Origin of the sequence: Tardiphaga sp. 285_C5_N1_2 (assembly GCF_052076065.1) — a bacterium.
In the GTDB taxonomy this organism is placed as follows: domain Bacteria; phylum Pseudomonadota; class Alphaproteobacteria; order Rhizobiales; family Xanthobacteraceae; genus Tardiphaga; species Tardiphaga robiniae.
In genome coordinates, this window is the sequence record NZ_CP197241.1 from 1,304,351 (window position 1) to 1,362,021 (window position 57,671).

The 57,671-nt window shown below is 62.9% G+C and carries 47 protein-coding genes and 2 riboswitches (2 of these 49 running past the window's edge); of the genes, 23 read left to right on the forward strand and 24 right to left on the reverse strand.

Going from position 1 to position 57,671, the window contains the following annotated elements; all coding sequences use genetic code 11:
* A protein-coding gene (locus AB7951_RS06160; RefSeq protein ID WP_120291562.1) for a glycosyltransferase family 39 protein crosses the window boundary here: on the forward strand, positions 1 to 716 show its final stretch. It extends 883 nt beyond the left edge of the window; 716 of the gene's 1,599 nt are visible here — the last part of the coding sequence; its start codon lies beyond the left edge, outside the window; its stop codon occupies positions 714 to 716.
* On the opposite strand, the gene AB7951_RS06165 is transcribed toward AB7951_RS06160, so the two are convergent.
* A complete protein-coding gene (locus AB7951_RS06165; RefSeq protein ID WP_199712102.1) occupies positions 698 to 1,441 on the reverse strand; it encodes an ArsR/SmtB family transcription factor in 744 nt (247 codons plus the stop codon). The two genes, AB7951_RS06160 and AB7951_RS06165, sit on opposite strands and share 19 nt — an antisense overlap.
* A 147-nt stretch (positions 1,442 to 1,588) precedes the next feature.
* On the opposite strand from AB7951_RS06165, the gene AB7951_RS06170 reads away from it, so the two are divergent.
* Positions 1,589 to 1,981, forward strand: coding sequence for a RidA family protein (locus AB7951_RS06170; protein ID WP_089265302.1), 393 nt, complete (start codon positions 1,589 to 1,591; stop codon positions 1,979 to 1,981).
* A gap of 109 nt (positions 1,982 to 2,090) precedes the next feature.
* Here the strand turns inward: AB7951_RS06170 and AB7951_RS06175 are convergent, their stop codons facing one another.
* The gene (locus AB7951_RS06175; RefSeq protein WP_120291558.1) at positions 2,091 to 3,119 is read right to left on the reverse strand and encodes a YcjF family protein; all 1,029 of its coding nucleotides are present in this window, start codon (positions 3,117 to 3,119) and stop codon (positions 2,091 to 2,093) included.
* On the reverse strand, positions 3,116 to 4,579 hold the full coding sequence (locus tag AB7951_RS06180) for a YcjX family protein (protein ID WP_120291556.1): 1,464 nt from the start codon (positions 4,577 to 4,579) through the stop codon (positions 3,116 to 3,118). Before AB7951_RS06180 ends, AB7951_RS06175 begins: the two co-directional genes overlap by 4 nt.
* A 223-nt stretch (positions 4,580 to 4,802) precedes the next feature.
* On the opposite strand from AB7951_RS06180, the gene trhA reads away from it, so the two are divergent.
* Both trhA and AB7951_RS06190 read left to right on the forward strand, forming a co-directional pair.
* Positions 4,803 to 5,501 carry a PAQR family membrane homeostasis protein TrhA gene (trhA, locus tag AB7951_RS06185; RefSeq protein WP_120291554.1) on the forward strand — a complete coding sequence of 233 codons (699 nt, stop codon included), beginning with the start codon at positions 4,803 to 4,805 and terminating at the stop codon, positions 5,499 to 5,501.
* Positions 5,502 to 5,584: 83 nt separating this feature from the next.
* Positions 5,585 to 6,382 carry an SDR family oxidoreductase gene (locus tag AB7951_RS06190; protein WP_120291552.1) on the forward strand — a complete coding sequence of 266 codons (798 nt, stop codon included), beginning with the start codon at positions 5,585 to 5,587 and terminating at the stop codon, positions 6,380 to 6,382.
* A 253-nt stretch (positions 6,383 to 6,635) separates the two neighbouring features.
* On the opposite strand, the gene AB7951_RS06195 is transcribed toward AB7951_RS06190, so the two are convergent.
* From AB7951_RS06195 to AB7951_RS06225, 7 genes are all read right to left on the reverse strand, one after another.
* A complete protein-coding gene (locus tag AB7951_RS06195) occupies positions 6,636 to 8,978 on the reverse strand; it encodes a molybdopterin guanine dinucleotide-containing S/N-oxide reductase (RefSeq protein WP_120291550.1) in 2,343 nt (780 codons plus the stop codon).
* 29 nt (positions 8,979 to 9,007) lie between these two features.
* The gene (gene mdlC, locus AB7951_RS06200; RefSeq protein ID WP_120291548.1) at positions 9,008 to 10,636 is read right to left on the reverse strand and encodes a benzoylformate decarboxylase; all 1,629 of its coding nucleotides are present in this window, start codon (positions 10,634 to 10,636) and stop codon (positions 9,008 to 9,010) included.
* Between the two features lie 341 nt (positions 10,637 to 10,977).
* Complete coding sequence (locus tag AB7951_RS06205) at positions 10,978 to 11,829, reverse strand: FAS1-like dehydratase domain-containing protein (protein ID WP_120291546.1); 852 nt, start codon at positions 11,827 to 11,829, stop codon at positions 10,978 to 10,980.
* Positions 11,830 to 11,854: 25 nt separating this feature from the next.
* Positions 11,855 to 12,949 carry a CaiB/BaiF CoA transferase family protein gene (locus AB7951_RS06210; RefSeq protein ID WP_120291544.1) on the reverse strand — a complete coding sequence of 365 codons (1,095 nt, stop codon included), beginning with the start codon at positions 12,947 to 12,949 and terminating at the stop codon, positions 11,855 to 11,857.
* A gap of 9 nt (positions 12,950 to 12,958) precedes the next feature.
* Positions 12,959 to 14,134, reverse strand: coding sequence for an acyl-CoA dehydrogenase family protein (locus tag AB7951_RS06215; protein ID WP_120291542.1), 1,176 nt, complete (start codon positions 14,132 to 14,134; stop codon positions 12,959 to 12,961).
* 67 nt (positions 14,135 to 14,201) lie between these two features.
* Complete coding sequence (locus tag AB7951_RS06220; RefSeq protein ID WP_120291540.1) at positions 14,202 to 15,473, reverse strand: cytochrome P450; 1,272 nt, start codon at positions 15,471 to 15,473, stop codon at positions 14,202 to 14,204.
* A 48-nt stretch (positions 15,474 to 15,521) separates the two neighbouring features.
* Complete coding sequence (locus AB7951_RS06225; RefSeq protein ID WP_439062676.1) at positions 15,522 to 16,718, reverse strand: cytochrome P450; 1,197 nt, start codon at positions 16,716 to 16,718, stop codon at positions 15,522 to 15,524.
* A gap of 259 nt (positions 16,719 to 16,977) precedes the next feature.
* Here AB7951_RS06225 and AB7951_RS06230 point away from each other — a divergent pair, with 259 nt between their 5' ends.
* Entirely contained in the window at positions 16,978 to 18,150 is a 1,173-nt protein-coding gene (locus AB7951_RS06230; protein WP_089265707.1) for an isovaleryl-CoA dehydrogenase, read from the forward strand.
* Between the two features lie 836 nt (positions 18,151 to 18,986).
* Here the strand turns inward: AB7951_RS06230 and AB7951_RS06235 are convergent.
* Positions 18,987 to 19,730: an SDR family oxidoreductase gene (locus tag AB7951_RS06235; protein WP_414716860.1), complete on the reverse strand. Its 744-nt coding sequence runs from the start codon at positions 19,728 to 19,730 to the stop codon at positions 18,987 to 18,989.
* 103 nt (positions 19,731 to 19,833) lie between these two features.
* Here AB7951_RS06235 and AB7951_RS06240 point away from each other — a divergent pair, with 103 nt between their 5' ends.
* The gene (locus tag AB7951_RS06240) at positions 19,834 to 21,114 is read left to right on the forward strand and encodes a Zn-dependent hydrolase (RefSeq protein WP_231079803.1); all 1,281 of its coding nucleotides are present in this window, start codon (positions 19,834 to 19,836) and stop codon (positions 21,112 to 21,114) included.
* Here AB7951_RS06240 and AB7951_RS06245 read toward each other — a convergent pair.
* Positions 21,111 to 23,099, reverse strand: coding sequence for a putative bifunctional diguanylate cyclase/phosphodiesterase (locus AB7951_RS06245; protein WP_120291536.1), 1,989 nt, complete (start codon positions 23,097 to 23,099; stop codon positions 21,111 to 21,113). The genes AB7951_RS06240 and AB7951_RS06245 overlap by 4 nt on opposite strands.
* A 271-nt stretch (positions 23,100 to 23,370) precedes the next feature.
* Between AB7951_RS06245 and AB7951_RS06250 the strand changes: the two genes are divergently transcribed.
* A complete protein-coding gene (locus AB7951_RS06250) occupies positions 23,371 to 23,883 on the forward strand; it encodes a tyrosine phosphatase family protein (protein WP_120291534.1) in 513 nt (170 codons plus the stop codon).
* Here AB7951_RS06250 and cobS read toward each other — a convergent pair.
* Together cobS and cobT are read right to left on the reverse strand one after the other, a co-directional pair.
* Complete coding sequence (cobS, locus tag AB7951_RS06255) at positions 23,876 to 24,640, reverse strand: adenosylcobinamide-GDP ribazoletransferase (RefSeq protein WP_120291532.1); 765 nt, start codon at positions 24,638 to 24,640, stop codon at positions 23,876 to 23,878. The genes AB7951_RS06250 and cobS overlap by 8 nt on opposite strands.
* Positions 24,641 to 25,696: a nicotinate-nucleotide--dimethylbenzimidazole phosphoribosyltransferase gene (gene cobT / locus AB7951_RS06260; protein ID WP_120291530.1), complete on the reverse strand. Its 1,056-nt coding sequence runs from the start codon at positions 25,694 to 25,696 to the stop codon at positions 24,641 to 24,643.
* Positions 25,697 to 25,795: 99 nt separating this feature from the next.
* A riboswitch (cobalamin riboswitch) is annotated at positions 25,796 to 25,986 on the forward strand.
* Between the two features lie 109 nt (positions 25,987 to 26,095).
* Between cobT and AB7951_RS06265 the strand changes: the two genes are divergently transcribed.
* Genes AB7951_RS06265 through AB7951_RS06290 form a run of 6 tightly spaced genes read left to right on the forward strand, consistent with a single transcriptional unit; the run spans position 26,096 to position 33,934 of the window.
* Positions 26,096 to 26,545 carry a DUF1636 family protein gene (locus AB7951_RS06265; protein WP_120291528.1) on the forward strand — a complete coding sequence of 150 codons (450 nt, stop codon included), beginning with the start codon at positions 26,096 to 26,098 and terminating at the stop codon, positions 26,543 to 26,545.
* The gene (gene cobU, locus AB7951_RS06270) at positions 26,542 to 27,072 is read left to right on the forward strand and encodes a bifunctional adenosylcobinamide kinase/adenosylcobinamide-phosphate guanylyltransferase (protein WP_120291526.1); all 531 of its coding nucleotides are present in this window, start codon (positions 26,542 to 26,544) and stop codon (positions 27,070 to 27,072) included. The genes AB7951_RS06265 and cobU overlap by 4 nt, the downstream gene beginning before the upstream one ends.
* The gene (gene cobW / locus AB7951_RS06275; RefSeq protein WP_120291524.1) at positions 27,073 to 28,086 is read left to right on the forward strand and encodes a cobalamin biosynthesis protein CobW; all 1,014 of its coding nucleotides are present in this window, start codon (positions 27,073 to 27,075) and stop codon (positions 28,084 to 28,086) included.
* 15 nt (positions 28,087 to 28,101) lie between these two features.
* Entirely contained in the window at positions 28,102 to 31,824 is a 3,723-nt protein-coding gene (gene cobN / locus AB7951_RS06280; protein WP_439061827.1) for a cobaltochelatase subunit CobN, read from the forward strand.
* Positions 31,821 to 32,447, forward strand: coding sequence for a cob(I)yrinic acid a,c-diamide adenosyltransferase (cobO, locus tag AB7951_RS06285; protein ID WP_068734347.1), 627 nt, complete (start codon positions 31,821 to 31,823; stop codon positions 32,445 to 32,447). Before cobN ends, cobO begins: the two co-directional genes overlap by 4 nt.
* Positions 32,447 to 33,934: a cobyric acid synthase gene (locus AB7951_RS06290; protein ID WP_120291520.1), complete on the forward strand. Its 1,488-nt coding sequence runs from the start codon at positions 32,447 to 32,449 to the stop codon at positions 33,932 to 33,934. Before cobO ends, AB7951_RS06290 begins: the two co-directional genes overlap by 1 nt.
* On the opposite strand, the gene cbiB is transcribed toward AB7951_RS06290, so the two are convergent.
* Positions 33,907 to 34,875, reverse strand: a complete 969-nt coding sequence (gene cbiB, locus AB7951_RS06295; protein ID WP_120291518.1) for an adenosylcobinamide-phosphate synthase CbiB — start codon at positions 34,873 to 34,875, stop codon at positions 33,907 to 33,909. The two genes, AB7951_RS06290 and cbiB, sit on opposite strands and share 28 nt — an antisense overlap.
* Positions 34,875 to 35,738 carry an ABC transporter substrate-binding protein gene (locus tag AB7951_RS06300; protein ID WP_120291516.1) on the reverse strand — a complete coding sequence of 288 codons (864 nt, stop codon included), beginning with the start codon at positions 35,736 to 35,738 and terminating at the stop codon, positions 34,875 to 34,877. Before AB7951_RS06300 ends, cbiB begins: the two co-directional genes overlap by 1 nt.
* Before the next feature lie 9 nt (positions 35,739 to 35,747).
* On the opposite strand from AB7951_RS06300, the gene cobD reads away from it, so the two are divergent.
* Positions 35,748 to 36,734 carry a threonine-phosphate decarboxylase CobD gene (cobD, locus tag AB7951_RS06305; protein ID WP_120291514.1) on the forward strand — a complete coding sequence of 329 codons (987 nt, stop codon included), beginning with the start codon at positions 35,748 to 35,750 and terminating at the stop codon, positions 36,732 to 36,734.
* 12 nt (positions 36,735 to 36,746) lie between these two features.
* Here cobD and AB7951_RS06310 read toward each other — a convergent pair whose 3' ends face one another.
* From AB7951_RS06310 to AB7951_RS06330, 5 genes are all read right to left on the reverse strand, one after another.
* On the reverse strand, positions 36,747 to 37,529 hold the full coding sequence (locus tag AB7951_RS06310) for an ABC transporter ATP-binding protein (RefSeq protein ID WP_120291512.1): 783 nt from the start codon (positions 37,527 to 37,529) through the stop codon (positions 36,747 to 36,749).
* Positions 37,526 to 38,551: an iron ABC transporter permease gene (locus tag AB7951_RS06315; protein ID WP_120291510.1), complete on the reverse strand. Its 1,026-nt coding sequence runs from the start codon at positions 38,549 to 38,551 to the stop codon at positions 37,526 to 37,528. The genes AB7951_RS06310 and AB7951_RS06315 overlap by 4 nt, the downstream gene beginning before the upstream one ends.
* On the reverse strand, positions 38,545 to 40,542 hold the full coding sequence (locus tag AB7951_RS06320; protein WP_120291508.1) for a TonB-dependent receptor domain-containing protein: 1,998 nt from the start codon (positions 40,540 to 40,542) through the stop codon (positions 38,545 to 38,547). Before AB7951_RS06320 ends, AB7951_RS06315 begins: the two co-directional genes overlap by 7 nt.
* A 32-nt stretch (positions 40,543 to 40,574) precedes the next feature.
* Positions 40,575 to 40,778: riboswitch (cobalamin riboswitch) on the reverse strand.
* A gap of 46 nt (positions 40,779 to 40,824) precedes the next feature.
* A complete protein-coding gene (locus AB7951_RS06325) occupies positions 40,825 to 41,613 on the reverse strand; it encodes an alpha/beta fold hydrolase (RefSeq protein WP_120291506.1) in 789 nt (262 codons plus the stop codon).
* Between the two features lie 3 nt (positions 41,614 to 41,616).
* Positions 41,617 to 42,912, reverse strand: a complete 1,296-nt coding sequence (locus tag AB7951_RS06330) for an O-acetylhomoserine aminocarboxypropyltransferase (protein WP_120291504.1) — start codon at positions 42,910 to 42,912, stop codon at positions 41,617 to 41,619.
* Between the two features lie 137 nt (positions 42,913 to 43,049).
* Here AB7951_RS06330 and AB7951_RS06335 point away from each other — a divergent pair, with 137 nt between their 5' ends.
* The 6 genes from AB7951_RS06335 (at position 43,050) to AB7951_RS06360 (ending at position 47,830) form a co-directional block, all read left to right on the forward strand.
* On the forward strand, positions 43,050 to 43,292 hold the full coding sequence (locus AB7951_RS06335) for a hypothetical protein (RefSeq protein ID WP_068734329.1): 243 nt from the start codon (positions 43,050 to 43,052) through the stop codon (positions 43,290 to 43,292).
* 177 nt (positions 43,293 to 43,469) lie between these two features.
* Positions 43,470 to 43,682, forward strand: a complete 213-nt coding sequence (locus AB7951_RS06340; RefSeq protein WP_147421707.1) for a hypothetical protein — start codon at positions 43,470 to 43,472, stop codon at positions 43,680 to 43,682.
* 928 nt (positions 43,683 to 44,610) lie between these two features.
* A complete protein-coding gene (locus tag AB7951_RS06345) occupies positions 44,611 to 45,024 on the forward strand; it encodes a DUF3830 family protein (protein WP_068735441.1) in 414 nt (137 codons plus the stop codon).
* Positions 45,024 to 45,959 carry an allantoinase PuuE gene (puuE, locus tag AB7951_RS06350; protein ID WP_120291499.1) on the forward strand — a complete coding sequence of 312 codons (936 nt, stop codon included), beginning with the start codon at positions 45,024 to 45,026 and terminating at the stop codon, positions 45,957 to 45,959. The genes AB7951_RS06345 and puuE overlap by 1 nt, the downstream gene beginning before the upstream one ends.
* 24 nt (positions 45,960 to 45,983) lie before the next feature.
* A complete protein-coding gene (gene uraD / locus AB7951_RS06355) occupies positions 45,984 to 46,871 on the forward strand; it encodes a 2-oxo-4-hydroxy-4-carboxy-5-ureidoimidazoline decarboxylase (RefSeq protein WP_089265269.1) in 888 nt (295 codons plus the stop codon).
* A 185-nt stretch (positions 46,872 to 47,056) separates the two neighbouring features.
* Complete coding sequence (locus AB7951_RS06360) at positions 47,057 to 47,830, forward strand: substrate-binding domain-containing protein (protein ID WP_120291497.1); 774 nt, start codon at positions 47,057 to 47,059, stop codon at positions 47,828 to 47,830.
* A 179-nt stretch (positions 47,831 to 48,009) separates the two neighbouring features.
* Here AB7951_RS06360 and AB7951_RS06365 read toward each other — a convergent pair whose 3' ends face one another.
* Positions 48,010 to 49,404: a nucleobase:cation symporter-2 family protein gene (locus tag AB7951_RS06365; RefSeq protein WP_120291495.1), complete on the reverse strand. Its 1,395-nt coding sequence runs from the start codon at positions 49,402 to 49,404 to the stop codon at positions 48,010 to 48,012.
* A 203-nt stretch (positions 49,405 to 49,607) separates the two neighbouring features.
* Between AB7951_RS06365 and pucL the strand changes: the two genes are divergently transcribed.
* Positions 49,608 to 50,447, forward strand: a complete 840-nt coding sequence (pucL, locus tag AB7951_RS06370) for a factor-independent urate hydroxylase (RefSeq protein WP_120291493.1) — start codon at positions 49,608 to 49,610, stop codon at positions 50,445 to 50,447.
* A gap of 292 nt (positions 50,448 to 50,739) precedes the next feature.
* Here the strand turns inward: pucL and AB7951_RS06375 are convergent, their stop codons facing one another.
* Both AB7951_RS06375 and AB7951_RS06380 read right to left on the reverse strand, forming a co-directional pair.
* A complete protein-coding gene (locus AB7951_RS06375; RefSeq protein ID WP_120291491.1) occupies positions 50,740 to 53,346 on the reverse strand; it encodes a molybdopterin-dependent oxidoreductase in 2,607 nt (868 codons plus the stop codon).
* The gene (locus AB7951_RS06380) at positions 53,343 to 54,164 is read right to left on the reverse strand and encodes an FAD binding domain-containing protein (RefSeq protein ID WP_120291489.1); all 822 of its coding nucleotides are present in this window, start codon (positions 54,162 to 54,164) and stop codon (positions 53,343 to 53,345) included. The genes AB7951_RS06375 and AB7951_RS06380 overlap by 4 nt, the downstream gene beginning before the upstream one ends.
* A 157-nt stretch (positions 54,165 to 54,321) precedes the next feature.
* Between AB7951_RS06380 and AB7951_RS06385 the strand changes: the two genes are divergently transcribed.
* Together AB7951_RS06385 and AB7951_RS06390 are read left to right on the forward strand one after the other, a co-directional pair.
* Positions 54,322 to 55,671 (forward strand): 8-oxoguanine deaminase, encoded by a 1,350-nt coding sequence (locus AB7951_RS06385; protein WP_120291487.1) that lies wholly within the window; start codon positions 54,322 to 54,324, stop codon positions 55,669 to 55,671.
* Between the two features lie 114 nt (positions 55,672 to 55,785).
* Positions 55,786 to 57,671, forward strand: the 5' portion of a protein-coding gene (locus AB7951_RS06390; RefSeq protein ID WP_439061825.1) for a tetratricopeptide repeat protein. It continues 430 nt past the right edge of the window; 1,886 of the gene's 2,316 nt are visible here — the first part of the coding sequence; the start codon lies at positions 55,786 to 55,788; the stop codon falls past the right edge of the window.

A 57,671-nucleotide genomic window follows, 5' to 3' on the forward strand; every position in this document is an offset into this window, starting at 1 on the left:
TGGTGCCGTTCTTTTTCTTTGCATGGAAGTCGCTGACCCTGCGTGTCGGCGATACCTGGCCGATGTTCCTGTGGCCTGCCGGGATCGCTGCGGCGGCGATCAATCTGACGAAACTGCCGGGCGACGGCTGGTCGCCGCGCATGGTGCGTGCCTCCTATGGCTGGAGCATCGCCGCCATCGCCACCGGCATTCCGCTGGTGGTGCTGGTCTTCCTCTATAGCGTGGCCGCGCCGTGGAACCTGATCGGCAAGAACGATCCGCTCGGCGGCGAGGGCGGCTATCAGGTGCTGGCCGACCGCGCACTGGCTGAGATGAAGAGCACCGGCGCCACCTGGATCGCGACGACCGACTACCGCACCTATGCGATGCTGCGCTGGCATCTGAAAGACAAGGTGCCGGTGGTGCAGGTCAACGAGCGCGCCAGATTTATCGGTTTTCGCGATCCCGGCATGGACAGAATTAAGGGGCTCACTGGACTCTACATCGCGCAGACCGCGGACAACCAGCGCCCGCTGCTGGCGACAACGAGTGCAGTGCTCACGCCTGTTGCCGAAGTCGATACCATGTGGCGCGGCACGGCCATGAAGCACTATGCGATCGACAAGCTCACGGGCTGGACGCCGGACCTGACGCCGAAGCCTGATACGCCGTTCTATCGCTGGCCGGCGCTGGCGGAGATGTCTGTGCCGTCACGCATTCAGCTGGCGGCGCGCTGACTGCTCTCTCCCGGCTGACGAGGGGAAAGGAGGCCGCGATTGGTGCATGCGACGTCCAGATCGATGCCAAATATATCTTTCAATTCAACCTTGCCGGCATCCGTTACTTTAAACGCGCGTGTCGCGCCCGTTCGAGCAACCCATCCGAGTTCCAGAAACCGCCGTTGCAGCTCGGCGCCGACCAGCCCACCCACATGATAGCGCCGCTCGCTCCAGTCCAGGCAGGCCCGGCAGAAGATGCGCTTGCTGCGGCGGTCGGTTTCAAGCCTGGCTCCGAAGTCACAGAGGAAGCGGTGGCCTGCGTCGGTAAGCACTCCGCCATCTGCACTCAAATGCATGTAATCTCGTTCGATCAGCGCGTCCGCGACCGCAACGCCCAACCGTCCGGCCATGTGATCGTAGCAACTGCGTGCAAGGCACAACGCTTCATCGCGGGCGGAACGCGGTCGATGCCTCGATGGCATTTCCAGGGCCGCGACGGCGATCATGCTTTCCAGCATCTGGGCCACGAGCGGTGATGTGATCCGATAGTAACGAAACCGCCCGCTCGGTGTCACCGATATCAATCGCGCGTTGAGCAGCTGAGCCAAATGTTCGCTCGCGGTGGGGCGGGATATCCGCGCCTGAAACGCCAGCTCGGTTGCCGTGAGCGCCTGACCTCCCATGAGTGCCGCAAGCATGGTCGCGCGCGCAGTGTCACCAACCAGCGCTGCGACTTCGACCATGTTTGCGGAGGCGACCATATCCCAGCGTAGCGGCTCGCCGGATATTCCGCCACTCCCGTCGGTTCGGCCGGTGCCGAACCAATTGGCCCGGCGCCAGCCGTCCCCCGGTGCGATGATGCGATCAATAGTGGCAGCCGGAGCGGAAACATGCAGGCACAGTTCATTCGCGTCGAACCGTTCTCATCCTATTTCGAGGCACGAAAGGTTCCTGTCGCGCCGGCCGTGCGCTATGGCGATCTCGTCTATGTCTCGCAATTGCCGCCCTATGATCCCGAGACCGGGGAGATCAGGCGCTTCCCGCTGGAGCGGCAGATCGAGATTGTCCTCGATCAGATGGCGCTGTGCCTTACGGCTGCGGGCTCATCGATCGACAGGGTGATCAAGTGCAATGTCTATTGCACGGGGGCCGATCAGTTCGAAACCATCAATCGGGTTTATGCGCGTTACTTCTCTGCGGATCCGCCGGCGCGCGGCTTTTTCATCGTTGCGGGATGGCATGGCCCGTTCGACGTTGAGGTCGACTGCGTGGCAGCGGTTTAGCAAGATCGTAGGATGGGTAGAGCGTCTTCGCGAAACCCATCACCCCAAACAAGACCGTGATGGGTTTCGCTTCGCTCTACCCATCCTACGATCACTGCGCCAAAATGAACTAATCCTCGCCGTCCCGCTTGCGCAGCAGATCCTTCGCGAGATCGCCAAGCTGCGGGCGTGGCAGCGCCGTGAATGGCAATGGCCGCGTCACATCGATGGCGGCGAGACCCAGGCGGGCAGTGAGCAGGCCATTGAGCATGCCTTCGCCGAGCCGCTGCGAGAGTTTCGCGGCGATGCCGTGGCCGAGCACCTGCTGGATCATGCTGTCACTGGCCGCCATGCCGCCGGTGATGGCGAGATGGCTGATGGCATGACGCATCAGCGTGATCATCCCGAGCGTCCCCGGGCGGCCGCCATAGAGTTTTGCGAGTTGGCGCACCAGCCGGATCGCCGCGGCGGCGACGAACAGCACATCGACCACCGCGCGCGGGCTGACGGCGGTCACCACCGAGACGCGCTGCGCGGCGACCGAGACGAGGCGGCGGGCTTCGATGTCGAGCGGGCTCATCAATTCACGCTCGGCCACGCGAATGAGATCGGCGCCGTCGATGATGTCATCGGCATGGCCCTGCAATGCGGTGCGTGCGCGGGCGAGGCGCGGATTTGTATGTGCGAGCTTCAGCAGGTCGGCGAGAACGGCGCGGCTTTCGGCATGGTCGTCGCTGGCGATCACGGCCAGCGCGCGGGCATGCAGCTTCTCGATGGTGGCGAGCCGCATCAGGCTCAGCGCTTCGCGGGTGATGATGGCGATCAGCGCGATGCTGACCAGCGCAGCGAAGCCGAGGCCGAGAAAGCCGAGGCCGTCATTGATGGCGAACAGGTCGCGGACCAGTTGCGTGACGCCGAGACCCGTACCGAGCAGCAAGAGGCCGCCGAGCCCGGTCCAGAACAGGGTGCCCCAGCGGAAGCCTGATCGCACGGGTCGTAGCGGCTCGTCGATGACGACGGGCATCGCCATCGGATCGGCCTCGGGCGTGATGCGGATAGTGCCGCGGGCGAGGTGGCCGGCGTCCTCGTCGGCGTCCATGACGGTGACGTGGGGATCGTCGAGCCGGAAGGTTGCCGGGCGGCGCGTACGGTCGGTCATTGCAGCCTGTCTCCGATCAGGAACTGGAGCGCGCGGTCGAGGCGGATGTGAGGCAGCGCCGGCTCCTCGCCGCCGTCGCGGGTGAGGAGCGGCGGGCGGAAGCGCAGGAAGCGATAGTCGGCCTTGTCGGCGGCATCTGTCGAGAGGCCCTTGAAGGAGCCACCGGCGAACAGCCCATCGAGATCGGTCGGCAGATCGCCGGGGAAGGTCGCGACTTCGGTCTCGCCGTCGAAGGTCTCGCCATTGGCGACCTCGCCGGCGGCCGGCGTGCCCAGGATTGACGGCAGTTTGTCGCGGCCGCGCTGCACCAGTGCTTCCTTGGTGGCGCGCACCGCGGCGATGGCGACGACGTCAACCGATGCACCGGCCAGTTCCGAGCGCGACACCGCCTTGGTCACGGTGCGCCGGAGCACATCCTCGAGCCGGTCATGGCTGAGGTGATGCAGATGATCGGCCTTGGTCGCCGCAAACAGGATGCGATCGACGCGCGGGCGGAACAGCGTGCTGAGGATCGTGCTGCGGCCGATGCGGAAGCAATCGAGAATGCCGGCCAGCGCCGCTTCGAGATCGTGCAGTGCTTCGGGTCCCGCGTTGAAGGCGGAGAGCGCATCGACGAGTACGATTTGCCGATCCAGCCTGGAGAAGTGATCGCGAAAGAATGGGCGGACGACCACATCCTTATAGGCTTCATAGCGCCGCTTCATCATCGCCCACAGCGAACCATCCGGTGCGCTGCCATCGCTGGCGACGTCGAGCGGGGCAAAGGTCAGTGCCGGCGAGCCCGCGAGATTGCCCGGCATCAGGAACCGGCCCGGCGGCAGCAGGCTCATGGCGAAGCGTTCGTCGCGGCAGGCGCGCAGATAGTCGGTGAAGAGCCTCGCTGCGATCAGCGTCGCCTGCTCGTTTTCCGGCGCATTGGGGTCGAGCGTCGTGAGATGTGCGTGAAAGGCCGTCGCCAGCGCCCTGCGCGGTCCTTGCCGCGACAGCGCAAGGCTCTCCGCGGACCATTCCTCATAGCTCTTGCTGAGCAGCGGCAGATCCAGCAGCCATTCGCCGGGATAGTCGACGATGTCGAGGGTCAGCGTGCGGTCGGCGCCGCTCGTGCGCTGATAGTCGATGACCAAACGCAGCTCGCTGATATCGGTGGTGGAGTTCGGCCAGCGGCGGTCGTCGATCAGCGTGCGCAGATGCTCTTCATAGGCGAACCGGGGAACGGCATCGTCGGGCTGCGGCGCGAGACGCGCCTTGGCGATGCGTCCGGTGGCGAGCGACTCGAAGACGGGAAAGCGTCCGCCGCGCGTCAGGCCATGCACCAGCGCGGTAATGAAGACCGTCTTGCCGGCGCGCGACAGGCCTGTGACCCCAAGCCGCACCGTGGGATTGAACAGACCATCGCCATAATCGAGCAATGCGCGCGCGGACAGCCGTGCTTCTTCGACGAGTTCGGACAGGCTGGGCATCGTGCGGGAAAGCTCATCATGGTGAACGTGAAAGGGTATTGGCCTGCCTTCAAAAATGGCGATTGTCTGGCTGAAATCAAGTTCGTCACGAAAGCGTCGTTACTTCGTCGTTTGGCTTTCGTTGACGATCTCCAACCTATGATCTATCGCTGATTTCAGGGGAAGTCACAGGCGGGCTTACGGGGCAAGCTCACCGCATCGCACCGGCCGGGTTGACGCCACCATGACCGTTTTCCGCATCAAAGAACTGACCAGTAATTCCGCTCACATGGTGGCCGGCGCGATCCGCTGGAATTACGACCGTGCCGAACTGATCGCCGACGGCATCGTTCACGGCCTCGGCGTGTTCTCCGGCCTGATCGCCGCCACGGTTCTCATCGTGCTCGCTGCCGTTTTCGCCACCGCCTATGAAGTGGTGACAGTCTCGGTCTATTCCGTGGGCCTGCTGGCGATGCTGGTGCTGTCGGCCATCTACAATATGTGGCCGGTGTCACCGCGAAAGTGGTTCCTGCGTCGCTTCGATCATTCCGCGATCTATTTGCTGATCGCGGCGACCTACACGCCGTTCTTTGCGCAGATAGCCAACACACGGCTCGCGATCTCGCTGCTGGCCGGCGTGTGGGGCGTCGCCATCACCGGCATCGTGATCAAGCTGGTTTATCCCGGCCGTTTCGATCGCCTTGCGGTCGTGCTCTATCTCGCCATGGGCTGGAGCGGATTGATGGCCTATGACGCCGTGTTCACGCCGCTGCCGCCGCTCACCATGTGGTTCGTCGCTGCCGGCGGCACGCTGTATACGCTGGGCGTCGTATTCCACGCCTGGCAGCGGCTGCGTTTCCAGAACGCCATCTGGCACGCATTTGTCCTGCTCGGCGCCGCATGCCACTATACGGCCGTGCTCGACATGGTGCTGAACACCTAGAGCATGATCCCGAAAAGTGGGTACCGGTTTTCGGATCAGATCATGCTCTAATAAGAAACAAAAACAAACAAAGGGAGTGCGGCATGCAGGTGACCGGCAAGGTCGTCGTCGTGACCGGTGGCGCCAATGGCATCGGCCAGGCGCTATGCGAAACATTTCATCAAGCGGGTGCAGCGAAAGTCGTCGTCGTCGATCTCGACGGTGAGCGCGCGACAGCCGTTGCAGAGTCCATCGGCGGCGCCGCGTTCCGATGCGATGTCGGCAAGGAAAAAGATATCCAGCATGTGATCGAACTGACCGAACGGCATTACGGGCCGATCGCTTTGTTCTGTTCCAATGCCGGCATCGGCGGCGGCTTCGATCCCATGAGCCCGAATGCGGGTGGCACGTCGGATGAACCATGGGCGCGGAGCTGGGCGATCCATGTGATGGCTCATGTCTATGCTGCCCGGCATCTGATCCCGCTCTACAAAGCGCGTGGCGGCGGCTACTTCCTCAACACGATCTCGGCCGCGGGGCTCCTCTCGCAAGTCGGCAGCCCGGCCTATTCGACCACCAAACATGCCGCGGTTGGCTTCGCCGAAAATCTGGCGATTTCACACCGGGCCGACAACATCAAGGTCTCGATCCTGTGCCCGCAGGGCGTCGATACCAATATGCTGAAGAACATCCCGAAGGGCCCGCAATCCAATGACGGCAATCTGTCGCCAGAGCAGGTGGCGCAGGATGCACTCGCGGGCATCGAGGCGGAGACGTTTTTGATCCTGCCGCACAAGCAGGTCATCGACTACATGCGCAAGAAGACCGAGAACTACGACCGCTGGATCGGCGGCATGGCCAAGATCCAGGCGAAGATGCGGGAGACGTTTGGGACGAAGTGAGGGGCGGAGGGCCTTCCTTAACCTCGCCCCGCATTTGCGGGGAGAGGTCGGCGCGCAGCGCCGGGTGAGGGGCTGGGCACGCGGCTAGCCATACAGAAGCCCTCTCGGATCTCTCTGAATGATGCCGTGTGGTTCAAGGAATTTCACGGCCCGAGAGACTGGCGCTGTGGCGAATGTCGCGCGCGGCCCCTCACCCGCCGCGAAGACGCGGCGACCTCTCCCCGTAAAGAACGGGGAGAGGTTAGAAAGAGGACTACTCCGCCGCTTCCAGCTTCGGCGGGCGCGGCCAGATCACCGGGACCGGCGGATCATAGGCCTGGATCGGCGGCAGGTTGCCGGTGAACTTCTCGACATTCACCACCGTGAGCTGGCCGGTGCAGCCCTGCGCGAGGCGCGAGGTGCCGGTGTCCCTTGTGAGCACATTCGGATTGCCGTGCACGCAGAGCGGCTTTTCCTCGTTCGGATCCTCGGGATCGTAATAGGCGCCGGTCGGAAGCTGCACAACGCCGGCCATGACGTCTTCGGTGACCACCACCGAGGCGAGACACGAGCCGCGCTGATTGAACAGCTTGATGATGTCGCCGTCCTTGATGCCGCGCGCATCGGCGTCGACCGGATGCATGCGCGCGACCTCGCGGCCGCGGCGCTTCTCGGCTGAACTATGCCCACCGAAATCGAGCTGGCTGTGCAGCCGCGACGCCGGCTGATTGGCGACAAGCTGCAGCGGATTGGTCGCATCGACCACGTCCTCCGGCGTGAGCCAGACGGGATGGCCGGGGCAGTCATCGTAACCGAAGCTCGCGATGGTGTCGGAAGTGATCTCGATCTTGCCGCTGGTGGTCGGCAGCGGCGTACCCTCGGGATCCTCGCGGAAGGCGCGCAGCGTGCCGCCGTCCAGCGGCAGTTGCGGCAGCATCACTTCGCCGGCCGCCCAGAAAGCATCGAAATCGGGTGCGTCGAGACCCTTGGCGACCAGGCCGTCATAGGTCGGCTGATAGAGATGCTTCAGCCATTCACGCGGCGTGCGGCCTTCGGTGAATTCTTCGACTTTGCCGAGCCGCTCGGACAGACCGGTGAAGATCGCGTAGTCGTCGCGCGCGTCGCCAAACGGCTCGGCCATTTGATGCATCGCCACCATCATCGGATCGGTTTGCGACGAGCCGATGTCCTCGCGCTCCAGGCTCATGGTGCAGGGGAGCACGAAGTCGGCATGGCGTGCCGACGCGGTCCAGGCGAGATCGTGCACCACCAGCGTGTCGACGCGTGCAAAGGCCTTGCGCAGGCGATTGAGGTCCTGATGGTGATGGAACGGATTGCCGCCGGCCCAATAGACCAGCTTGATATCCGGATAGGTCATATGCGCGCCGTTATATTCGAACGGCTTGCCGGGATTGAGCAGCATGTCGCTGACGCGCGCGACCGGAATGAATTCGCTGACGCCGTTCTTGCCCTGCGGCAGGCCGGCGATCGGCACGGCATTCTGGCGACGGCCATAGTTTGCGATGGCGCCGAGCGCATAGCCGAAGCCGCCGCCGGGCAGGCCCGATTGTCCGAACATCGCTGACAGCACCGAGGCCATCCAGACCGGCTGTTCGCCATGCTTGGCCCGCTGCAGCGAATGCGCGACCACGAACAGCGAACGCTTGCCGGGCAGGCGGCGCGCCAGCGTGAGGATGGCGTCAGCGGTAAGGCCAGTGATCGCAGCGGCCCACGCCGCATTCTTCGGCTGCCCGTCGCTGCGGCCCATCAGATAGTCTTCGAAAGTCTCCCAGCCATGGGTATGGCTGTCGAGGAAGGCGCGATCGTGGGTGCCGTCCATCACCGCGGTGTGCGCGATGCCGAGCATCAGCGCCACGTCGGTGCCGGGCCGTGCGGCGACCCAGTCCTGGTTCACTTCATCCGGCAGGTCGCTCTTGAGCGGCGAGATCAGCACGAGTTCGCCGCCACGCTTGCTCAGCGCCACCATGTCGCGATGTTCGGTGTGCTTGCTGATGCCGCCGCCAGCGACGCGCGAATTCTTGGTGTTCATGCCGCCGAAGGCGAGGATGATATCGGTGTGCTCGACGATCTCATCCCAGCCGATATTGCGGCGGGTCATGTCTTCGTAGTTGCCGAGGATGTGCGGAATGAGCACCGTCGATGCGCCGGCCGAGTAGCTGTTGACCGAACGCACATAGCCGCCGAGGGCGACATTCAGAAAGCGATGGATCTGACTCTGTGCGTGATGGAAGCGGCCCGCGCTGGACCAGCCATAGGAGCCGCCATAGATCGCCTTGGCGCTGTAGGTGTCCTTGACGCGCTTCAATTCGCCGGCGAGCAGGTCGAGCACCTCGTCCCATTCCATCTCGACGAATGCGTCGCGGCCGCGACGGTCATCCGGGCCGGGGCCATTTTCGAGCCAGCCACGACGCACCATCGGCTTGGCGATGCGCGCCTTGTGGCGGAGCGCCTCGGGGAAATTCTGGATGATCGGATTCGGATCGGGATCGATCGGATGCGGTGTGATGACCAGCTTGCCGTCGACCCATTGTCCGGAAAAGGCACCCCAGTGGGAGCTGTGCGTTTTCTTTGAGGAGTCGCCTGCCTGCTTCATCATGCCTGACCTTCCGTTATGATCCCGTCATATCAGTGCTTCTGTCCATAAAGCACGGGAACGGCCGAGTCGACGATGACTTCGACAAGGCTGACGCCCGGATGTTGCAGACTGGCCGCGAATGCACCCGCAAGTTCCGATGATTTCTCGACGCGGACGGCATGCGCGCCCATGCCTTCCGCCAATTTGACGAAATCCAGACCGGGCAGATCCAGTCCGGGAACATTACGCACCTGCATCACCTGGCTGAAGGAACGCATCGCGCCGTAACCGGAATTGTTGATAACCACTATGGTTAAAGGCAATTTGCGCTGCGCGGCGGTCCACAGTGCCTGGATCGAATACATCGCCGAGCCATCGCCGATCAGGCAGACGGTGCGCCGATCCGGATAGCCTAGCGCCATGCCGACAGAGGCGGGGAGGGAGTGGCCGAGGCCGCCCGACGACATGGTGTAGAAACTATTGGCGCCGCGCATCGGAAGATACTTCTGCATCGCCGGGCGATGCGAGGGCGCTTCTTCCACCAGCATCGCATCTGCAGGCATGGCCCGCGACAGCGTGTGCAGCAGAAAATCTATCGGGATCGGGTCAGCACCCGCGGGCGGTGGCGGCAGGATGCGGCCCTTGGCGATGTTTCGTTGTGTATCTGGTAGCAGATCGAGCAGCAGCTTGAGGGCCGGCTTCATGGTCGCGATGATGCTGGTGCCGATCGGTGCCACGGCCGCCGAGTCCGCATCATCCGTGATCTGGAAGATCATGGTGTCGCCATCGAAGATCGCGGCATGACCTTCGACGTGGAAGGTGAACACCGGCGCGCCGATCACGACGACCAGATCATGTTCGCGCAGCGCGTCGGAGAGCTGCGCCGGCGACGCATGCAGGAACCCCGCAAATTGCGGATGAAGTTCCGGGAAACTGCAACGCGCCGAGAACGGACTGACCCAGACGGCGGCCTTTGTTTTCTCAGCAACGCTGACCATGAGATCGACGGCGTTTGCGCGATCGATCCCGGGGCCAACGATGAGCGCCGGGTTCTTGCTTGTGCCGAGTGCGGCGACGAGTTCCTGCATCGCCTTGGGATCTGGCCCGAGCTCGCGGCTCACATGACGTGCTTCAAGAGGTTGGGCCTGATGCGTCCAGTCGTCGATCGGCACCGACACGAAAGTCGGTCCGCAAGGCGGCTGCATCGCCACATAATAGGCGCGCGCGATGGCGGCGGGCACATCCTCGGCACGTGCGGGCTCGACGCTGTATTTCACATAGGGCCGCGGAAATTCCGAGGCGCGTTCCGCATAGAGAAATGCCTGCAGCGGCAGGATGCTGCGCGCCTGCTGGCCGGCGGTGATGACCATCGGCGTCTGATTGCGATGCGCGGTGTAGATATTGCCCAGCGCATGGCCGACACCGGCGGCGGAATGCAGATTGACGAAAGCGGCATTGCGCGTCGCCTGCGCATAGCCATCGGCCATGCCGATGACGGAGGCTTCCTGCAGGCCGAGCACGTAATCGATATCGTCGGGCCAGTCGGACAGAAACGGCAGTTCCGTCGAGCCGGGATTGCCGAAGACTTTTTGGATGCCGAAGCCGCGCAGCAGATTGAGCGTGGCGTCCTTGACGGTCACGGGACTACGGGCGGCGGTTTTGTTGCTGTCGCGGGCCAAGGCGGTTTCCTCACGGGATCGGGCAGTTGTCTGCCGTGTGTTGTTGACTCATCAACAGCAGGAGAGGGCCGGGAGTCAATCGGGGAGGAGGGGCAAAACCGCCCCGACGGAGCGGAGGCGCGCCGTCGCTCCCTCTCCCCGCATCTTGCGCGGGGAGAGGGGTGGGGTGAGGGGCGTGGCACATCGCCCGCGAAATTTGCAGGATGCTCGGGTCGAAGAATTGAGCGATCCGAAAGCGGAGTGAGTTGGGCTCTTACAGCGCAATGCCCCTCACCCGCCGCGAAGACGCGGCGACCTCTCCCCGCAATGCGGGGAGAGGTTAGGTCAGAGCGTCGCTGCGATTACCAGCTCGCTGTCGCCTTCATGGTCGGCGCGCCCTGATGGTTCGCCGTCCAGACGTCGAGCCCGTCCGCCGTCTCGTTCGCATTCACCGAAAAATCCGCGCCGTCGAACAGCGGTGACACGCCGCGATAGCTGAACTTCGCGGGCGCCTTGCCGCCCTTCAGCTTCGCCGCGAATTCCACCAGCAAGGCCGCCTGCAGCGGCCCATGAAAAACAAGGCCCGGATAAAATTCGACCTTGGTGACATAATCGCGGTCGTAATGGATGCGGTGACCGTTGAAGGTCAGTGCAGAGTAGCGAAACAGCAGCACGGGATCGGCGTAATGCGTTTCCTGATGCTGGGCCTTTGGCACTTCCTTGGGCGCGGGCGCCGGCGGCGCCATGCTGGTCGGCATGTCCCTGTAGACGATGTCCTGACGCTCGCGGATGGCGAGGCCGCGCTTGGTGGTGATCAGGTGTTCGACATTGACAAAGCACAGCGCGCCGGTCGAGCCGGTCTTCAGATTGACGTCGAGGATTTTTGACGTGCGCGTCACCTCATCGCCGACAAGCAATGGCTCGATGAACTGCACTTCGCCGCCGGCCCACATGCGGCGCGGCAGCGGCACTGGCGGCAGGAAACCGCCGCGCGCGGGATGACCATCGGGGCCGAGCTTGTCCATTGCCGCCACCGGCTGCGCCAGGCACCACTGTGTGGTGAACGGCGCGGCGTCGCCGGGCTTCGGCGTGCCGATGTCGAGAAACAGCGTCGCGCGCAGACCCTTCACGAGCTGCGCAGTCACGACGTCGGAGGCCTCGTCGGTGCGACCGATCCACTGCTTGAGATGATCGATGTCGAGCTTGTCGGTCATGATGACCTCCGTCTGATCTTGAAGTTTACTTCTGCACTTCGCCGATGCCGGGCACCGCGCCATAGCTGCGCGGCGCATCGATCCAGATCGCGGCCGGTGCCGGATACGACACTTCGCCATTCGGCGTGTTGACGGTGATGCGACGCAGATGCGGATGATTGGTGAGATCCGCCATGGTGTTCACTTCCGCAAACGCGATGTCGGCATCCGTCAGCCGCTTCAGCAGTTCGTCGCGGCTGAGCGATCCAAAGATGGCGCTGACGGTCTGGTCGGTGAAGGCGCGGTTGCGCACGCGCTCGACGCCGTTGACGAGGCGCGGATCGGCGGCGAGGTCGGCATTCCCCAGCACCTTGGCGCAGAGGATCTTCCATTCGCGCTCGCTCTGAATCGAGATCAGGATGTCCTTGCCGTCCTTCGAGCGAAACACGCCATAGGGCGCAATGGAGGGATGCGCGAGGCCCATGCGCTTCGGCTCGTTGCCGGCTTCGGCATTGAGCAGCGGCACGGTGAGCCAGTCGGCCATCACATCGAACATCGAGATGCGGATATCCGCGCCTTCGCCGGTCACCGAACGCCCGATCAGCGCTTCCAGGATCGCGGCATGCGCGGCTGCACCGGTGGCGACGTCGACGATGGAGACGCCGACGCGCGACGGGCCTTCGGGGCCGCCGGTGATGGAGGCGAGTCCGCTCTCCGCCTGGATCAGCAGGTCATAGGCCTTGCGATGGGCGTAGGGACCGGTGTCGCCATAGCCGGTGATGGTGCAGCAGATCAGCCGCGGATAGTCCTTGCGCAGGCGTTCGCGGGTGAAGCCGAGCTTGTCCATCGAGCCCGGCTTGAGGTTCTGCAGCAGCACGTCGGCATTGGCGATCAGCTCTTCCATCGCCTTGCGGCCTTCCGGCGTCGCAAGATCGACCACCACGGAATCCTTGCCGCGATTGAGCCAGACGAAATAGCTGCTCTGGCCCTTCGCCGCGGCATCGTAGCCGCGGGCAAAATCCCCTTCGGGGCGCTCGATCTTGATGACATGCGCGCCGGCGTCTGCGAGACGCGAACTGCAGAATGGTGCAGCCACCGCCTGTTCAACGGCGATGACGGTCAGTCCCTTGAGCGGCAGCATGTGTCTATCTCAATATGAGCGCGGCATGCCGAGCACGTGCTCGGCCACGAAGGACAGGATCAGGTTGGTCGAGATCGGCGCCACCTGATACAGACGCGTCTCGCGGAATTTGCGCTCGACATCGTATTCCTCGGCAAATCCAAAACCGCCATGGGTCTGGATACAGGCATTGGCCGCCTCGAAGGATGCGTCGGCTGCGAGCATCTTGGCCATATTGGCCTCGGCGCCGCATTCCATGCCGGCTTCGTATTTGCGGAGCGCTTCCTTCACCATCAGCTCGGCCGCGCGCATATTCGCATAGGCCTTGGCGATGGGGAATTGAATGCCCTGGTTCTGGCCGATCGGACGGCCGAACACCTGACGTTCCTTGGCGTAAACGCTTGCCTTGGCGATGAACCACTTGGCATCGCCGACGCATTCGCTGGCGATCAGGATGCGTTCGGCATTCATGCCGGAGAGGATGTAACGGAAGCCCTTGCCCTCTTCGCCGATCAGGTTTTCCGCCGGCACCTTCATGTCGGTGAAGAACACCTCGGTGGTGGCATGGTTCATCATGGTGCGGATCGGGCGGATCTCGAGGCCGTTCTTCTTGGCCTCCTTCATGTCCACCAGAAACACCGACAGACCATCGGTGCGCTTCGCGGCCTGTTCCTTCGGTGTGGTGCGCGCGAGCAGCACCATCAGGTCGGAATATTCGGCGCGGCTGGTCCAGATCTTCTGGCCGTTGACGATGTAGTCGCCGTTGTCGTCCTTCTTCGCCACCGTCTTCAGCGACGAGGTATCGGTGCCCGAGGTCGGCTCGGTGACGCCGAAGGCCTGCAGCCGAACTTCGCCCGAGGCGATCTTCGGCAGCCACTTGGCCTTCTGCTCGTCATTGCCATGACGTAGCACGGTGCCCATCGTATACATCTGCGCGTGGCAGCCGCCGCCATTGCAACCGGCGCGCTGGATTTCTTCGAGGATCGCCGCTGCGGCCGACAGTTTGAGGCCGGAGCCGCCATATTCCTCGGGGATCAGAACCGACAGGTATCCGGCTTCCGTCAATGCATCGACGAAAGCCTTCGGATAGGCCATCTCGCGGTCGAGCTTGCGCCAGTATTCACCGGGGAACTGTGCACACAGTTTGGCAACGGCATCGCGGATATCGTGGAATTCGTCCTGTTCCGCGGGATGGTGTTTCGTCAAGGAATTGAGCTTCTCTTCTTGAGGGGAAAATTATGAATCCTGACCGGCATTACGAAATCCTCCAGTCTTACGTAATTTTAACCGGGAGGGTCTCGTAGCCTTTAACGAAGCTCGAATACACGCGCTTGGGTTCCCCCACAACTTCGATGTTCTCGAACCGTTTCAGTATCTCCTCCCAAACGATCCTCAATTGCAACTCCGCCAGGCGCATGCCCACGCAGCGGTGTATGCCAAAACCGAATGACAGGTGAATCTTGGGCCGCGCGCGGTCGATGATGAATTCGTTGGGCCGCTCGATCACCTCCTCGTCGCGGTTGCCCGAGACGTACCACATCACCACCCGGTCGCCCTTTTTGATGGTCTTGCCGCCGAGTTCAGTATCCTGCATGGCGGTGCGGCGCATATGCGCCAGCGGCGTCTGCCAGCGGATCACTTCGGGGACCATGGTCTCGATAAGCGACGGATTGTCGCGCAACTTCTGATACTGGTCGGGGTTCTCGTTCAGCGCCAGCACCGAGCCGGTCATGGTGTTGCGGGTGGTATCGTTGCCGCCGACGATGAGCAGGATGATATTGCCCATCAGCGTGTCGGGATCCATGAAGCGTGTGGCGTCGCTATGCGCCATCATGGAAATCAGGTCATTCCGCGGGTCGGAATTCACGCGCTCATTCCAGAGCTTCTGGAAATAGGCGGCGCATTCATCCATCTCGCGGCGGCGCTCTTCCTCCGACGACACGATTCCACTTTTTGGCAGCGCGGTGGACACGTCCGACCAGCGCGTCAGCTTGCGGCGCTCCTCCCACGGGAAATCGAACAGGGTTGCCAGCATCTGCGTGGTGAGTTCGACAGAGACGCGTTCGACCCAGTCGAAGGTCTCGCCGCGCGGCAATCCGTCGAGCACCTTGCAGACGCGGCCGCGGATCAGCACTGCCATCTCGTCGAGATGCGTTGGCGTGAACATCGGCGTCACGGTCTTGCGCTGTGCGCTGTGCTTCGGCTCGTCCATGGCGATGAAGCTCGGCCAGTCATAGCCTTCCGGCACGTCGCGGATCGCGATGCCGCCATGCTTCACGTCGGACGAGAAGATGCCGTGATTGGTGTCGACATGCATGATGTCGTGATACTTGGTCACCGACCAGTAGGGCTCGATCGGTGCATTGGTGCAGTAATGCACCGGCTCTTCCTTGCGCAGCCGTTCGAAGAACGGCCACAGCGTATCGGTCGCGAACAATTTCGGCGCGCCGGGATGGAAGTCCTTCAGCGGCGTCGAATAGGCGATCTCGCGCGCGACGCGCTGGATCTCGGCTTTGTCAGGATTGATCCTGGCTTGGATATTCATGGCGTCTGCTCTCCAAAAAATCGATCCTGAGCCGTCGCGGTCGCTGGTTCAGCCAGCGATCCGCACGGGCAGTGTTTCATAACCCTTCACGAAGCTCGAAAAGACGCGGCGCGGCTCGCCGACGACTTCGATCCTGTCGAAGCGCTTGATGATCTCTTCCCACACAATCTTCAATTGAAGTTCGGCAAGTCTGAGGCCGACGCAGCGGTGGATGCCGAAGCCGAATGACAGATGGCGGTTCGGCCTGATGCGGTCGATGATGAATTCGTTGGGGTTTTCGATGACCTCGTCATCGCGATTGCCCGAGACGTACCACATCACGACCTTGTCACCCTTCCTGATCTGCTTGCCGCCGAGCTCGGTATCCTGCACCGCCGTGCGCCGCATATGTGCGAGCGGCGTCTGCCAGCGGATGATCTCCGGCACCATGCTCTCGATCAGCGCGGGATTGGCGCGCAGCTTGTCATATTCGCCGGGGAATTGATTGAGTGCGTAGACGCCGCCGGACATCGAATTGCGCGTGGTATCGTTGCCGCCGACGATCAGCAGAATGATGTTGCCGAGAAAGCTCTCGGGATCGAGATGCCGCGTGGCCTCGCTATGCGCCATCATCGATATCAGGTCACTCTTCGGCGGCGCATTGAGTCGCTCCTGAAACAGTCGCCCGAAATACTCGCCGCATTCCCGCAGTTCTCTCTGCCGCTCCAGCTCGGCCTCGGGTGTGGGTGGCAACATGGTGGCGACATCCGACCAGTGGGTGAGCTTGCGGCGCTCCTCCCAGGGAAAGTCGAACAGGGTTGCCAGCATCTGTGTGGTCAATTCGATCGACACGCGGTCGACCCAGTCGAAGGTCTCGTTGCGGGGCAGGGAGTCCAGCACCTCGGCAGTGCGGCTGCGGATCAGGCTGGAGAGCTCGTCCATGTGGTGAGGCGCAAACATCGGCGCCACCGTCTTGCGCTGGGCGCTGTGATGCGGCGGATCTGTGGCAATGAACATCGGCCGGCGGAACTGCACACCGGCATCGCGGATGGTGATGCCGCCGAAAGCCGCGGCGGAGGAGTAGGTGGCGTGATTGGTCTCGACCTGCATGATGTCGTTGTACTTGGTCACCGACCAATACGGTCCGAACATGCTGTCCTTGCAGTAGTGGACGGGATCCTCGCGGCGCAGCCGTTCGAAATAGGGCCAGAAAGTATCGGTGCGGAATAGTTCGGGATTGCCGGGATCGAACTCATCGAGCGGCATTCCGTAAGCTTGGGCGTGAGCGGTGGCTTGGGCGGATTTGCTGCTGTCGGAATCCTGGACGCGATCGAGCATCGGTTCTCTCCCTGGCATGCCTTCCGTGGTTGGTCCCGGAGGGCTTATTTGGATGAATTACAACCCGTTGCGCGGCCAAGAGCAAGGACCACTTTATGCCTCTTCTCAGCCCGTTCAGCCCGTGACATGGTGATTTCAATCAACAAAACCGGTGCGCTTGCGCGCCGTTCTGACCGGAGGCGCCCCTGTGATTGCGAACGCTCAACGGATGTTTAATTTTGATCTCGGCGAGACTGCGGACGCGATTCGCGAGACCGTGCGTGACTTCTCCCAGAACGAGATCGCGCCGCGCGCCGAAGCCATCGACAAGACCAACCAGTTTCCGCTCGATCTCTGGCCCAAGATTGGCGCGCTCGGCCTGCACGGTATCACGGTGGAGGAAGAGTTCGGCGGCGCCGGGCTCGGCTATCTCGAACACGTCATCGCGGTAGAAGAGATTTCGCGCGCCTCGGCCTCGGTGGGCCTGTCCTATGGCGCGCATTCCAACCTCTGCGTCAATCAGTTGCGTCGCAATGGTAATGAAGCACAGAAGCGCAAATATCTGCCGAAGCTGATCTCGGGCGAACATGTGGGATCCCTCGCGATGTCCGAGCCGGGCTCGGGCTCGGACGTGGTGTCGATGAAGACCCGCGCCGACAAGAAGGGCGACCGCTACGTTCTCAACGGCAACAAGATGTGGATCACCAATGGCCCGGTGGCGCAGACGCTGGTGGTCTATGCCAAGACCGATCCGGCGGCCGGCCCGCGCGGCATCACCGCCTTCATCATCGAAAAGGGCATGAAGGGTTTTTCGACGGCGCAGAAGCTCGACAAGCTGGGTATGCGCGGCTCGGATACTTGCGAACTCGTTTTCGAGGATTGCGAGGTGCCCGAGGAGAACGTGCTCGCCGAGGTCGGTCGTGGCGTCAATGTCCTGATGTCCGGCCTCGATTACGAGCGCGCGGTGCTCGCGGCGGGCCCGCTCGGCATCATGCAGGCCTGTCTCGACGTCGCGCAGCCTTATGTGCACGAGCGCAAGCAGTTCGGTGAGCCGATCGGCAACTTCCAGCTCGTGCAGGGCAAGATCGCCGATATGTATGTGGCGCTGAGTTCGGCCCGCGCTTACGTTTATGCAGTCGCGAAAGCCTGCGACCGCGGCGAAACCACCCGCGAGGATGCCGCCGGCGCCATCCTCTACGCATCGGAACGCGCCACGCAATGCGCGCTGGACGCGATCCAGCTGCTCGGCGGCAATGGCTATATCAACGACTATCCCACCGGCCGCCTGCTGCGCGACGCCAAACTGTACGAGATCGGCGCCGGCACCAGCGAGATCAGGCGGATGCTGATCGGGCGGGAGTTGTTTGCGAAGAACGGGTGAGGTTTTCACGCCGTCATTTCGGGACGTGCGCCTTGGCTCGTCATTCCGGGGCGCGCGTCGCCGGCCAAGCCGGCATAGCGCGAACCTCAGCCACTCCAATTGGAGTGGCGGGGAATCCCGAGATGTTTGGCGCGGTTGAAGACTTCCATGCCGAGATTCCGGGTTCGCGTCCGGCAAGTGCCGGCCACGCCCCGGAATGACGGGTGGGAGACGGCAGGACAGTACCGAAACATTTTTTCCTATCTCCCGTTGACAATATCCCCATCAGGTTTATATTCCCCTATGTCCTGCCCCACCGAGAGGGGCGATCGCGATCGTCACGTTCGCGGGGCAGGATGCGGTGGACGCCGGAGATGCGGCGTCACGCGGTTTGGGGGGACGTCTGTCTTCGGGCAGGACGGATCTGCGCCAGCACTGCCACTGGCAAGGAGACGGCCGACCTTCGGATGGACAGACCCCTGGACAGTGTGACGGACGACCAAGTCAAAACGCGTTCGGCTTACTCGCTTGAGGCTCCCTTCCCATCGCCTTGGGACTTTAATTCGCGATCGGAGCGTTCGTCGAGGCAAAGTGCAAGCAACCGAAAAAACACCGCATGCGGAACGCCGGGCAATCGCTCGGCGCCTCCGAAAGTCCTGATGCACACTAACCTGCGGAAGACCGCATTCGCATCAGGCCCAAGGGTGCAACGGGCACCCGGCGTTCCGCACGCCCTCTCACAAGGGGCGGGAATGCAAGCAACGACGGCGCCCCCGCGCCGCAAATAACAGGGGTGATGACGCATGTCTGAAGGGTCGTGGCTGTTTGACAATCAAATCAGACCACTGTCACGACGCTCACATGGCTAGGAACGAGCGATTCCAGGTCGGGCTGATCAGCACCTCATTGATACAGACATGCGGCGGCATGCTGGCGATGAAGGCGATGGTCTTGCCGAGATCGTCCGGCTGCAGCATCCGCGCCATCACCTCGTCGCTCGGCGGCACCGGACGGTTCTTCATGATGTCAGTGGCGACCTCGCCGGGCGAGAGACAGCAGGCGCGCAAGCCGTTGACGCATTCGTCCATGTTGAAGGAATGGGTCAGCGCCAGCACGGCATGTTTGGTGGCCGTATAGGCCGGCCCGGTCATTTTCGACACGATGCGCCCGGCCCACGAGGAGACATTGATGATGCAGCCGTCTTTCTGCGCGCGCATCGCGGGCAGCACCGCGCGCATGCAATACATCACGCCGTTGAGATTGATGTCGACGATCAGGTCCCAGCCGTCCTGCGTGACATCCTCCCAGCTGCGCTTCGGCAGGTTGACGCCGGCGCTGTTGACCAGAAGGTCGATACGGCCATGTTTGGCGAGGATGGCCTGTGCCACCTTGTTGACGTCGTCGGCATTACTGACATCCAGCGCCATTGCCTCCACGGGCTTGCCGCCGGCGCCGAGTTCATCGGCGACGCCCTTCAGCACATCGGCCCGGCGGCCGGAAATAACCACCGTCCAGCCGTCGGCCAGCAGCGCCGCTGCGCCCGCCTTGCCGATTCCGGTGCCGCCGCCGGTCACCCATGCGATCCTGGTCTTGCTGCTCACGATTTTCTCCCTGATCGTTTCTTGCTTCGCGATGTCCATCGTCTTGCTTCACGATGGCCAAAGTGTTCAACAATAATCGTGCCGGCGCCAGTGCCGCCAACTCATGAGCCTCATGCCGATCATGCCGACCGACACCAAACTGCCCATCGATCAGAACCGCCTCTGGGACGACCATATGGCGCTTGCCGCCATCACCGATCCCGACAAGCCGTGGACGCGGCGATCGTTCTCGCAGCGCTTTCTCGATGGGCGCGCCTGGCTGCGTGAGCAATTCATCGCCGCGGGCATGACGGTGCGCATGGATGCCGGCGCCAACATGATCGCCCGGCTGGAAGGCAGCGTTCCGGGCCTGCCGCCGATCATGCTCGGCTCGCATTCCGACACGGTGCCATCCGGCGGCCGCTTTGACGGCATTTCCGGTATCCTCACGGCGCTGGAGGCCGTGCGTGCGCTGCAGGCGTCCGGCTACAAATCGCGGCACCCAATCGAGATCGTGGATTTCCTCGCCGAGGAGCCCAGCGAATACGGCCTGTCATGCGTCGGCAGCCGCGCCATGGTCGGCGAACTTGATGCGAAAATGCTGACCTACACCAACGCGGCCGGTGAAACGCTGGCCGATGCCATCAAGCGCGTCGGCGGCGATCCGGCGGCCGTCGCCACCATGCCGAAGCCGGAATTTGTCGGCTATCTCGAATTGCATATCGAGCAGGGCGTCGTGTTGGAAAGCAAGAAGCTCGATCTCGGTCTCGTCACCGGGATCGCCGGCATCACCCGCGTCGAGATCGTGCTGAAGGGCGCCGCCGATCACGCCGGCTCGACGCTGATGGAATATCGTAGGGATGCAAGCTTGCCCGCGGCCGAACTCGTGCTGCTCGTCGCTCAGCAGGCCAATGCGTTTGCGGCGCGCAAGCAGGGCCACTTCGTCGCCACCACGGGGATCCTTGAGATCAGCCCGAACGCTGCGAATGTCGTCCCCGGCGGTGCGCGCATGATCCTCGATATTCGCGCAGAGAAGGCCGCGCTGGTCGATGAATTCGTGGCACTGCTCGACCGCGAGAGCCTCGCCATCGCCAAACGCGCTAAGGTCGAACGCGAACGTTTCGCGTTGATTTCGCAAAATCCTCCCGCGCCTTGCGACGATCACCTGCTCGATGTTCTCGGACGTAGCGCTGCCAAGCTCGGCTATTCCACGACGCGGCTGGCGTCGGGCGCCGGTCACGACGCGGCTTTCATGTCGCATATCGGCCGCAGCGCGATGCTGTTCATTCCGTCAAAGGACGGCAAGAGCCATTGCCCGGAGGAATGGTCGGAGCCCGAGCAACTGGCCGTCGGCGCGGCGACGCTGTTCGAGGCGGTGCGGCTGCTCGACGGACAGAACGACTAGCTGGCGGTGCGTTCGGCCAGCACGCCGTGTTGAACAGAAGCCAGATAATCGCCGACCTGCTCGATGCCCATGGGTTTGGCGAAGAAGTAACCCTGCATGAAACGGCAGTGCTCCTTGCGCAGGAAGTCGACCTGTTCGTCGCTCTCGACGCCTTCGACGATGCAGTCGTGACCGAGGCCGTTGCACAGTCCGAGCATGGTGCGCAGGATCAGGCGCGCAGCAGAATCCGTCTCGATCTTACTGATGAAGCTGCGATCGATCTTGACCTTGTCCAGCGGCAATTCGCGGATGCAGCTTAGGCTCGAATAGCCGGTGCCGAAATCGTCCAGCGAGATGCGGGCGCCCAGAGCCTTCAGGGCATTCAATGCTTCGGTCGCCTGTGCGAGATTGCCCATCACGGCCGTCTCGGTAATCTCGAAGTCGATGCGGCTGGCCTTCACCATGCTTTGCTGGACAACAGCAATGATCTTGAGGATCGACAGGGGAGAGGCGACGTCCACCGCAGAGAGGTTGAACGAAATCCGGACATGCTCCGGCCATGTCGCTGCACCTTCAAGGGCCTTGCGCAGCAGCAACGGGGTCAACTGGCCGATCATGCCTGAGCGCTCGGCGGCGACAATGAAGCTCATCGGTGGAACATTGCCGAGCTCCGGGCTCTTCCAGCGCGCCAGGGCTTCGAAGCTCGCGGGCTGTTGTGTTTCTGCGTCGATGATCGGCTGGTAGGCGATCCACAATTCCCGTTCGAGGTCGGCACTGGCCAGGGCCCGACTCACAGAGGAGGCCTCGCGGATATCGGCTTCGTGTTCTGCGGAAAACCGGACGGCCTTGCCACGCTTGTGCTGCTTGGCAAAGAACAGCGCATAATCGGCGCGCTCGAACAGATCCTGCGCGGTCCTGGCTGTGTCCGGAAATTCCGCATATCCGATCGAGCAGCTGATGCTGACTGTAATGTCATCAATCTCGAACGGGATGTCGAACAGGTTCTCGATGCTCTCTTCCGCCTCAACAATTGCATCCGGGTCGAGCAATTGGTCGCTGAACATGACGAATTCGTCGCCGCCCAGTCTGCCCAGAAACACGTGAGGGGCGAGATGTGCGCGCAGTCTGTCTGCGACTTCGACCAGCAAGCGATCACCCGTGTGGTGTCCGTGGATGTCGTTGATCGGCTTGAAGCCATCCAGATCCAGGATACCGAGCAGCAGGCCGCCGCTACTGTGCTCAGTGTTGACAATGCCGCGCTCAAGCTCGGCAAAGAAGTTCCGGCGATTGGGGAGACCAGTGAGGCTGTCGATATTCGAATTCCGGAAATTCTTGTCGCTCAGTACCTGCAGTTCAGCCTGCTTGATACGCAGCGCCTTCTCCGAATTCACCCGCTTCTCGAAGTCGGAGTAATTGCCGAGCAGCATGAAGAGAACGGCCCCGATAACCACGACGAAGTTGAAGGCGATGGAGACGAAGACGACATTGTCGCTGGAGCCGAAAAAGAACGCGAAAGGCACGACAACCAGCGCCATCACGATCAGCGCTGCCGCGCGCAGATGCATGAGGCAGAAACCGCAGCCGATCGATGTCACGGCCATAAAGAACGCAACGTGGCTTTTGCTATAGGCGTCGCCATAGGGAAACAGGCTGAGGCTCCAGGCAGTGAACGCGACGCCGAGAATGCCTGCAAAGATGATCGAGCCGGTGAGCTTCTCTACGGCCTGGTTGAGCGACAGTGTGGTGTTCCGCGCTCTCAACCAGCTCAGTATCCGGATCACACAGATTGCATCGAATGCAGCAGGGAGATAGACGGTAAGCAGATGTGGCGCAGTACCATAAAAGGTGATTGCAAGTGCCGTCGTGTTGACGACCACCAGCGCATACATCATCGGCACCTGACGGGTGAAGGCAGCGAGTTTCGCTTCCACCAGTTCGGGGTTTTCGCGCGGCACGCGGAAGATCGTTCCGATTTGTGATGCCGCCATTTCGAAGTAGTTCAGCATCGTACCGTCCTGGACTCTGCACTGGTAAGTCAGATACCTATCGCAACTTCTTTAAGATTGGCCTGCCTCGGTTGTCTAAAGTTCGAGCAGGTAACCGATTGTTCTGATTAGTATATTTTCTTCTGTTTGCGATGGTGCAGGTGCGAAAAGGTCGGGGGTGGTATTAAGAAACCGACCCTGCATCAGCGACATCGGAGCGGCATGAGGTTGAAGAAGGTCCATTCGCCGTGGGTGAGAGGAAGGACATGACGACAGCGAGCAGGGTGTTCGAATGATCTATGTGAGCTCGCTCGGAGGCCTTGCTGCTGTGGCAGACTCACTGCCGTCCTTCGATCTGCTGACACTTCTCTCGCCCGCAGCGAGCGAGCGCGACTGGAGCGGGTTGGCGCGTGAGCGTCATGTGGAGCTGACCTTCCACGATATCGTCGAGGTGACGCCGGACCTGATCGCTCCCGATGCCGACGCCGTGGATGCCATTCTTGACTTTGGCCGCGGCAGCACCGCCGATCGCCCGATGCTCATTCACTGTTGGGCCGGTATCAGCCGTTCCAGCGCTGCGGCTTACGCCATCGCCTGCGATCGCAATCCCGGCTATGAGACGGCGATTGCAGATGAACTACGCAAACGTTCGCCTTATGTGACGCCGAACAAATTGATGGTGCAGTTGGCTGACGAACAGCTTGGCCGCGATGGACGCATGATCGAAGCCATTGCGCGCATCGGCCGCGGCGCGGATGCCTTTGAAGGTGAGCCTTATCGATTGCCGCTGAACTGGCCTATTTGATCAGGGCCGCAACGCCGAGAAGAAATCCGATCTCGAAGAGTTGCTCGACGGCACCGAGCACGTCGCCGGTGTAACCACCGATCAGACGACGCGACCAGAGTGCGAGCAGTGCGGCGAGCGCTGCGCCGAGCAGAAGACCCGCAAAAAGCGATGCGACCGAGACGAGCGCAAGCGGGATTGCTGCAAGCACAACCACACCAAGTGCAAACAACGATTCCTCAAATCGCACGGGCGCCTCGGCGTAAGTGACCTTCATCGCACTGGTATCGCCGCTATAGGGCAGGCGGTTCATCACGAAGGCCGGCATGGCGCGGGCTGCGGCGTGGACGGCGATCAGCGCCGCCGCACCTGCCCACATCGGCAATATGGCGAGCGCCGCAATGCGCAGCGCCGTGCCCAGGCAAAGTGCCAGGGCGCCGTAAGTGCCGATGCGGCTGTCCTTCATGATTGCAAGACGCTTCTCGACGGTCCAGCCCCCGCCGAAGCTGTCGGCTGTGTCGGCGAGGCCGTCTTCATGCAGCGCGCTGGTCAGAGCGATGCTTGTCGTGATCGCCAGCAGGGCGGAAATCAGCGGTGACCAGAATTCGCCGGCAACGAGAAACACGATTGCGGATGCAGCGCCGATGCCGGCGCCGACCACCGGAAAATACTTCATTGCACGCGCAAGCCAGTCAGGCCCTTGCGCGTCGACAGTTGCCGGTACCGGCAGCACCGTCAGGAAACGGATCGCATTCAAAAGATGCGGATCCGGTCTCATCTAGATATTTCCGGCCAGCACGTCGTTGAGGCTCGCAACGTCGGTCAGCATGCGCGCGGCGGCGCGGACCAACGGCACCGCAAGCAGCGCGCCGGTGCCTTCACCGAGCCGCAAGCCGAGATCGAGTAGCGGCTGGGCATCGAGCGCATCGAGCACCATGTCGTGGCCGCGTTCGGCCGAGCGGTGCGCGAAGACGCAGTAGTCGCGTGCAGCCGGGGACAGGCGAACGGCGAGCAGTGCCGCGGCGCTGGAGATGAAGCCGTCGATGATCACCGGCCGTCGTTGCGAAGCTGCGCCGAGGATCGCTCCGGCCATGCCTGCGATTTCCAGTCCGCCGAATTCGGCAAGCACATCCAGCGGCGCAGTTGCGTCGCTGCGTGCTGCCGCCTTCGTGATCGCCGCGCGCTTGCGCGCCATGCCGGCATCATCCTGCCCGGCGCCAACGCCGATACAATCATCCAGGGGGGCCGGCGCGAGTCGATGAACCACCAGTGCCGATGAGGCCGTGTTGCCAATTCCCATCTCGCCGAGCGCGATGATGTCTGCGCCGGCCTTGATCTCACCGACGGCGATTCTGAAGCCGCGCGTCAGCGCATCGGCCGCGTGCTCTGCCGTCATCGCTGGCTCGCGCGCGGCATTCGCCGTACCCATGCGAACCTTTGCATCGACCAGCTTCGGGTGCACCGGCAGCTCGGCGGCGACGCCGATGTCGATCACGCGCACACCGATGTCATTGGCCGCGGCGAAAGCATTGGCCGTGGCGCGGCCGGCCAGATAGGTCGTCACCATCGCGACCGTGACCGCCGACGGATATTGCGACACGCCTTCGGCTACGAGTCCGTGATCCCCCGCGAAGATCAGCAGCACGGCATTGTCGCCGCGGGGCTCGCCCGGATGCCGGATCATGCCGAGCTGCAGCGCCAGGTCCTCGATTCTCCCCAGCGATCCCGGCGGTTTGGCCTTGCCGTCGATGACGGCGCGGATGCCTGCCGCGATCTGCGGGTCAACAGGCGCAATGGCGGGCGGCTGCCACAAGGACTGGGAATAAGCGGGCATAGGGTTCCTTTTCGCGGCCTAACTGACGCAAGACGACCTGCAAGGTCAACAGGTCCGGGCGACAGTCCGTCGGCGCGGTTGACCCCGGCGCACCCGGCAGATAGCGTCTTTTGCGATGGTCCTTCCGCGTGGAAGGTGAATAGGGAAGCCGGTTTGAGGCCGGCGCTGCCCCCGCAACTGTAAGCGACGAGCCCGCGCCGGTGCCACTGGGAATTCTTCAGAATTCTTGGGAAGGCGGCAACAGGCTATGACTCGCAAGCCAGGAGACCTGCCATCACGAACTGTGCTTTGGAGGCGTCGTCGGGGCGGGGTGCACCGGACGGGAGCGAACCGACGGCCATGCTGTCGGCGCGATCCAACAAAGCTCGTAGGCCCGTGAGGGCATGAACTGAGCATGTGATGGATCACGACAGCGCCGATATCTCTGGCGAACAAATTTCGGTCGAACCGCCGCGCCCTGTGCCGGCTGGTCCCGTTGTCGTGAGCGTGTGCATCAGCTGCAAGGCTGCCGAAGCCGGCACGATCGTCGGGCCGGACATGTTCGATGCCGTGAAGGCCGCGCTCGGCAATGGGGATGCTACTGTGATAGTGCGTCCGGTGCAGTGTCTCAGCGTCTGCAGGCGGCCGGCGACGGTCGCGGTGACGAGTCCCGATGGCTACACGTTCCTGTTCGGCGATCTGCAGACCGACAGCGGCAGCGCGGCGCTGGTGTCTTTCGTGGAGTCCTATCAGAAGGCCGACTACGGTCTTGTACCGTGGCGGGAACGCGCCGAGGTGTTGCGCAAGGGTATGGTCGCGCGCGTGCCGCCATTGCGCTGGTCACCCGAAGACGGACGTGCTCCGAAATGACCGCGGCCTCCACCACGTTGGTGCTGGGCGGCGCGCGCTCCGGCAAGTCGTCCTTCGCCGAGAAACTGGTCGATGGTATCGGCCTGACGAAAATCTATCTGGCCACGGCAACGGCCGGCGATGACGAGATGCACGCCCGCATCGCGCAGCATCGCAGGCAGCGCGGAGAAAGCTGGATCACCTTGGAAGAGCCACTGGCGCTAGTCGATGCGCTGACGCGCGAGGCGACGGTCGGGCGCGTCGTGCTGGTGGATTGCCTGACACTGTGGCTGTCGAACCTGATGTTCGCCGAGCGCGATCCAGAGATTGAAGCGAAGCGCCTCGTGCGTTTTCTCGATGTCTCGCGCTATCCGATCGTGTTCGTGTCCAACGAAGTCGGCCTCGGCCTCGTGCCGGAGACGCCACTCGGACGCGCTTTTCGCGATGCGCAGGGCCGGCTCAACCAGATCATCGCGGCCGCCGTGCCGAATGTTGCTTTCATTGCCGCCGGGCTTCCGCTCTGGCTTAAGCGTTCCCAGGAGAATTGAATGTCCCGCGTTCCCGTCACCGTCCTCACCGGATTTCTCGGCGCCGGCAAGACCACGCTGCTACGCTCGCTGCTGACCCAGGCCGATGGCCGCCGCATCGCCGTGATCGTCAACGAATTCGGAGACGCCGGCTTTGACGGAGGTCTTGTCGAGGAATGCGCGGCGAAAGCCTGCGCGCCCGGCGATATCGTCGAACTCACCAATGGCTGCATCTGCTGCACGGTCGCAGACGATTTCGTGCCGACCATGGACAAGCTGCTGTCCCGTGAACGCCCGCTCGACGCCATCGTCATCGAGACGTCCGGCCTGGCGTTGCCGCAGCCGCTGCTGAAGGCTTTCGCATGGCCCGCGGTAAAGACCCGCGCCACTGTCGATGGCGTTGTTACCATCGTCGATGCGCTGGCGCTTTCTGAAGGCCGCGTCACGCTGGATGAAGACGCCGTTGCCGAGCAACGCGCCAAGGACGAGGGTATCGAGCACGACGATCCGATCGAGGAAGTGTTCGAAGATCAGTTGGCTTGCGCCGACCTCGTGGTGCTGTCGAAGAGCGATCTGGTCGCTCCGGAGAAGCTCGCCGAGATCGAAGCCAAGCTCAAGGCCGTGCTGCGTCCGGGTGTGAGCATCGTGCGCTCCAAGGGCGATCTCGCGCCATCAGTGCTGATCGGCCTCAATGCCGCAGCCGAGGATGATATGGCCGCCCGCGTCGGTCATCACGGCGAGGAAGAAGAACACGACCATGACGATTTCGACAGCATCGTCGTCAAACCAACCGCTGCTGCGAGCATCGACGCGATGCGCGCACGCATTAGCGATGCGCTCGGCCTCGACGGCGTGCTGCGCGTGAAAGGCCATGCCCGCATTACGGACAAGCCCGCGCCGATCGTGGTGCAGGCCGTCGGCGCCCGCGTCGATCTCGCCTTCGCCCGGCCGGATGTGGCGCAGGCCGAGCACCTCGTAGTCATCGGCCTCAAGGGATTCGACGGCGACGCCGTGCGAAAGGCACTCGCCGGGTAACGCAGGTTCACCCGCATGCATCTGAAGCTCGACACCTCCGGCAGTATTGATGACGGCGACGTCGCCCGCGATCTCGGGCAGGACACCGCCGATATCGTCGTGTTGTCAGCGGCGGATAGCGATCTGGCGGCGTTCAATGCGGCGCATGCGACACTGCCGGGCGATTTCCCCAGCGTGCGGTTTACCAACATGCTGGCGCTCGGCCATCCCGCGTCGGTCGATCTCTATGTCGAGCGCACGCTGGCCAGGGCGAAGATCGTGGTGCTGCGCATGCTCGGCGGCATCAGCTATTGGCCCCATGGCGTCGAGAGCCTGCGCAGCGACGCGCTGAGCCGCGGCGCCAAATTCGCCTGCCTGCCCGGCGAGATGGACTGGAATGCCGAGCTGGCTGCACGTGGCACTGTCAGCAGCGATGACACCCACGCACTCTGGCGCTATTGCAGCGAGGGCGGCGTCGACAACGCGCAGCTGGCACTGCGCTATGCCGCGCATCTGATCGGTCACGGAGAGGAGCCGCCTGTTGCGCGGCCGATGCCTTCGGCCGGCTTCTGGCCGGGTGAACCCGCGGGGGATAACCGGCCGAATGCGATTGTGATCTTCTACCGCGCGCTGGTGGCCGGCGGCGATACTGCGGCAATCGATGCATTGCGTCGGTCGCTCGACGCGCGCGGCCTCAACGTGGCCTGTCTCTACGTCACGAGCCTGAAGGATGAGCGCTCCGCGGCTTTCCTGCGCGCCGTGCTTGCGGCCTATCCGCCCGATATCATCATTAACGCGACGGCCTTCGCTACCGCGACCGCGCATGACGATGCCGGCGTGTTGTCGGCGTCAGGCTGTCCGATTCTGCAGGTCGCACAAGCCGGCATTTCACGCGCCAGCTGGGAAGCCTCCACTCGCGGCCTGACGCCGCGCGATCTGGCGATGCATGTGGTGTTGCCGGAAGTCGATGGCCGCATCTTCGCCAATGCCATCGCCTTCAAGGAACGTGGCGCCAGCGACGGCGGCTTTGCGCCGACGACACTGCAGCCGGTGCAGGATCGCGTCGAAGCGACCGCTGATCTGGCGCGTGCCTGGGTCCGCTTGCGTCGTTCGTTAGCGAGCGAGCGGCGCGTCGCGCTGATCCTGGCCAATTATCCCAATCGCGATGGGCGCCTTGCCAATGGCGTCGGCCTCGATACGCCGCAGAGTCTGATCGATGTGATCGCCGCGATGCGCGAAGCCGGCTACGGCACTGGTGACGCGCCTGACACGACGGCCGCCATGATGCAGCTGTTGCAACAGGGGCCAACGAATGCGCTTGCCGATCGCGCGGAGCGAAGCGGTGGCGTGACGTGGCCGCTGGCTGACTATCACGCGGCCTTTGCGACGCTGCCGACCAATGTGCGGCTGGCTATTGAGTCACGCTGGGGCAAAGCTGAGAACGATCCGCATGTCGTCGATGGCGCATTCCGTCTCGGCCTGCATCGTTTCGGCAATATCACCGTCGGTGTGCAGCCGGCGCGCGGTTACAATATCGATCCCAAGAGCACCTATCACGATCCCGATCTGGTACCGCCGCATCACTATCTCGCATTTTATCTCTGGCTGCGCCGCGGCTTTGACACCCATGCAGTGGTGCATCTCGGCAAACACGGCAATCTCGAATGGCTGCCGGGGAAAAGCGCGGGTCTGTCCGCCGATTGTCTGCCCGATGCCGTACTCGGTCCGCTGCCGCATCTCTATCCGTTCATCGTCAACGATCCCGGCGAGGGCATTCAGGCAAAGCGCCGCACCTCCGCCGTGATCATCGATCACCTGACACCACCGATGACGCGGGCCGAATTGCACGACGATCTGGCGCGGCTGGAGAATCTGGTCGACGAATATGCCATGGCGACCGATCTCGATCCCAAGCGCGCTGCCGTGATCGCCGAAGACATCCTGTCGCTCGCCCGCGCGCAGCAGATCGATGCCGACGTCAATGTCACCCGCGACACGCCGACGGGCGAGGCGCTGCGCGCGCTCGACGCCCATCTGTGCGATCTCAAGGAAATGCAGATCCGCGATGGATTGCACATCTTTGGCCGCGTGCCCGAGGACGCGCAGCGCAATGGTCTCCTGGTGTCCATCGCGCGCCTGCCGCGCTCGGATATCAAGCCGCAGGATGCGTCACTGCATCGCGCATTGGCTGCCGATCTCGGTCTTGGCACGTTCGACCCGCTCACCCGTGATATGGCCGATGACTATCTCGGCCCGCGCCCCGGCGTTCTTGCCGATGTCAGCGATGCAGTGTGGCGCACCACAGGTGACACCGTCGAACGAATCGAAGGGCTGGCGCTGCAACTTGTCTCCGGCCAGCTGCCCTGCGATCCCACCTGGACGCGCGCCACCGATGTACTTCACTGGATCAATGTGAAACTGCGACCCGCCATCGATGCTTGCGGTGGCGCGGAGACGGCCGCATTCCTCAAAGGCCTCCACGGTCAGTTCGTGCGGCCCGGTCCATCTGGCGCGCCGACGCGTGGACGCCCCGATGTGCTGCCGACTGGGCGCAATTTTTTCGCCGTCGACGTTCGCGCCGTGCCAACGCCATCCGCCTGGCGCATCGGGCAACTGGCGGCCGAACGGCTGGTCGAGAGCTATTGGCAGGAGGCAGGCGAATGGCCGCGCGCGATTGCGCTGTCGGCCTGGGGCACCGCCAATATGCGCACCGGCGGTGACGATGTCGCGCAGGCATTGGCGCTGATTGGCGCGCGCCCGCTGTGGGAGGAAACCTCCGGCCGTGTCACCGGCTTTGCCATTACGCCGCTGTCTGAGCTGAAGCGCCCACGCGTGGATGTGACCTTCCGTGTCTCCGGCCTGTTCCGCGATGCGTTCCCGACCCAGATGGACATCATCGGCTCCGCCGTGAGTGCCGTGGCCGAACTTGACGAACCCGACGACGCCAATCCTATTGCCGCCAATGTCCGCGCGCGTGCCCGCACGCTCGAAGCCGGTGGCATGACCTGCGAGATCGCACGGCGACAGGCGACGCGCCGTGTGTTCGGCTCCAAGCCTGGCGCTTATGGTGCGGGCCTGCAGGCGCTGATGGACGAGGGTGGCTGGAGTAATCGTGCCGACATTTCCGAGGTCTATCTCGATTGGGGCGGCTATGCCTATGGCGGTGGAACCGATGGCGAGGACGCGCGAGGCGAATTCGCCGAACGGCTGAGGGGCGTCGATCTCGTCGCGCAGGCGCAGGACAATCGCGAGCACGACATTCTGGATTCCGACGACTATTACCAGTTCATCGGCGGCCTCGCGGCGACGGTGCAGACGCTGCGTGGCTCGGCGCCGCGCATCGCCCATATCGATACGTCGCGCCCCGAAGCGCCGATTGCCCGGCCGCTGGCGCATGAGATCTCGCGGGTGGTGCGCGGCCGCGGCGCCAATCCGAAATGGATCGCCGGCGTCATGCGTCACGGCTACAAAGGCGCCTTCGAGATCGCGGCGACGGTTGATTATCTGTTCGGTTTCGCGGCCTCCACCAATGCGGTCGCCAATCACCATTTCGATCAGCTGTTCGCCTCCTATCTGGAAAATGACGAAGTTCGAGGCTTCATGGCATCCGCCAATCCCGCGGCGCTGCGCGAGACGGCTGCGCGCTTTGCGGAAGCGATGCGCAGGGGCCTGTGGACGCCACGTTCCAATCGCGCTGCCGATCTGATCGCCGAACTTCTGCCGCAGGCACACAAAGAGATCGCAAAGGAAATCCCATGACCGAACTCGCCCACGACGATGAAGAAAATGCCCGCCACAAGATCAAGGCGGCCAAGCACAAGGCCGCCAAGGACAAAATCATGGCGACCAAGGTCGGCGAGAAAGGTCTCTTGATCGTCCATACCGGCACCGGCAAGGGTAAGACTTCTGCGGCGCTCGGCATGGTGTTCCGCCATATCGGTCACGGCTATCCGGTCGGTATCGTCCAATTCACCAAGTCGCCGGAATGGGACACTGGCGAAGCGCGGCTGCTGAAGACCTTCCCGGATCTCGTCACGCTGCACATCATGGGCGAGGGCTTCACCTGGATCACGCAGGACCGCGAACGCGACATTGCTGCCGCGACCGCGGGCTGGGAGCGCGCCAAGGAAATGATCCGCGATGACCGCCATCGTCTGGTGCTGCTCGATGAACTCAACATCGTGCTGCGTTACGACTATCTCGACCTCAATGAAGTCCTGACCTTCCTGCGCGACGAGAAGCCGGCCGACAAGCACGTGGTCATCACCGGCCGGAACGCCAAGCCCGAGCTGATCGAGATGGCCGATCTGGTCACCGAGATGACGCTGATCAAGCATCCGTTCCGCGCTGGCATCAAGGGCCAGAAGGGCATCGAGTTCTGATGAACCTGAATACGCCCGCGCTGATGATCCAGGCGACCGGCTCCAATGCCGGCAAGTCGACGATCGTCGCTGGGCTGGCGCGGGCACTGGTGCGGCGTGGCTTGAATGTGGCACCGTTCAAGCCGCAGAACATGTCGAACAATGCTGCTGTCGCGGTCGATGGCGGCGAGATCGGCCGCGCGCAGGCGGTGCAGGCGCGGGCCGCCAGGTTGCCGCCAAGTGTCCACATGAATCCGGTGCTGCTGAAGCCGGAGACGGACACCGGCGCCCAGGTGATCGTTCAGGGCAAGCGCTGGGGCACGCTGCGGGCGAAGAACTATCTGGAGAAGAAGGCCGCATTGCTGCCCGCCGTGCTCGAAAGCTTTTCGTTGCTGGCCGATCAGGCAGACATCGTTCTCGTGGAAGGGGCCGGCAGCCCCGCGGAAATCAATCTACGCGCCGGCGACATCGCCAATATGGGCTTTGCTGCCGCGGCTAACATTCCGGTGGTGCTCGCTGGCGATATCGATCGCGGCGGCGTCATTGCGAGTCTCGCCGGCACGCATCTGGTGCTGGAGCCGGAAGAACGTGCGCGCATCCACGGCTTCATCGTCAACAAGTTTCGCGGCGATCCCAGCCTGTTCGACAACGGCCTCAGGGCGATCACGCGGCTGACGGGGTGGCCATCCATCGGTGTGTTGCCCTGGCTGCCGCAGGCGGCGTTCCTGCCCGCCGAAGACGCCGTCGATCTCGATCGCACCCATGCCTCGTCATCGACCCGCATCATCGCCGTGCCGGTGCTGGCGCGGATCGCCAATTTCGACGATCTCGATCCGCTTGGCATGGAGCCCGGCGCGAAGCTGGTCTTCATCAGGCCGGGCGAAGCCATTCCGGGCAATGCCGACGTGATCATCATTCCCGGCAGTAAATCTACCATCGGCGATCTCGCCTTCCTGCGTGCGCAGGGCTGGGACATCGACATCAAGGCGCATGTGCGCCGCGGTGGTCATGTGCTCGGCCTGTGTGGAGGCTACCAGATGCTCGGCTGTACGATCGCCGATCCCGATGGCGTCGATGGTTCACCAGGCACTGTGGAAGGGCTCGGCCTGCTCGATATCGCGACGCTGATGAGCGCGGATAAATCCACGACGCTGGTCACCGGTACGCATTGTGCGACTGGCGCCGCAATCGAAGGCTACGAAATTCATCTCGGTCGCAGCGAGGGTGACGACTGCGCGCGGCCGCTCGTGATGATCGATGGACGACCTGATGGTGCTGCGTCCGTCGATGGACGGGTGCAGGGCACTTATGTCCATGGGCTGTTCACCGGCGATGCGTTCCGCAAGGCATGGCTGGCCAATCTGGGCATCGCGTCGTCGCTGGCCTATGATGCGCAGATCGAAGCCGCGCTCGATGCGTTGGCCGATCATTGCGAAAAGCATCTGGATATCGATCGACTAATCGAGATTGCCCGCAGCCGTCACAGCAACAGCGCCAGCGCAGCATAGATTGTGGTTTGCGAAACGCAAGCTGCGACGAACACGCGAAGTGCCCGGCCGATGTCGTCAGGCGCTGCGGTTCGGCCTTCGGCATTGAGATAGGGATCGTTGACAGCGCCCTCGGCATAGACGCGGGGTCCAGCTATTGCGATCCCGAGCGCGCCAGCCATGGCACTTTCCGGCCAGCCGGCATTGGGCGAACGATGCTTGGAAGCGTCGCGCATCATGATCTTCAATGACGCGATGATTGATCCGCGTGACACTGGCGCGGCAAGCGCGACCAATATTCCCGACAAGCGCGCCGGGATCAGGTTGACGAGATCGTCGAGCCGCGCTGCAGCCCAGCCGAAATCGATATAGCGCGTGCTGCGATGGCCGATCATGGAGTCGGCCGTGTTGATGGCCTTGTAGGCGATCAGGCCGGGCAATCCGAGCAATGCCAGCCAGAACACCGGCGCGACGATGCCGTCGGAGAAATTTTCGGCGGTGGATTCGATCGCCGCGCGCGCGACGCCGCCTTCATCAAGCCGCTCCGGATCGCGGCCGACGATCATTGCGACGGCCTGGCGTGCTGCGGGCAATCCGCCCTCGGTGAAAGCGCGACGCACGCGGGCCACATGCTGATACAGGCTGCGTTGGGCGATCAGCGTCGAGGCAATCAGGGCTTCGACGCCGAAACCGATCCAGTTGTCGTTGAGAAGATCGGTGAGCAGTCCGCCGACAAGTATTGCGACACTGACCAGCGCGATGATAGTGACGACGCCTGCCAGCTTGCGCTGCCGACGCGACCAGCTCTCGAGGTTGAGCCGGTGTTCCAGCCAGCCGATGCCGTTGCCGATCCAGACCACGGGATGCGGTGCGCGGCGCCACAGCCAGTCGGGATCGCCGATCACGGCATCGAGCAGCAGCGCCGCGACCACCAGCAGGAGCGCGTCGCCATGCACCAGCATCAGGGCGCCACGCGACTGATTTCGGTGGTCAGTCGATCGAGCGCCTCGACCATGGTCGGACCGCCGCAGGCGGTGAGGCGCTCGGGCAGCACCAGTCGCTTCGATGCCGGATAGAATTTCTCCAGTGCGGGATGCAGCAGGAAGGCGCGGCCTTCGTCTTCGGCAAAATCGGTATTGTCGGTGACCAGCAGCAGATCGGGCCTCAGTGTGACGATCGCCTCCAAGGAGGCGAAGCCGCCAGCCTTGAGGCCGAGCTCGCCGCCGGCATTGCGCAGCCCGACCGCTGATAGCAACGACGTGGTCAGATTTTCGCCGCCGGACACCCAGCCGCGCCGCGACACCGCCAGCACGCGCAACGGCTTGCGCTGTACGGCGGCGTGGGCCTGCGCGATTGCAGTATCCAGTTTCGCTATTTCGGCTTCAGCACGCTCCGGATGCTTGACCAGCGCGCCCATCTGGCGGAGCTGTTTCTTGACGTCGTCGAGCGAGCGGGCGGGATCGAATTCGGTGACCTTCAACCCCTTGTCCTTCAGGAGTTCGCGGGTCGCGCGCTTGGTGAAGCGGCCGGCGACGACGACATCCGGCTTCAGCGCCAGCACGTCCTCAGCCTCGCCGGACAGCAGGCGGAACGCCTTCGCCTTGTCCTTGTCCCATGAGCGGAACGGATCGCGCGCATAGGGGCTGAGGCCCAAAATCTGCTCGGGATCGGCGAGGGTGACGAGCAGTTGATCGGTGCAGAGGTTGATCGAGGCGATGCGCGGCAGATCGGCCGCACTGGCCTGCAGCGGCGCCCATGCGAGCAGCGCGAGTGTCGTAGCCGCGAGCGGCCAAAGCCTCTCGCGCTTCGCCCGATATGATGGCATGACACAGGCATGAAACATGGTGGCGATCTCACGCAGGCGATGGCGGAATTCGGCGGTGCGCCGGACCAATGGCTCGATCTCTCGACCGGGATCAATCCATGGCCGTGGCCAATTCCTGCCAACCTGCCGAGCCATCTTTGGGAGCGCTTGCCGACGCGCGCCGACGAACAGTCGCTGTTGTCCGCCGCGCGCAGCGCCTATCACGTGCCCGATAGCGTCGATGTCGTTGCCGCTGCCGGTACGCAGGCGTTGATCCAGTGGCTGCCGCATCTCGCTATGCCCGGAGCCGTTGCCATCGTCGGGCCGACCTATAACGAGCATGTCGCGGCTTGGCGTGCCGGCGGACATGAGGTCGGCGTAATCGGTGGCCTTCATGCGCTGCCGGATCATGCCAGGCATGTGGTGATCGTCAATCCCAACAATCCCGACGGGCGTATCGCTAGGAGCGATGAACTCGCTGATGTTGCGGCGATCCTGCAACGGCGCGGAGGCTGGCTGGTGATCGATGAGGCCTTCGTCGATGTCGATCCAGCGATCAGTGCGGTCGAGCTGTGTGCGAAGTTGCCGGTGGTGATCCTGCGCTCGTTCGGAAAATTCTACGGCCTCGCGGGTCTGCGTCTCGGCTTCGCGCTCGCGGCGCCTCTGATCGCGCAGCGTATCGCGACTGCCATCGGTCCATGGGCCTGTTCCGGACCGGCGCAGGTCATCGGCGCGGTCGCTTTGCGCGACGAGCGTTGGGCCACGCAGACTCGCGTCGCGCTTGTCGCGCAGAGCATCAAGCTGGACAATGTGTTGACCGATGCCGGTTTCGAGATCGTCGGCGGCACGCCGCTGTACAGGCTGGCGCGACATGTCGACGCCCTGAAATGGCATGCCGCATTGGCCCGGCAGCAGATCTGGTGCCGCCACTTCGACTGGAGCCATGAGCTGCTGCGGTTCGGCCTGCCGCCCGATACGGCTGCTCTGAGCCGGCTTGCTGCTGCGCTGGCGAAATAGCCGCCACATCGCTCAGACTCCCGCCCAGGGCAGGATAATCGTTTCGTTCCGGTGTTCGGCGCGATAGGTGCTGATACGAAAGACATCGGCGACGATGTCGTCAGATAGCGCTTGCTGCGGTGCGCCTTGGGCTGCGAGGCGTCCGTCGGACATCACCAGCACCGTATCGGCGAAACGTGCCGCGAGGCCGAGATCGTGGGTGACCACGATCACCAGCACGCCGCTGTCAGCGACATCGCGCAAATTCTTCATGACGTCGATCTGGTAGCGTGGATCGAGCGACGCGGTCGGCTCATCGGCCAGCACGATCGGTGCCTCGACGGCGAGAACGCGGGCCAATGCGACGCGGCTGCGCTCGCCACCCGAAAGCTCAGTCACGCGGCGATCGGCAAAGGCGACGACGTCCGTTGCCAGCATTGCGCGCTCGACCGCAGCCTTGTCCGACGATGTCAGCCGCGCCGGATCGGTCGCGCCATGCGGATAGCGGCCGAGGGCGACAACGTCCTTCACGTCGAGCGGCCAGTGCACAACATGACCTTGCGGCAGATAGCCGAAGCGTTTTGCGCGCTCGCGCAGCGTCAGGGATGCCAGCGCATCGCCGGCGACGTGGATCGTGCCCGTTGAGGACTGCAAGCCTGCCAGCGCACGCAGCAGCGTCGTCTTGCCGGCGCCGTTCGGGCCGACCAGAGCGACCAGATGCCTGCGTTGCAGCGAAAGCGAGACTTCGTGCAGCACCTCGCGCCCGGAGAGCGTGACGCTCAGATTGCTCGCGGTCAGTAGCGCCTGATCGCTCATGCGACGCCTCCGCCCAGAGCGCGACGCTCGCGCATGATGAGATAGAGGAAGAACGGCACACCGATGATCGAAGTCAACACGCCGACCTTGATGTCGGTGGTCGACGGGATCAGGCGCACGGCGATATCGGCAGCCAGCAACAGCGCCGAGCCGGTCAATGCGCTCGGGATCAGCAGGCGCGCGGGATCATGGCCGATGATCGGGCGCATCAGATGCGGTGCGATGAGGCCGATGAAGCCGATCGTGCCGGTGACTGCGACGGCGCCGCCAACGCCGAGTGCGACGCCAAGAATCACCAGCAGGCGCAGGCGGCTCACATGGACACCGAGGCTCTGTGCGGTCTCTTCGCCGAGGCTCAATGCACGAAAGGCCGAGCGCTGGCTCATCAAAATGATTGCGCCGGCGACAATGAACGGCAGCGCCAGCGTGACGTGACGGAAGCTGCGGTCTTCCAGCGAGCCGAGCAGCCAGAACGCGATCTCAAGTGCGGCAAAGGGATTGGGAGACAGGTTCATCACCAGCGCCGTCGCGGCACCTGCTAGGCTGGAGATTGCGAGACCCGCGAGGATCAGCAGCAGCAGACCCGCATTGCGGCCGGCGATGCCGAGCAGCACGAACACCGACAGGAACGCCATCGTGATGCCGGCAACAGGCAGCGCCCATGAGCGGACATCGGCCAAACCGAGCGAGATCATCAGCACCGCGCCGAAGGCCGCGGATTGCGGCGCGCCGAACAGGGACGGCGAGGCGAGGGGATTGCGCAGAAGGCCCTGCAGCGCGGCACCGGACAGGCCGAGGATCGCGCCGATGGCCAGTGCGAGGATCGCGCGCGGCAGGCGGATTTCACGCACGATGATCTGCTGCACGTCGCTGCCACCGCCGAACAACGCATCGAGCACCGTCAGCGGCGAGAGCTTGACAGGTCCCGTGCCGAGCGAGCCCAGCGCCAGCAGCGTCACAAGACCGACGAGCGCGATGGTCGCGATCGTCCGGCGGCGTACTGCTGGCGCTGCGGTTACCATGTGGCGTTGAAGCCTGCGTAAGCCGCAGGTCCCGTGGTGCCGAAGTTCAGCACTTCCTGATAGTGCTCATTCAGGATGTTCTCACCGCGGGCGAAGACCTTCCAGGTCGCATCGATCTTGTACTCGGTATAGAGATCGACGCGGGTATAGGCATCCACCTGACCGACCTGATTGGCACTGCTGAAGCGCTTCGATACCGTGGTGACGCGCGGCTCGATCATCCACTTGTCGGTCGGCGTGATCGTGAGTGCGAAGCGGGCGAAGTTCTTGGGACGACGTGCCAGCACTGTATCATTGCCGAGATCTTGCGCGTGCAGGTAGGTGTAGGCTGCGTTGAACTTCATCAGGCCCGGAATAACGTCCACATTGGCGCCAACTTCGAGACCATTCGTTTCGGCGCGTGCGACGTTGATGTAGCAGCCTGTGGTTTGGGCAACGGGACACGAACCGGGGCTTCCCGTCGGCGTCACGAAGTTGATCAGATTGCTGTAGTCGTTCGAGAAGCCCGTCAGCGAGACCACCACGCGGCCATTGAAAAGGCTCTGATCGACGCCGGCGTCGTAGCCGAAGCTTTGCTCCGGGCTGAGCGTCGGCGTGCCGTTTGCCGTTGAATACAGCTGGAACAGTGTCGGTGCCTTGGCGCCGGTACCTGCGCTGGTGTGGAACTTGGTGCCGGTTTCTGCAATCGTATAGGCGGCCGTGGCACGCCATGTCTCGAAGCGCCCGACATCCACGACGTCGTCCACGCGGCCGCCCAATGTGATGTTGAGACGTTCGCCTACGGGGACCGACCACAGCGCGAAGACCGAATTGGTATCCTGGCGTTTCGCCAGCGCGGGTGTGATAGCGGCCGGTATCGGCAGGATGGCGGTCGTGTAGGTCTTGGCTGTCTCGCTCTGCGTCTTGGCGCCGTAGATCAGCGAGCCAAATGCGCCGAGCTTCAGGTTTGCCTGATATTCTGCGCCGAGGCTGTCACCATTGTAGTCGAGAATATTGGTCGTGGTGTTCTGCGGCAGCATGTTGGTGCGATAGGTTACGTCATAGTTCGAACGCTCGGTATGCGTGTTCGACACGGTGACATTATGCGTGAGAATGCCGCCGAATGAATCCAGTGAGACGCGGCCGTAAACGGTTTGCAGCAGGCGCGTGACATTTGAAGGCGTGTCGGGAAGCTGCACGGCTCTCGACGTCGGACTGAAAGTGCCGTCATAGGCGGCTCGCGTGAAGGATGACACGAAGCCGGATTCCAGCCGGATGCCTTCGCCGGCATCGTAGCCGATCCTGGCCGATCCGCCGACGCGATCAAAGCCGTCGCGTTCGAGATTGGGGTACAGCGCTTCAAACTGAGGGATGCGATAGCCGAAGCGCGAGAAACCGTTCGAATGCTGACCGCCACCTGTGAAAGCGTAGGACCACGGACCGTTGGAGCCGGTCAGCGATCCCTGCGTCATGACAGTGCCATAGCTGCCGGCTTCGGTGCGTACGTTAACTTGCGCAGGGCCCGAGCCCTTCTTGGTAATGATATTAATCACGCCGCCCATGGCGTCTGATCCATAGAGTGCGCTCTGCGGGCCCTTCAGGACTTCGATGCGCTCCATCGCCGAAGGCGTGAACATGGCGAATTCGAAATCGCCGGACGCCGCCGTGGGATCATTGACGCGGATGCCGTCGATCATCACCAGCGTCTGGCCGGTGTTGCCGCCGCGCAGGCGGACATTGGTGGTGCCGCCAGGGCCGCCGGTTTCGGTGATGTCGAGACCGGGCACGGTGCGCAGCGCATCGACCAGAGAGCCGGGATTGCTGGTCGCAATGGTCTCGCCTGACACGACGCTGATCGAACTGCCAGTGCGATTGAGTTGTTCGGGTGCTCTGTCCGCCGTCACTACGATTTCGGAGAGCTGCTCGGCACTGGACTGCGCATGCGCAGCACTGTGAGAGCAGGACAGAACAACAACGGCCGCAGTGCCTGCGGCCAAATTCCGGATAGTCATTTAACCCCTTCCGTCGACCCACCGTCGAACGAGTGTGAAACTCGTTACCGGCCGGTCTCCTGGCTCGCGGTGGTCTCCCGGTCCGCCTTCCCGAATCTGCGATGCAAATTCAGTGGCTTTGTGGACCTGGAATGGCCGCTTACAGTTGCGGGGGCAGCCGCGGCATAGGGGATATTTCCCCGCACCGCATTCCCGTTTCACCTCCTCGCGGAGGCACCGATAACGACAGACAGGAAGCACAGCGCGCCGCGCGGTGCAACAGCCATCGCCGCGTTGTGGACTCTATTGCTCGTGCTGTAGCGCGGCGAGCACGTCGTCGGGGCGCTCGACCATCATCATGTGGCCAGTGCCCGGCAGAATCACCGTGCGGGCGTTTTTCAAGGCGGCGGCCAGGGTCTTGCCAGCCTTGGCGGGAGTCATCATGTCCCGCTCGCCGAGGATGAGCGTGACCGGGATTTCGAGCTGGGCCGCAGCAGTCAGCGCATTCTGGTATGTATTGCAGGCGTTGAGATCGGCGAACAGCACGCCCGGCTTCGTGGCTTCCAGCACGCGCTGCGCGCCGCTATGCATCCACAACCCCGGCGCGAGACTGCCGCCGAGTTCGGCGCGAAAGCCGAGCCCCCAGATTGACACCATGTCGATGGCGGAGTGCTGATTGGCTTCGGCATCCTTCAACAGATCCGGGCCGACGGTCATCGTCCCTGCCGTGCCCATCAGGTCGAGGCGCGTGACTTTACGGGGATGCCGCGCTGCGGTCTCCAGCGCAATCAGCGAGCCCATGGAATGGCCGATCAGCCGCGCAGTCTTTGTGCCCGCTGCCTCGATCAATGCTGCGGTCCAGTCTGCGAGATCGGCGATGGTCGTGAGCGCTTCACCTTGTGAGCGACCATGGCCGGGCAGATCCGGCGCCAGTACGGCGAAGCCATGATGCGCGAACCAGCGCGTATGCAGCGCCCACGTCGAGTGATCGAAGCCGGCGCCGTGGATCATCACGACGACCGGGAGCGATGGATCGAACGTGCGGCCGCCATTCGCGATATAGGTCTCGTGACCGTTGACGGTGAGTTGCATCGCTCAGCCCTTCTGCGAGATGCGCAGCGCCTGCGCGAGGTCATCGATGATGTCATCGGCGGCTTCGATGCCGACTGAGAGGCGGATCAGCTCCTCGCCGATGCCGGCGGCCTTGAGCTGTTCGGCATCCATCTGCTGATGCGTGGTGCTTCCGGGATGAATGACCAGTGTCTTGGCGTCGCCGACATTGGCGAGATGGCTGGTCAGCTGCAGTGCCTCAATGAATTTGCGACCGGCATTGCGGCCGCCCTTGATGCCGAAGGAGACGATGGAGCCGGCGCCGCGCGGCAGCAGGCGTTTCGCGAGTTCGTAATCCGGATGGTTCTCCAGCGACGGATGCAGCACCCAGTCGACGGCCTTGTTGGCCGTGAGCGCTGCGAGCACCGCATGTGTATTGGCCATATGGCGCTCCATGCGAATGCCCAGTGTCTCGACGCCTTGCAGAAGCTGGAACGCATTGGTCGGCGAGAGACAGGCGCCGAAATCGCGCAATCCTTCCGTGCGGGCGCGCATGATGAAGGCGGCAGTGCCGAATTGCTCGTCGAAAACGATGCCGTGATAGCCGGCATAGGGTTCGGTGAGTTGCGGGAATTTGCCGGAGGCGTGCCAGTCGAAGCGGCCGCCATCGACGATCACGCCGCCGATAGCGATGCCGTGGCCGCCGATCCATTTGGTGGCGGAGTTCATCACGATGTCGGCGCCGAGCTCGATCGGCCGCGACAGGAATGGCGTCGCGAAAGTATTGTCGATCAGCAGCGGAATCTTCGCGGCATGGGCGATGTCGGCGACGGCGGGTATGTCGAGCACTTCGAGGCCGGGATTGCCGATGGTCTCGCCGATGACCAGTCTCGTGTTCGGCTTGATCGCCCCCTTGAAGGCGTCGAGATCGCGCGGCTTGACGAAACTCGTGGTGATGCCGAAGCGCGGCAGCGTGTGGGCCAGCAAGTTGATGGTGCCGCCATAGAGCGAGGACGACGCCACGATGTGATCGCCGGCATTGAGCAATGTGGCGATGGCGAGATGCAGTGCCGCCATGCCTGACGCGGTGCACACGGCGCCGACGCCGTTTTCGAGTGCGGCGAGTCGCTCTTCCAGCACCGCCGTCGTCGGATTTGAAATGCGCGTATAGATGTGGCCGGCACGTTCGAGATTGAACAGCGCAGCAGCGTGATCCGAATCCTGAAACACATAGGATGTGGTCTGGTAGATCGGCACGGCGCGCGCGCCGGTGATCGCGTCCGGATGCTGGCCGGCATGCAGACTCAGCGTTTCAAAAGCAGGCGGTTTGGGTGCTGGCATGGTCGTTTTATCCCTGGGCACGATTTGCGACATCTATGGCACGAATCGGATGCGAGTGTGAGTCGGCGATATTTCAACTGATGGAACGAAATGCGGAGCGGCGACTTGTAGGAGGTCGATCACGCGGGAGAGTTATCATGAAGAAATTGCTGCTGTGCACTGCGGTTGCCGGTCTCGCGTTTTCATCGGTTGCGGCCGAGGCGAAAGGCTGTATCAAAGGCGCGATCATTGGCGGAATCGCCGGCCACTATGCAGGACATGGCAAGGTCGGCGTCGTTGCGGGGTGCGTGATCGGACGCCACGAGGCCAACAAGGCCGATGCGGAACGGGCGCAGAAGGCGCAGCATCCACAGCCGCCGAACGAGAATGGTCGCATCTAGATCGGCGTTGGTCTCAACGCTGGACGATGTTGCTAAAATTTGATGGACTAGACCGGTTCAGTAGAGCCTCACCCTCATCGGGTTGGGGTTCTTTTCGTCTCTGTACGATACCGGACGAGATTGGGCGTAGACGTGGTGCTGCATCGGGATGTGTTTTGGCTCGGCAAGCAATGGGCCGTGACTGGCTATGGAATTCAGGCTGTCAGCCAGAAGCACAATATGAAGTTCGATATCGAGGTGTCGCAGATCTGGAACGAGGATCTGGATGCGTTGATGCGCGATGAGCCGTGGTTCGATGCGCAGGATTTTGCACAGGCCGTGGATCGCGCGAGGCAGCGTGCGATGGAATCACCGCTGACGTTCAAGCCACCGCTGAGTGATGAACGATAGCGGCAGCGCATCATTGCAGGATTCAAATTTCAAACAGCCACTGTCCTGAAAACATGCGTTCGCATTCTCGCGGCGCTTGCGCGTCCGAGCTATGAGCATTCCCACCTCGCCCCCTTCAAGAGGGCGTGCGGAACGCCGGGTGCCCGTTGCACCCTTGGGCCTGATGCGAATGCGGTCTTCCGCAAGTTAGTGCATCAGGACTTTCGGAAGGCGCGGGGCAAAGATAGTGCCCGGCGTTCCGCATACGGTGTTTTTTCGGCTTGTCTGCGCTTCGCCGTGGCGATCGATCCGTTGCCACTATTAGTGTCCACGAAGGGACAGGGGGCCTCAGACAGTTGGCCGGACGCGTTTCGATTTAGTCGTCCATTACACTGTCTAGGGAGTCTTTCCATCTCAAACCCGGCCGTCTCCATGCCAGTGGCAGTGCTGGCGCAGATCCGTCCTGCCCGAAGACAGACGTCACCCCCAAACCGCGTAACGCCGCACCTCCGGCGTCCACCGCATCCAGCCCCGCGAACGTGACGATCGCGCTCGCCCCTCTCATCGGGGCCGGACAAAGGGGAATATAGTCCATGTAGGGATGTTGTCAATGGAAGATAGGAAAATATGTTTGACGTCTTCCTGCCCCCACACTCGTCATTCCCCGGCAAACCAATTGGTTTGCCTGAGGGCGTGGCCGGCGTAAGCCGGACGCGACCCCGGAATCCCAGCATGTTCAGCAAAACACCTCAAGATTCCGGGTTCGCACTACGCGGCTGTGCCGCTTCGTGCGCCCCGGAATGACGAGCAAGGAGGCCCCGGAATGACAGTGTTGGAGAGGGAACGCAGTCTACAGGCAACGCCGCCGAAAACTGCGGCTTGCTTCTTTCGCCCTCTGCTGCAATCTGGATGGATCACTGTCAGTCACTCCAATTACGAGATTCCACGGATGAGCCAGCTCAAAGTCCATGTCGGCGACTTCACCTTCGACGCGAAATTCGAGGAGAAGGACGCCCCCAAGACCGTCGCCGCCTTCAAGAAGGCGATGCCGTTTGTCAGCCAGGCGATCCATGTGCGCTGGAGCGGCGAGGGCGTCTGGATGCCGCTTGGCGATCTCGATTTCGGCGTGCCCTATGAAAACCACACCAGCTTTCCGGCGCCGGGCCACATCATCCTGTATCCGGGCGGCATCAGCGAGACCGAGATCCTGCTGGCCTATAGCGGCGTGCATTTCGCCAGCAAGATGGGCCAGCTCGCCGGCAACCATTTCATTACGCTGACCTCGAACCTCGAAAATCTGAAAGAGATGGGCAAGACCGTGCTCTGGAAGGGTGCGCAACCCGTCCGTTTCGAGATGGTCTGATGGCCGGGAGCGACTATCCCCGCGATCTGCGCGGCTACGGCCGCAATCCGCCCGATCCGAAATGGCCGGATGGCGCGCGCGTGGCGGTACAGTTCGTCGTCAATTTCGAAGAAGGCGGCGAGAACAACATCCTGCATGGCGACCGCGCCTCGGAAGCGTTTCTCTCGGATGTGCTGGGCGCACAGCCCTGGCCGGGTCAGCGCCATGCCAATATCGAATCCATGTTCGAATATGGCTCGCGCGCCGGCTTCTGGCGGCTATGGCGGATGTTCACCGAGCGCAATATGCCGACCACGGTTTTCGGCGTCGCGACAGCGCTGCAACGCAATCCCGAAATCGTCACCGCCATGCAGGAGGCGAAGTGGGATATCGCCAGCCACAGTCTGAAGTGGATCGAGCACAAGGATATGTCGGAGCCGGAGGAGCGTTTCGAGATTGCCGAGGCGATCCGCGTGCATACCGAGGCGACCGGCGCGCGCCCGGCCGGCTGGTACACCGGCCGCAGTTCGATCAACACCATTCGCCTGCTGATGGAAGCCGGCGGCTTCAAGTATCTGTGCGATTCCTATGCCGACGATCTGCCGTACTGGATCAAGGGGCCCAGCGAACCGCAGCTCATCATTCCCTATACGCTCGATGCCAATGACATGCGCTTCGTCAACCCGCAGGGCTTTGGTGGCGGTGACGAGTTCTTCACCTACCTGAAGGATTCGTTCGATGTGCTGTATGCCGAAGGCGCGACGTCGCCGAAGATGATGACCGTGGGCCTACATTGCCGCGTCGTCGGGCGGCCCGGACGTGCGGCGTCGCTGATGCGGTTCCTCGATTACATCGCGAGCCACGAGCGCGTTTGGGTGCCGACGCGTCTTGATATCGCCGAGCACTGGCACGCCAATCTGAAACATCTCGCCGCCGACGCCCGTGCCATCGGATAGACCAGGATTGGGATAGACCCTGTCATGACAGAGAAGACGCTCGACGAACTCAACGCCTGCAGCAAAGCGGATTTCGTCGCAGCGCTGGCGAATATCTTCGAATATTCGCCGTGGATTGCGGAGAAGGCCGCGGACAGCCGGCCTTTCGCGGGCGTGAAGCAGTTGTTCGCCGCGATGCGTGGGGTGGTCGAGGAGGCAGCTGCAGGCCAGCGGCTGGCGCTGATCAAGGCGCATCCGGATCTCGCCGATAAAACGCAACGCGGCGATCTCCTGACGGCGGAGTCCAATGCCGAGCAGAACAGCGTCGGGCTCGACCGGCTGTCGGAGGCCGAATATGCGGCTTTCGATCGCGTCAACAATGCCTATCGAGCGAAGTTCGGCTTCCCCTACATCGTCTGTGTCCGTCGTCACACCAAGGATTCCATCCTCGCGGATTTCGAGAAGCGGTTGCCGAACGACCCGGCCGCCGAGGTCACCGCATCGGTCGCCGAAATCTGCAAGATCGCGGCATTGCGCACCGATTTGCTGGTCGACGGGCCGGATCGCCTACAGGTGCATGGCCGGCTCTCGACCCATGTGCTGGATACCCATAGCGGCAGACCTGCGGCCGGGATTTCGGTCGAGCTTGTCGAATTGTCGAAGCTTGGCGTCAGCCGCGTGATTGCGCGCACGCTGACCAATCACGACGGCCGCACCGATGTGCCGCTGATCGGCGGCCGCCCGGTGCCGATCGGGCGTTATGAACTGACCTTCAAGGTCGGTAGCTATTTTGCGGAGCGTGGCGTGCCGATGTCCGATCCGCCGTTCCTCGACGAGATCCCGCTGCGCTTTTCGGTCTATGAACCCGAAGGCCATCTCCACGTGCCGCTGCTGGTGACGCCGTGGAGCTATGGGACGTATCGCGGGAGCTAAGGTTTCCTTCTCCCCGCTTGCGGGGAGAAGGTGGCGTCGCGAAGCGACGACGGATGAGGGGGAGCCAGCGAGTAAAACACTGGCTCCCCCTCACCCGACTTCCACGCGCTTCGCGCGTTCCAGTCGACCTCTCCCCGCAAGCGGGGAGAGGATAAGAAAAAAAGACGTCAAGCGGGAGAGACACCATGCGCCACATCATTCGTTCGCTGCTCGTGCTCGGCTGCGCCGTCGCCTCGACGCCCAGCGCTTTCGCCTCCGAAGTCCATGTGATGATCTCCGGCGGCTTCACGGCAGCCTACAAGGAACTGGTGCCGCAATTCGAGAAGGCAACGGGCAATACGGTCGTCACGGCCTATGGGCCGTCGATGGGCGAGACGCCGCAGGCGATCCCGATGCGGCTGGCGCGCGGCGAGCCGGCCGATGTGCTGATCATGGTGGGCTATGCGCTGGGCGATCTCGTCAGCAAGGGCAAGGTGGTCGCCGACAGCCGCGTCGATCTCGCGGATTCGCCGATCGGCGTTGCCGTGAAGGAGGGCGCGCCGAAGCCGGACCTGTCCTCGGCGGATACGCTGAAGGTGGCGCTGCTGAAGACCAGGACCGTGGCCTATTCGGACAGCGCCAGCGGTGTGTATGTCAGCAAGGAGATGTTCGAGAAACTTGGCATTGCCGACGCCATGAAGGACAAGGCGCGCAAGATCCCGGCGACGCCGGTCGGCGAGATCGTCGCCAGGGGCGAGGCGGAGATCGGTTTTCAGCAGATCAGCGAATTGAAGCCGGTCAAGGGCATCGAGATCGTCGGCCCGCTGCCGGCGGAGCTGCAGAAGATCACGGTGTTCTCGGCGGGGCTCGCGAGCAATGCGCCGCAGCCTGATGCGGGCAAGGCGCTGATCGCGTTTCTGTCCTCGAAACAGGCCGCGCCTGTGATCGTGGCTAGCGGGCTCGAGCCCAAGGTGAAGTGAGGCGGCTGTTTGCCTTCTCCCCGCTTGCGGGGAGAAGGTGGCGTCGCGAAGCGACGACGGATGAGGGGGACTCTCCACGAGCCGTGGCGTTCACGGAGAGTCCCCCTCACCCGACGCCCACATGCTTCGCATGCGGACGTCGACCTCTCCCCGCAAGCGGGGAGAGGTTAAGAGGCAAACTAATGCGTCGCCGCCGCGGCAACACCAGCCGCTTCCGCCTTTGCGGTCTCGGCACTGCTCACGCCATTGAAGAACGCGTTCAGGATCACGGCCACCAGCGCGCAGAGCAGGATGCCCGACTCCAGCAGCGGGTGCAGGTCGTGCGGCAGCGCCTTGAAGAAATTCGGCGACACGAGCGGGATCATGCCGAAGCCGACCGAGATGGCGACCACGAACAGGTTGCGCTGGTTGGTCTTGAAATCGACCGCGGTGAGGATTCGCGCGCCGGTGGCCGCGACCATGCCGAACATCACGAGGCCGGCGCCGCCGAGCACCACCTGCGGCACCGACTCCACCAAAGCGGCCATCTTCGGCAGCAGACCGAGCACCAGCATGATGCCGCCGCCGGCAATGGTGACCCAGCGCGAGCGCACGCCGGTGACGCCGACAAGGCCGACATTCTGCGAGAACGAGGTATAGGGGAAGGTGTTGAAGATGCCGCCGAGGAAGGTGCCGACGCCATCGGCGCGCAGGCCCTTGGTTAGCGCGTCCCTGTCGACCTTCTTGTCGGTCATCTCGCCGAGAGCCAGGAACATGCCGAGGGACTCGATCATCACCACGATCATCACGATGCACATGGTGACGACCGGCACGAGATGGAATTGCGGCATGCCGAAATGGAACGGCAGCACGATATCGACCCAGCCGGCAGTGCCGACCTTGTCGAAATGCATCACGCCGAGCACGCTGGCAAGGATCGCGCCCGCGATGATGCCGAGCAGCACCGAGACGTTGGACAGAAAGCCGGCGCCCCATTTGATCAAAGCAAGGATCACGACCAGCACGAACAGCGCGATGCCGAGCCCCTGCAACTGGCCGTAAGCCGGATTGGGGAACGTGTGCGGAACGCCATCGATCATCTTTGTGAACATGGGTAGTCCGCCACCAGCCCAGTTGATACCAACGCGCATCAGGGAGATGCCGATCACCATGATGATGGTGCCGGTGACCACCGGTGGAAACAGCGGCAGCAGCCGGCTGATGAAAGGCGCGACAATGATGCCGAAGATTCCGGCAGCGATGACCGAGCCATAGATGCCGAGCAGGCCGATCTCCGGGGCGGTGGCCATCGACAGCATCGGGCCGACCGAGGCGAAAGTGACGCCCATCATGACAGGCAGGCGGATGCCGACGCCGGGAAAGCCGATACACTGGACCAGCGTGGCCAGGCCGCAGGCGAACAGGTCGGCGGAGATCAGGAAGGCGACGTCCTGAGGTGGCAGTTTCAGGGCGCGGCCGATAATGAGCGGCACGGCCACCGCGCCGGCATACATCACCAGCACGTGCTGCAGGCCCAGCGCGAGCAGGCGCGGCGTCGGTAGCATCTCGTCGACGGGATGGACGCTCACTGTCATTGATCTAGCCCCTTGCTTAGGTGATGAAATATCGTGGCATTATGATCGTCAGATACAAACCCCGTGCCAGACGCCGCTGAAAGCCGTTTCGCCCCGGTGGTGCGGTGACCGGTGGCACGAAGGTTGCTCGAAAGTGAGCATTGCTCAATATATTGCCCGGCGACCGAAGTTCCGCGGTTGCCACTACAGACTGGAGGTCGTGCGTGCCGCTCATCAAGAACAGATATGGAAAAGGCCGTGTCCGCATCATGCGGATCCATCGCGACGGCGACAAGCAGGATGTCAGCCAGCTCAGCATCAAGGCGATGCTGGAAGGCGATTTCGGCCGGGCCTATACCGACGCGGACAACTCCACTTCAACGTCCACGGACACGATCAAGAACATCGTCAATGTGGTGGCGCGGGAGAATACCGCGCTGTCGACCGAAGAGTTCTGCCAGGTGCTGGCGAAGCGCTATCTCGACCTGTATCCGCAGGCGAGTTCCGTCAGCATCACTGCGCATGAAACCAAGTGGGCCCGGCTGGCTGTCGACGGCGAACTACACCCGCACGCATTCCTGCTCGACAGCAACGGCAAGCCGACCGTCGAGATCCATGCCACGCGCGACGGCGCGGTCATGAGTTCGGGCCTCGACGGTTTCACCTTCATGAAGTCGACTCAGTCGGGCTGGGAGAATTACTACACTGACAAATATTCCACGATCCAGCCGACCAATGACCGCATCTGCGCGACATCGATGGTGGCGTCATGGACATGGTCCGGCAAGCCCGCCAGCTATCCCGCGACCAACAAGACAATTCTGGACACGCTGCTGAAGGAATTCGCGACGACCTATAGTCCGAGCGTGCAGAACAGCCTGTATCGTATGGGCGAGAAGGTGCTGGCGGCGGTGCCGGAGATTTCCGAGATCAGCATGGCCTGTCCGAACATCCACTATATCCTGATGAATCTCTCGGCCTTTAGTCTCGATAACAACAACGACGTGTTCCTGCCGACGGACGAGCCGCACGGGCAGATCGAATGCACGGTGGGGCGGGGGTAGTTCGCGGCGAAGACAAGAGCGCCGAGCGTTCTTAACCTCTCCCCGCCCTCACGCGAAGCGAAGCTTCGCTAGGCGGGGAGAGGTCGCCGCGCCTTCGCGGCGGGTGAGGGGCGGGGCACTGCCGTCTCAGGTGTCATCCCCGCCTAGCACGCCGAAGGCGTGCGCGGGGCGGGGATCCATAAACACCAGGGATCTGTTTAAAGCGATGTGGTCGTGGCTCTGCCGCTCTTACCTTGATGATCGTGGTTATGGGTCCCCGCCTTCGCGGGGACGACACGTCTACTGACGTCGACTACTTCCCAAACTTCCTCTGCAACTCCGGAAAAATCCGATCGGGCTTGAACGGCACTTGCGTGAATCGAATCCCCGTTGCGTCGAACAGCGCGTTGCCCAGGGCGGCCGCGACGGGATTGTAGGGGCTTTCGCTCATCGACTTCGCGCCCAATGGCCCGATCGCATCATAGGTGTCGGCGAAATACACTTCGGTGCGCGGCAGATCGGCGAAGGATGGCAGATGATAGTCGCGGAATTTCGGATTGACGACGCGGCCGCGGTCGTCGATCACCATCTCCTCATAGAGCGTGGCCCCCAGCGACTGCGCGACGCCGCCTTCGATCTGGCCGCGGAGCTGCATCGGATTGGCGACGGCGCCAGCGTCCGCAGCCTGCACGCTCTTGAGAACCTTGATCGCGCCGGTCCCCTTGTTCACCGCCACGCGAAATCCATGGACGTTGAAGGCGACCGAACGGGGGGTGCCGCCCGAAGTTCCAGTGGCGCTTCGTGCGTTGCTGTCCGCCTTCATCGCCTCCATCAGTTTTTGCGCGGCGTCATGGGTGGCTTTGCCAGCGACGAATGTGCCGGCGCTGCCATAGGCGCCGGTGTCGTGGCCGCCGTTCCTCGTATCGGACTGGCGCAGATGAATCTGCTCGACGGTGCAGCCAAGTGTCGTGGCCGCGATCTGCCGATGCACCGTCGCGGTGCCATTGCCGAATTCGGCGGTGCCGACCGTGAGATCGTAGTCGCGGTCGTCACGTTTGGCGATGACGACTTCGGCGATGTGGCCTTGCGGCGGTACGGTGTCGATCATGGTGAGCGCGATGCCGTCGCCGATCAGCCAGTCGTCATCGAGGTCGTGTTTCGTCTTCGCCTGCATCGCCTGCTCGACCAGATCGAGGCACTGGTCGAGGCCGTAACTGCCGATCAGCACATCGTCGTAGTGGATGCCCGCGGGCGACAGCATGGGATCGCCGGGTTTGATGACGTTGTGCCGGCGGAAATCATACGGGCTGATGCCGAGCTGTTTCGCAAGGTCGTCGATGGCGGCCTCCACCGCGAACAGGGTTTGCGGCAGGCCGTAGCCGCGAAACGCGCCGGCAGGCACCGTGTTGGTATAGGCGACCACGGCATCGACCTTCTTGTTGGCGCAGTTATAGACGCCGAGCGATTCACCGCAGGCGTGAAACAGCACCGGGCCCGCATGATTGCCATAGGCGCCGGTGTTGGACAGCACGTCGAGCTGCAGCGCGGTGAGCTTGCCGTGCTTGTCGGCGCCGGCCTTGACCGTGACGCGCATCGGATGCCGCGTCGATGTGGCGATGAATTGCTCCTCGCGGGTCAGTTCCCATTTCACCGGGCGGCCGGTCTTGAGCGCGGCCAGCGCGAGAATGTCCTCGACGAACATTTCCTGTTTGCCGCCGAATCCGCCGCCGACGCGTTCGCAGAACACGCGGACCTTGTCGGAGGGGAGGCCATAGAGCTGCGCAAGTGCACGCCGCGTCAGGAACGGCGTCTGCGTGCTGGAGCGTACGTTCAGCACGCCGTCTGCATCCAGCCAGGCCATGCCGCCATGGGTCTCGAGATGGCCGTGCTGCACGCGTTGCGTGGTGAAGGTGCCCTCATAGGTGACGGCCGACGACGCCAGCGCTGCCGCGACATCGCCGAATTCGCCGTGTGTTTCGGCGATGACGTTGCGTGCCGCATTGCTGACGCGATGCACCGGCGTCTTGTCGGGGTGAATGACCGGCGCGCCGGGCGCGATGGCGCCCGCGGGATCGAATACCGCGGGCAGGATGTCATAGACGACGTCGATGCGGCGGCTGGCTTCCTCCGCGATGGCTTCGCTGTCCGCGACCACGGCGGCGACCTTCTGGCCAATGAAACGCACGGTGTCGTCGAGGATCCGTGTATCCTCGGGATCCATTGCATCGATCTCGTGGCGTGCCGTTGAGAACAATGTGGCTGGCGCATCCGCATGAGTCAGCACCGCATGCACGCCCGGCATCGCCTGCGCGGCTGACGTATCGATCGACACGATGCGGGCATGGGGATGCGGTGAGCGCAGCATCTTGATATGCAGCAACCCGTCCACGGCGACGTCGAATGTGTAGCGCGCCTTGCCCCTCACTACTTGGGGACCAGCGGGCGCGGGCAGGCTGCGGCCGAAGGCGGTGCCGGGCTCCGCGTCTTCCACATTGGACTTGCCGTCGAGTGCGTCTTCGATCGCGCGGTAGCCTGTGCAGCGACACAGATTGCCCTTCAATGACGCTCCGAGATCGGCGCGCTGTGCCTGATTGAGCGACGCGCAGGTCACGATCATGCCGGATGTGCAGAAGCCGCACTGGAATCCCTGTGCGTCCAGGAACGCCTGCTGCATCGGATGGATGCCGCCTTCGGGCGCGAGACCTTCGATTGTTGTGACGGCATGGCCTTCGGCGCGGAATGCCGGGATGATGCAGCTATGCACTGGCTCGCCATCGAGGAGCACGGTGCAGGCGCCGCAATCGCCGGCATCGCAGCCCTTTTTGACGCCGAAACGGCCGAGCTGACGCAGGAAGGTACGCAGGCATTGGCCGGCTTGCGGCTGCTGCGAAAAGCTGTGGCCGTTGATCTCGAAACTCATGGCTTGAAGCCCCGCAGCTCGGCGCGGATTTCTTCCGCGAGCCGCAGCGTCATCTGCTTGCGCCAGGCCGGCTTGCCGTGAACGTCATCGTGATAGAGGTTGTCCGGAATCCGGTCGAGGATCGCTTCTTCGAGCGCATCGGCATCGGGAAGTGTTGAGAGCGCGATACGGACAGGCCGCTTCGTCGAGGCCGTGATCGTCAGCCGCAAGCCATCTTCATCAAGGCTTCCTATCAGCAGCGCAGCAGATCGCCCGACCGGCGTCAGCGAGATCTGCCTGAATGCAGAGCGTCGTTTGAAGGCTGCAAGCGGAATGGCAATGCTGCGCAGGAGATCACCCGGCATCAGCACATTGCTTTGATCGCCGATGACGAAGTCCACCACATCGATCGTGTCCACGCTGCCATCGGCCTTCCAGATCGTGCAGACCCCATCGAGCGCGGCGGTGAGCGCGATCATCGGGCCGGCCGGTAGCGACATGCAGAGATTGCCGCCGACCGTTGCGGTCTTCCAGATCTTGAAAGACGCGAGGAAGGCGCGGCAACATTGATTGATCAGGGGCGATGCGATCCAGTCCGGCGGGCAGGCCAGCGCGTCCAGTTGCGCCACGGTGCATGTCGCGGCGATCTGCAATTCGCCGTCCGTGACGGTGAGGGCCGGCCATTTGAGATCGGTGAGGTCGATCAGCCGCGTCAGGTGGGTCTGCGGTTCGGAGAAAAGCCAGGTGCCCCCGGCGAGCCATGCATCCCCGGCACTCCATGTCGGCAGCTGTTCCCGCGTCGTAGGGCGGGCAACGGACGTGACCGTATTCAAATCCATAGGGCGGTTATGCTTTCACTCGGCAATGACCCCTTGAAGTATCATTGTGAACCTTGCAAGACCGACGCCAAGTCGCCGACAATTGCAGAACAAATCGAAGTATTCGTGGCTGGTCCCTGAATTGCAAGGTCGGGTCCAGGACCTAAGGAGATGAGCCATGACAGAAACGCAGGCCACATGGATCAAGGATCCGCTCGGCATTTTCGCCGAGGGTGCCGAGCGCGGCATTGTCGTCAGGAATGGCCGGATTGTCGAACTGGTGCCGGCCGGCGGCCAGCCGGCAACAGCGGATGTGGCGGTCTATGATGCGAGCGCCCATGTGGTGCTGCCGGGGCTGATCAATACGCATCATCATTTCTACCAGACGCTGACGCGGGCCTTGCCGGCAGCGCTGGATCGCGAGCTGTTTCCCTGGCTGCAGGCGCTGTATCCGGTCTGGGCGCGGCTGACGCCCGAGAATCTCCATCTCGGCGTCAGCGTGGCGATGTCGGAATTGTTGCTGTCGGGCTGCACGACGACCACCGATCACCACTATGTGTTTCCGGCCGGCCTCGAACAGTCCGTCGATATCGAAGTGGCGGTGGCGCAGCGGCTCGGCATGCGCGTGCTGCTGACGCGGGGATCGATGAACCGTTCGGTGAAGGACGGCGGATTGCCGCCGGACAGCGTGGTGCAGGACGAGGACACGATCCTGGCTGATAGCGAGCGCGTGGTGGCGAAATTCCACCAGCGCGGCGAGGACGCCATGGTGCAGATCGCATTGGCGCCGTGTTCGCCATTCTCGGTGACGACCTCCCTGATGGCCTCGACCGCCGCGCTGGCCGACAAGCTCGATGTGCGGCTGCATACGCATCTCGGCGAGACCGAGGACGAGAACCGCTATTGCGAGGAGATCTATGGCTGCCGTCCGCTGGATTATCTGGAGCAGACCGGCTGGCTGAATAAACGCACCTGGCTGGCGCATGGCATTCATTTCAACGGGGCGGAAATGCTGCGGCTCGGCAAGGCCGGGACTACCATCAGTCATTGCTCCTGCAGCAATCAGCTATTGGCCTCTGGCTGCTGCCCGGTCTGCGAGATGGAGGATGCCGGCGTCGGCATCGGCCTCGGCGTCGATGGTTCGGCGTCGAATGACGGATCGAATCTGATGCAGGAAGTGCGCGCGGCATTTCTGCTGCAGCGGGCGCGTTACGGCGTCGGGCGCGTCAGTCACAAGGATGCATTGCGCTGGGCGACGAAAGGCTCGGCGGCCTGTGTGGGGCGGCCGGAGCTCGGCGAGATCGCGGTCGGCAAAATGGCCGATCTCGCGCTGTTCAAACTCGACGAGCTGCGCTTCTCCGGCCATGGCGATCCCCTGGCGGCGCTGGTGTTGTGCGGTGCGCATCGTGCGGACCGCGTGATGGTGGGCGGCGCATGGCGCGTGATCGACGGTGCGATCCCGGGGCTGGATATCGCGGATCTGATCCGCCGACACGGCGCGGCGGCGAAGGCGATGCAGACCCATTAAGAAAACTGCGGTGTCAAGGTAGGGGGTGAGAGAAAAGTGCGCTTTAAAGTCGCAGGCTGTGCTGGTAATTGAGAGAAATATTGCAGATTTTTCTCAGGTTCTTTCGGCACACTCATGTCGGCACCGGTCGAGTTCAGTTTTCGGGAAGCTATTGCGTTCTTGCAGTCGGGCCAGCTTGAGGATGCGGAGCGAGGACTAAGGAAAGTCCTCCGGCAGCAGCCCAGACACATTGCCACGCTCAACCTCCTGAGCGTCGTTCTCAGCCAGTTGAAACGCCATGCCGAGGCGGAACCATTTATCAAGACGGCTCTTCAGCTCGACGCGTCGTCGGATGCGACTTTCTACAATTACGGTCTCGTTCTGAAGGCATTGAAGCGTCCGGCGGAGGCCTTGCAGCGCTTTGACGGAGCGCTGGCGATCAATCCTGCCGTTGCCGATACCTGGAATGGCCGAGGGACTGTTCTCAACGACCTCAAGCGATACGCCGAAGCCATCATTGCTTTCGACAGGGCCATCGCACTGCGTCCGAACTATGCGGAGGTCATCGTCAACAAGGCAAGTGCCTTGCTCGGGCTCCGACAATACGGTGATGCGTGCGCGACTTACGATCAGGCACTCGCAATCAATTCGCGTCTTGCCGAAGCATGGCTTGGTCGTGGATGGGCGTTCATCGAATTGGCGCGTGAACGGGACGCCGAGGAGGCTTATCGTCATGCGCTGGCGCTGAAGCCGGACTGGCCGGAGGCCTTGTGCGCCCTGGCAAGGCTGTTGTTGCAGAACGGGGATATCGCACAGGCGCTGCGGCTGTCGTGCCGGGCACTGGCCGTACAGGAGACGTTTGAGACGAAAGCAACGGTGGCTGCTTGCCTGCAGTCGCCGCTGCTTCGGCCCGATGCCGGCGATATCAGATCGATCCTGGAGCGTGCGATCTCCGAGGCGTGGGTGAGGCCGTCCACCCTTGCGCCTGCCTGCGCGACCTTTCTCGTGCTCAGTGATGCATTGAGATCGGGCATGGCGCGGCTTGCCGATCCGGATTTTCGGTCGCAGCCGGCAGAGGCGATACTGGCTTCGTCGGGAATAGCAGCGTTTGCCGGGGATTCACTGCTGCGCGCCGTGCTGCAGGCGACACCCGTGTCGAACCCGTTGCTGGAAAAATTCGCGACCGAGCTTCGCTTCGTTCTCCTGAGCACTGCGCAAGGCCTATCCGGCGCCGCGGTGCCAGCACCCGTGCTGACGCTGTTCTCTGCCGTCGCACGGCAGTGCTTCATCAACAGCTATGTCTTTGCGCTATCTGCAATCGAGGCAGAGCACGTCGAGTCGTTGCGGAGCGACGTTGCTGCCAGACTAGCGTCGGGAGCGTCCGTGTCAGCTTTGTCGCTCCTGGCGATTGCCAGCTATATGCCGCTCCATGCTCTCGCCAATCCGGAGCGTCTTCTCGATCGCCGCTGGCCGGATAGCGTCGGCGCCGTGCTGGATCAGCAGATACGCGCCTGGCAAGAGGAACGGCGGCTCAGCTCCCTCATGCCGGCCTTGACGCCGGTCGAGGACGACGTGTCGTTGCAGGTCCGCAGCCACTATGAGGAGCATCCCTATCCGCAGTGGCTCGCTGCGGAGCCGATTGGTCCATCAACGACGCTCGATGCGTTTCTCTCCGAACAATTTCCTGACTCGTCCTTCATACCCGGTGGCAAGGAGGGATCGGTCAACATCCTGGTGGCTGGTTGCGGCACGGGCCGCTCGGCTATCCACGCGGCACAGAGATTCCGTGACGCGCAGGTCCTCGCCGTTGATCTCAGTTTGAAATCGCTGAGTTATGCGCGGCGGCAGACGCGTGCGCTCGGCATCCGCAATCTGCGCCATGCCCATGCCGACATTATGAAGTTGTCGTCGATCGGCCACACGTTCGAGATGATCGAATCGAGCGGTGTGCTGCACCATCTCGCCGATCCATTCGCTGCATGGCGCATATTGGTGTCGCTGTTGAAGCCCGATGGGGTGAT

Bases quoted from the DNA above. Each gene is read 5' to 3' on its own strand.
- AB7951_RS06165 (WP_199712102.1), bottom strand. From the start codon at position 1,441: ATGGTCGAAGTCGCAGCGCTGGTTGGTGACACTGCGCGCGCGACCATG.
- cobO (WP_068734347.1), top strand. From the start codon at position 31,821: ATGACCGAACTCGCCCACGACGATGAAGAAAATGCCCGCCACAAGATC.
- cobS (WP_120291532.1), bottom strand. From the start codon at position 24,640: ATGAGACCGGATCCGCATCTTTTGAATGCGATCCGTTTCCTGACGGTG.
- AB7951_RS06195 (WP_120291550.1), bottom strand. From the start codon at position 8,978: ATGATGAAGCAGGCAGGCGACTCCTCAAAGAAAACGCACAGCTCCCAC.
- AB7951_RS06365 (WP_120291495.1), bottom strand. From the start codon at position 49,404: ATGACAGTGAGCGTCCATCCCGTCGACGAGATGCTACCGACGCCGCGC.
- AB7951_RS06360 (WP_120291497.1), top strand. From the start codon at position 47,057: ATGCGCCACATCATTCGTTCGCTGCTCGTGCTCGGCTGCGCCGTCGCC.
- cobD (WP_120291514.1), top strand. From the start codon at position 35,748: ATGAAACATGGTGGCGATCTCACGCAGGCGATGGCGGAATTCGGCGGT.
- AB7951_RS06380 (WP_120291489.1), bottom strand. From the start codon at position 54,164: ATGGATTTGAATACGGTCACGTCCGTTGCCCGCCCTACGACGCGGGAA.
- AB7951_RS06320 (WP_120291508.1), bottom strand. From the start codon at position 40,542: ATGACTATCCGGAATTTGGCCGCAGGCACTGCGGCCGTTGTTGTTCTG.
- AB7951_RS06330 (WP_120291504.1), bottom strand. From the start codon at position 42,912: ATGCCAGCACCCAAACCGCCTGCTTTTGAAACGCTGAGTCTGCATGCC.
- puuE (WP_120291499.1), top strand. From the start codon at position 45,024: ATGGCCGGGAGCGACTATCCCCGCGATCTGCGCGGCTACGGCCGCAAT.
- AB7951_RS06190 (WP_120291552.1), top strand. From the start codon at position 5,585: ATGCAGGTGACCGGCAAGGTCGTCGTCGTGACCGGTGGCGCCAATGGC.
- AB7951_RS06310 (WP_120291512.1), bottom strand. From the start codon at position 37,529: ATGAGCGATCAGGCGCTACTGACCGCGAGCAATCTGAGCGTCACGCTC.
- cobU (WP_120291526.1), top strand. From the start codon at position 26,542: ATGACCGCGGCCTCCACCACGTTGGTGCTGGGCGGCGCGCGCTCCGGC.
- AB7951_RS06290 (WP_120291520.1), top strand. From the start codon at position 32,447: ATGAACCTGAATACGCCCGCGCTGATGATCCAGGCGACCGGCTCCAAT.
- AB7951_RS06220 (WP_120291540.1), bottom strand. From the start codon at position 15,473: ATGAATATCCAAGCCAGGATCAATCCTGACAAAGCCGAGATCCAGCGC.
- AB7951_RS06345 (WP_068735441.1), top strand. From the start codon at position 44,611: ATGAGCCAGCTCAAAGTCCATGTCGGCGACTTCACCTTCGACGCGAAA.
- AB7951_RS06245 (WP_120291536.1), bottom strand. From the start codon at position 23,099: ATGCTGAACTACTTCGAAATGGCGGCATCACAAATCGGAACGATCTTC.
- AB7951_RS06250 (WP_120291534.1), top strand. From the start codon at position 23,371: ATGATCTATGTGAGCTCGCTCGGAGGCCTTGCTGCTGTGGCAGACTCA.
- trhA (WP_120291554.1), top strand. From the start codon at position 4,803: ATGACCGTTTTCCGCATCAAAGAACTGACCAGTAATTCCGCTCACATG.
- cobW (WP_120291524.1), top strand. From the start codon at position 27,073: ATGTCCCGCGTTCCCGTCACCGTCCTCACCGGATTTCTCGGCGCCGGC.
- AB7951_RS06385 (WP_120291487.1), top strand. From the start codon at position 54,322: ATGACAGAAACGCAGGCCACATGGATCAAGGATCCGCTCGGCATTTTC.
- AB7951_RS06325 (WP_120291506.1), bottom strand. From the start codon at position 41,613: ATGCAACTCACCGTCAACGGTCACGAGACCTATATCGCGAATGGCGGC.
- AB7951_RS06180 (WP_120291556.1), bottom strand. From the start codon at position 4,579: ATGCCCAGCCTGTCCGAACTCGTCGAAGAAGCACGGCTGTCCGCGCGC.
- AB7951_RS06300 (WP_120291516.1), bottom strand. From the start codon at position 35,738: ATGCCATCATATCGGGCGAAGCGCGAGAGGCTTTGGCCGCTCGCGGCT.
- AB7951_RS06175 (WP_120291558.1), bottom strand. From the start codon at position 3,119: ATGACCGACCGTACGCGCCGCCCGGCAACCTTCCGGCTCGACGATCCC.
- AB7951_RS06335 (WP_068734329.1), top strand. From the start codon at position 43,050: ATGAAGAAATTGCTGCTGTGCACTGCGGTTGCCGGTCTCGCGTTTTCA.
- AB7951_RS06225 (WP_439062676.1), bottom strand. From the start codon at position 16,718: ATGCCGCTCGATGAGTTCGATCCCGGCAATCCCGAACTATTCCGCACC.
- AB7951_RS06170 (WP_089265302.1), top strand. From the start codon at position 1,589: ATGCAGGCACAGTTCATTCGCGTCGAACCGTTCTCATCCTATTTCGAG.
- AB7951_RS06210 (WP_120291544.1), bottom strand. From the start codon at position 12,949: ATGCTGCCGCTCAAGGGACTGACCGTCATCGCCGTTGAACAGGCGGTG.
- AB7951_RS06315 (WP_120291510.1), bottom strand. From the start codon at position 38,551: ATGGTAACCGCAGCGCCAGCAGTACGCCGCCGGACGATCGCGACCATC.
- AB7951_RS06205 (WP_120291546.1), bottom strand. From the start codon at position 11,829: ATGACCGACAAGCTCGACATCGATCATCTCAAGCAGTGGATCGGTCGC.
- AB7951_RS06240 (WP_231079803.1), top strand. From the start codon at position 19,834: ATGAGCCTCATGCCGATCATGCCGACCGACACCAAACTGCCCATCGAT.
- cobN (WP_439061827.1), top strand. From the start codon at position 28,102: ATGCATCTGAAGCTCGACACCTCCGGCAGTATTGATGACGGCGACGTC.
- cbiB (WP_120291518.1), bottom strand. From the start codon at position 34,875: ATGCTGGTGCATGGCGACGCGCTCCTGCTGGTGGTCGCGGCGCTGCTG.
- cobT (WP_120291530.1), bottom strand. From the start codon at position 25,696: ATGCCCGCTTATTCCCAGTCCTTGTGGCAGCCGCCCGCCATTGCGCCT.
- uraD (WP_089265269.1), top strand. From the start codon at position 45,984: ATGACAGAGAAGACGCTCGACGAACTCAACGCCTGCAGCAAAGCGGAT.
- AB7951_RS06375 (WP_120291491.1), bottom strand. From the start codon at position 53,346: ATGAGTTTCGAGATCAACGGCCACAGCTTTTCGCAGCAGCCGCAAGCC.
- AB7951_RS06265 (WP_120291528.1), top strand. From the start codon at position 26,096: ATGGATCACGACAGCGCCGATATCTCTGGCGAACAAATTTCGGTCGAA.